The sequence below is a fragment of the Candidatus Neomarinimicrobiota bacterium genome, assembly GCA_017656425.1.
Lineage (GTDB): Bacteria > Fidelibacterota > UBA2242 > UBA2242 > B5-G15 > JACDNV01.
Genome location: JACDNV010000017.1, coordinates 1 through 44,123, shown reverse-complemented (window position 1 = coordinate 44,123; position 44,123 = coordinate 1). Strand labels below are relative to the sequence as shown.

Annotated in this window: 36 protein-coding genes and 2 pseudogenes; 34 read left to right on the top strand and 4 right to left on the bottom strand. The window is 34.3% G+C overall.

The genetic code is table 11. The features are described from left to right. The first annotated feature begins 168 nt into the window (after positions 1-168). The 25 genes from nikR to H0Z29_10225 all read left to right on the top strand — a co-directional run bounded on the left by nikR (position 169) and on the right by H0Z29_10225 (position 23,302). Positions 169-591: a nickel-responsive transcriptional regulator NikR gene (nikR, locus tag H0Z29_10345; GenBank protein MBO8131890.1), complete on the top strand. Its 423-nt coding sequence runs from the start codon at positions 169-171 to the stop codon at positions 589-591. Between the two features lie 15 nt (positions 592-606). After that, complete coding sequence (locus tag H0Z29_10340) at positions 607-2,454, top strand: TonB-dependent receptor (GenBank protein MBO8131889.1); 1,848 nt, start codon at positions 607-609, stop codon at positions 2,452-2,454. Between the two features lie 12 nt (positions 2,455-2,466). Next, complete coding sequence (locus H0Z29_10335; protein MBO8131888.1) at positions 2,467-3,051, top strand: class I SAM-dependent methyltransferase; 585 nt, start codon at positions 2,467-2,469, stop codon at positions 3,049-3,051. Between the two features lie 495 nt (positions 3,052-3,546). Further along, a complete protein-coding gene (sppA, locus tag H0Z29_10330; GenBank protein ID MBO8131887.1) occupies positions 3,547-5,946 on the top strand; it encodes a signal peptide peptidase SppA in 2,400 nt (799 codons plus the stop codon). A 385-nt stretch (positions 5,947-6,331) separates the two neighbouring features. Continuing rightward, on the top strand, positions 6,332-7,129 hold the full coding sequence (locus H0Z29_10325; GenBank protein MBO8131886.1) for an electron transfer flavoprotein subunit beta/FixA family protein: 798 nt from the start codon (positions 6,332-6,334) through the stop codon (positions 7,127-7,129). A gap of 13 nt (positions 7,130-7,142) precedes the next feature. Further along, a complete protein-coding gene (locus H0Z29_10320; GenBank protein ID MBO8131885.1) occupies positions 7,143-8,147 on the top strand; it encodes an electron transfer flavoprotein subunit alpha/FixB family protein in 1,005 nt (334 codons plus the stop codon). Between the two features lie 16 nt (positions 8,148-8,163). After that, on the top strand, positions 8,164-9,588 hold the full coding sequence (locus tag H0Z29_10315) for an FAD-binding protein (GenBank protein MBO8131884.1): 1,425 nt from the start codon (positions 8,164-8,166) through the stop codon (positions 9,586-9,588). A gap of 366 nt (positions 9,589-9,954) precedes the next feature. After that, positions 9,955-10,410 (top strand): transcriptional repressor, encoded by a 456-nt coding sequence (locus H0Z29_10310; protein MBO8131883.1) that lies wholly within the window; start codon positions 9,955-9,957, stop codon positions 10,408-10,410. Positions 10,411-10,475: 65 nt separating this feature from the next. Beyond that, positions 10,476-10,856: a DUF5320 domain-containing protein gene (locus tag H0Z29_10305; protein MBO8131882.1), complete on the top strand. Its 381-nt coding sequence runs from the start codon at positions 10,476-10,478 to the stop codon at positions 10,854-10,856. 55 nt (positions 10,857-10,911) lie between these two features. After that, a complete protein-coding gene (locus tag H0Z29_10300; GenBank protein MBO8131881.1) occupies positions 10,912-11,268 on the top strand; it encodes a NifB/NifX family molybdenum-iron cluster-binding protein in 357 nt (118 codons plus the stop codon). Between the two features lie 18 nt (positions 11,269-11,286). Beyond that, on the top strand, positions 11,287-11,619 hold the full coding sequence (locus H0Z29_10295) for a NifB/NifX family molybdenum-iron cluster-binding protein (protein ID MBO8131880.1): 333 nt from the start codon (positions 11,287-11,289) through the stop codon (positions 11,617-11,619). 36 nt (positions 11,620-11,655) lie between these two features. Continuing rightward, positions 11,656-12,129 carry a 4Fe-4S binding protein gene (locus tag H0Z29_10290; GenBank protein ID MBO8131879.1) on the top strand — a complete coding sequence of 158 codons (474 nt, stop codon included), beginning with the start codon at positions 11,656-11,658 and terminating at the stop codon, positions 12,127-12,129. A gap of 327 nt (positions 12,130-12,456) precedes the next feature. After that, positions 12,457-13,500: a C4-dicarboxylate ABC transporter gene (locus tag H0Z29_10285; protein ID MBO8131878.1), complete on the top strand. Its 1,044-nt coding sequence runs from the start codon at positions 12,457-12,459 to the stop codon at positions 13,498-13,500. 75 nt (positions 13,501-13,575) lie between these two features. Continuing rightward, on the top strand, positions 13,576-15,399 hold the full coding sequence (locus H0Z29_10280) for an FAD-dependent oxidoreductase (protein ID MBO8131877.1): 1,824 nt from the start codon (positions 13,576-13,578) through the stop codon (positions 15,397-15,399). Between the two features lie 107 nt (positions 15,400-15,506). Then, on the top strand, positions 15,507-16,088 hold the full coding sequence (locus H0Z29_10275; GenBank protein MBO8131876.1) for a thioredoxin family protein: 582 nt from the start codon (positions 15,507-15,509) through the stop codon (positions 16,086-16,088). A gap of 11 nt (positions 16,089-16,099) precedes the next feature. Continuing rightward, the gene (locus tag H0Z29_10270) at positions 16,100-16,384 is read left to right on the top strand and encodes a co-chaperone GroES (GenBank protein ID MBO8131875.1); all 285 of its coding nucleotides are present in this window, start codon (positions 16,100-16,102) and stop codon (positions 16,382-16,384) included. Between the two features lie 229 nt (positions 16,385-16,613). Next, positions 16,614-17,174 carry a class I SAM-dependent methyltransferase gene (locus H0Z29_10265; GenBank protein MBO8131874.1) on the top strand — a complete coding sequence of 187 codons (561 nt, stop codon included), beginning with the start codon at positions 16,614-16,616 and terminating at the stop codon, positions 17,172-17,174. 107 nt (positions 17,175-17,281) lie between these two features. Continuing rightward, a complete protein-coding gene (locus H0Z29_10260; protein ID MBO8131873.1) occupies positions 17,282-18,145 on the top strand; it encodes a P-loop NTPase in 864 nt (287 codons plus the stop codon). Positions 18,146-18,147: 2 nt separating this feature from the next. Further along, positions 18,148-19,011 carry a 4Fe-4S binding protein gene (locus tag H0Z29_10255; GenBank protein ID MBO8131872.1) on the top strand — a complete coding sequence of 288 codons (864 nt, stop codon included), beginning with the start codon at positions 18,148-18,150 and terminating at the stop codon, positions 19,009-19,011. A gap of 16 nt (positions 19,012-19,027) precedes the next feature. Continuing rightward, on the top strand, positions 19,028-19,858 hold the full coding sequence (locus tag H0Z29_10250) for an Mrp/NBP35 family ATP-binding protein (GenBank protein MBO8131871.1): 831 nt from the start codon (positions 19,028-19,030) through the stop codon (positions 19,856-19,858). Beyond that, positions 19,855-20,628: a radical SAM protein gene (locus H0Z29_10245; GenBank protein MBO8131870.1), complete on the top strand. Its 774-nt coding sequence runs from the start codon at positions 19,855-19,857 to the stop codon at positions 20,626-20,628. The genes H0Z29_10250 and H0Z29_10245 overlap by 4 nt, the downstream gene beginning before the upstream one ends. Before the next feature lie 37 nt (positions 20,629-20,665). After that, positions 20,666-20,932 carry a zinc ribbon domain-containing protein gene (locus tag H0Z29_10240; GenBank protein ID MBO8131869.1) on the top strand — a complete coding sequence of 89 codons (267 nt, stop codon included), beginning with the start codon at positions 20,666-20,668 and terminating at the stop codon, positions 20,930-20,932. A 3-nt stretch (positions 20,933-20,935) separates the two neighbouring features. Next, positions 20,936-21,649 (top strand): MBL fold metallo-hydrolase, encoded by a 714-nt coding sequence (locus H0Z29_10235; protein ID MBO8131868.1) that lies wholly within the window; start codon positions 20,936-20,938, stop codon positions 21,647-21,649. Next, the gene (locus tag H0Z29_10230) at positions 21,650-22,291 is read left to right on the top strand and encodes a methyltransferase domain-containing protein (protein MBO8131867.1); all 642 of its coding nucleotides are present in this window, start codon (positions 21,650-21,652) and stop codon (positions 22,289-22,291) included. Positions 22,292-22,405: 114 nt separating this feature from the next. Then, positions 22,406-23,302, top strand: coding sequence for a DUF89 family protein (locus H0Z29_10225; GenBank protein MBO8131866.1), 897 nt, complete (start codon positions 22,406-22,408; stop codon positions 23,300-23,302). Here H0Z29_10225 and H0Z29_10220 read toward each other — a convergent pair. The 3 genes from H0Z29_10220 to H0Z29_10210 all read right to left on the bottom strand — a co-directional run bounded on the left by H0Z29_10220 (position 23,292) and on the right by H0Z29_10210 (position 28,324). Beyond that, positions 23,292-24,272, bottom strand: coding sequence for a glycosyltransferase (locus H0Z29_10220; GenBank protein ID MBO8131865.1), 981 nt, complete (start codon positions 24,270-24,272; stop codon positions 23,292-23,294). The genes H0Z29_10225 and H0Z29_10220 overlap by 11 nt on opposite strands. Continuing rightward, on the bottom strand, positions 24,241-25,398 hold the full coding sequence (locus H0Z29_10215) for a glycosyltransferase family 4 protein (protein ID MBO8131864.1): 1,158 nt from the start codon (positions 25,396-25,398) through the stop codon (positions 24,241-24,243). The genes H0Z29_10220 and H0Z29_10215 overlap by 32 nt, the downstream gene beginning before the upstream one ends. 649 nt (positions 25,399-26,047) lie before the next feature. Beyond that, positions 26,048-28,324 carry a CotH kinase family protein gene (locus H0Z29_10210; GenBank protein ID MBO8131863.1) on the bottom strand — a complete coding sequence of 759 codons (2,277 nt, stop codon included), beginning with the start codon at positions 28,322-28,324 and terminating at the stop codon, positions 26,048-26,050. A gap of 330 nt (positions 28,325-28,654) precedes the next feature. On the opposite strand from H0Z29_10210, the pseudogene H0Z29_10205 reads away from it, so the two are divergent. Then, positions 28,655-28,879 (top strand): annotated as a pseudogene (locus H0Z29_10205) (transposase). 79 nt (positions 28,880-28,958) lie between these two features. Here H0Z29_10205 and H0Z29_10200 read toward each other — a convergent pair. After that, the gene (locus H0Z29_10200; GenBank protein MBO8131862.1) at positions 28,959-31,766 is read right to left on the bottom strand and encodes a family 78 glycoside hydrolase catalytic domain; all 2,808 of its coding nucleotides are present in this window, start codon (positions 31,764-31,766) and stop codon (positions 28,959-28,961) included. Positions 31,767-32,708: 942 nt separating this feature from the next. Here H0Z29_10200 and H0Z29_10195 point away from each other — a divergent pair. The 8 genes and pseudogenes from H0Z29_10195 to H0Z29_10160 form a co-directional block, all read left to right on the top strand. Beyond that, a complete protein-coding gene (locus H0Z29_10195; GenBank protein MBO8131861.1) occupies positions 32,709-35,093 on the top strand; it encodes a DUF5110 domain-containing protein in 2,385 nt (794 codons plus the stop codon). Positions 35,094-35,146: 53 nt separating this feature from the next. After that, positions 35,147-36,571, top strand: a complete 1,425-nt coding sequence (locus tag H0Z29_10190; GenBank protein ID MBO8131860.1) for a DUF1593 domain-containing protein — start codon at positions 35,147-35,149, stop codon at positions 36,569-36,571. Positions 36,572-36,631: 60 nt separating this feature from the next. Next, positions 36,632-36,784, top strand: a complete 153-nt coding sequence (locus H0Z29_10185; protein ID MBO8131859.1) for a hypothetical protein — start codon at positions 36,632-36,634, stop codon at positions 36,782-36,784. Between the two features lie 185 nt (positions 36,785-36,969). Then, positions 36,970-37,848: a T9SS type A sorting domain-containing protein gene (locus tag H0Z29_10180; GenBank protein ID MBO8131858.1), complete on the top strand. Its 879-nt coding sequence runs from the start codon at positions 36,970-36,972 to the stop codon at positions 37,846-37,848. Between the two features lie 114 nt (positions 37,849-37,962). Next, a pseudogene (locus H0Z29_10175) lies at positions 37,963-39,300 on the top strand (DUF1593 domain-containing protein). A 989-nt stretch (positions 39,301-40,289) separates the two neighbouring features. Further along, the gene (locus H0Z29_10170; protein MBO8131857.1) at positions 40,290-41,579 is read left to right on the top strand and encodes a pectate lyase; all 1,290 of its coding nucleotides are present in this window, start codon (positions 40,290-40,292) and stop codon (positions 41,577-41,579) included. Between the two features lie 28 nt (positions 41,580-41,607). Further along, entirely contained in the window at positions 41,608-43,236 is a 1,629-nt protein-coding gene (locus H0Z29_10165; protein MBO8131856.1) for a T9SS type A sorting domain-containing protein, read from the top strand. A gap of 733 nt (positions 43,237-43,969) precedes the next feature. Next, positions 43,970-44,123, top strand: a 154-nt coding sequence (locus tag H0Z29_10160) for a hypothetical protein (GenBank protein MBO8131855.1), incomplete at its 3' end; no start/stop codon positions are given.

Sequence of the window (44,123 nt, the reverse complement as noted above, 5' to 3'; positions counted from 1 at the left end):
CCCTATCAACCCCATTAATCTCCTTAACTGTATACCATGTGAATGAACTGTACAAGGTTCGTATGAATTTAATATAAAATAAAAATAAAATAGTAATTGGTGTAATATTTTTCTTGACAGTATGTAAAAATGGTGTTACATTTTTTAGAAATGTGTTACGGAGGCTTTGTGAGTGAGTTGATTCGTTTTGGGGTTTCATTACCAAAAGATTTACTTGAAAAATTTGATAAGGAAATACAGGGAAAAGGATACACGAATAGATCCGAGGCAATACGGGACTTAATAAGAGAATTCCTGGTAAAACAAGAGATTGATCAGGATATGGAAGTAGTAGGAACTCTTACAATAGTTTATGACCATCATGTGAGAGAGATAAGTGATAGATTAATTGATCTTCAACATGATAATTTTAAGTACATACACTCTAACTTACATGTACATCTTGATCATGATAATTGTTTAGAAGTTATTATACTTAAGGGAAGATATTCTACGATTTCAGATATAGCGAATCGAATTATCGGTTCGAGAGGTGTAAAGCATGGAAAATTAACATTTACCTCAACAGGTAAAATGCTACCAGGAGTTTAAATAGGGGAGGTCGTGATGAAAAATAGGAGTTTGATAGTAATTTTAATATTTGTAATTGCTGTGAGTAATTTAGTTTCTGAGGAGGTTATAAAAAGAGATACTCTTAAGGTGTATCCCTTACCCGAAGTTGTGGTAACTGCGTCTAGAGTGAAATATCATAAATGGGAAGTACCTATTTCAATTGATATAAAGAAAATAAATGAAATTGAGTTCAAAAACAGTATGCCATTGTATGAGGAACTTAATAGTTCATTCCCTGGTTTATTCGTAACTTCCAGGTCTAATATAGGGTATGGAGTAAGTAGAGGTTCTGCTGGTATGATTTCTATAAGAGGGATTAGTGGATTCCCAACAACAAGGTCTCTTATATTAATCGATGGCAGACCTGATATAATGGGGATCTTCGGACATCCAATTCATGATGTATATTTTTTGACTAATGCGAAAAGTATTGAGGTTATCAAAGGTCCTGCTTCATTATTGTATGGATCAAATGCCCTTGCTGGCGCTATTAATGTTGCACTAAAGCATGAGTATCCAGAAGGTATCCATTTATCAATACCAATTACTTACGGAAGCTTTAATACAATAAACTATGCTTTAAGCCATACCTTTGAGAAAAATGGGTTGGGTTATTCAGTCTCTATGGGCACAAGGCGCTCTGAAGGCTACAGGACCTTCGAAGGTACCGGCAAAGATTCTTATGAATCTAATTTTTTGAACTTAGAAGCACATTATAACAGGGCAAAGAATGCCAAAATTTATTCCAATGTTTACATAAGCGATATTTATCTGTATGATCCTCGTCAGGTAACTGCTCCAAGTGATACAGATTGGTATGATTTAAAAAGAGGTGGTTTTGATATCACAGGTGAATATGATTTTGGGAAGCTTACAAGTGAAATTAAGATGCATTATAACTATGGTGATCATAAGATTTTTGATGGCTGGAAATCAAAAGATTATAATTATGGACTGATGCTTACCGAAAGTTATAACTTTAACCATTCCAATCATCTAATCTTGGGTTATGATTATAGAAATTATGGTGGAGATGTATTTCGCGGATCATGGAATAGTTATAGTATTAGTGAACATAGTATGATAGGGATTATCCATGGTAGGTTGTTGAAAAAGCTTGTACTCGAAGGAGGTGTAAGATTTGTATATGGTGATGTAGAGAAGGGGTTGGTACTACCATCGGCTGGTGCTATATATAGTGTAAATAGATACTTAAATATAAAAGCTTATTACTCAAAAGGATACAGGAATCCAACAATAAGTGAATTGTATTTGTTTAGACCCGCAAATAAGGGACTAAAACCAGAATATTCGGAAAATCTGGAGTTTTCTGCTGATTTCTGGTGGAAATCTATATCTGGAACCGTTTCATTTTTTAATATAGATGTTGATAATATGATTCAGACTGTAAATTTTAAGAATGTGAATATTGCAAGTTTTTCAAGTAAGGGAGCTGAGTTTTCACTAAAATATCACTTAAATATGGGAGCTTTGAATATTGGATTATATAAAGCTAAATATTCTAATAATGTCGTTGGTAGTCCTGAATTAAAAATTATATGTGGATTTGATTATAAGGTATCCAAAAAAATAAGCGGGATGATTAATGCACAATATATAAGTGGTCTTTATAGTTATAAAAATCCCTATGCATATGGACCACCATCGTATGTGAAATTGGATCCAATTTTATTAATTAGTGCAGGTGTAAACTTTAAACCATTTAGGTCTGTTATATTGAATTTAAAGGTTAATAATTTGCTTGATAAAAAGTATGAGATGATGTATGGATACCCATTGCCTGGAATTAATTTTACTTTCGGTTTAAAATATTCTATATAAATATATTGGAGTATGTATTATAAAGAGTTGATTGATTATTTTGATAATATAGCAGTTAGTTTTAGAAATCAAAGGGATGGATTTAAAAGAGCTATTGAGATTTTCAATTTATTGAATCTAAAAAGAGTATATTGGGTTCTCGATGTTGGATGTGGCAATGGATTTCTATTTAAAATATTGAGAAAATATGCTGAAAATATTGTAGGTATAGATATATCAAAGGAAATGTTAAAAATATCAAAAATCAAAAACAGCGGCTCTAACGTTATAAATTCCTTTGCAGAGTCTTTACCGTTTAAAAGCAAATCTATTGATGTAGTAGTTAACTACTGTGTTGTGCCACATATTAAAAACAGGCGGCAGGCTTTTTCTGAATATTATAGGGTATTAAAGGGAAGAGGTAGATTATTTATCATACATCCTGAGGGAAGAGAACAGACAAATAAAATTCATATGGAAATAGGTGCGCCGGTGGAGGATGATTTATTGCCTGATAAAGAGATTTTAAGAGAGGAACTTAGTGCACAGAATTTCCAGATTTTAAATCTAATTGATACATATAGGCTCTTTTTAATTGAAGCTGTTAAATTAAAATAAATTTTTTATAGTTTATTAACCTTATGTATATGCTTACTGTTTTACACTCTTTATGAAGGACATTATAAGGATATTGTAATAGTCAAATGAGCTACTTAGATTAAATTAAAAAATTTTGAATAAGGTAGATTTATTTTAGAATTCCCTGGAAATAGGCATGAAAATCAATTTTTTTATAAGATGATAGTTTTTGGAAGGAATGTGAAAACGAGTAGCAACACTATTCTACTATAGTGGATTATATGAATAAACACAGCCCATTCAAATTGCCATCCTAACAGAAAAAGGTAACTGTGTAATCAGCAACCCATTTAAATAGTAGATGGAGAAAATTTGATATAAAAATCATTAGAAATTTGTCTTTGAAAAATTGAAACTATTATTGCATAGAATTAGAATATCAATCATCATATACATTGTAAAATTGTGACATGGATTTTATATTTATCTGTATTATTAATAAACCTGATGAAATTAAAAGGAAAGGGAAATATTATGAGATATCTTGGATTTACTAGAATAGCTTTATTTTTTATTTTAATTATACCCCAGGTGTTTTTAGCAGATATTACATCATATCCTTCGTCCGTAGCTGTAACAGATAATGCTTTGTCGATTTTTACGAATCCGTCTGCTCTCGGGATAAGAAAGGAAATTCAATTTTTTGGATTTTTAACACATAATGGAAATATAAGAAATAAATTTTGTTTTTCACTGATGTCGGCTAATTCTGCCTTTGGTTTGGAGCATATGGAAAGCTATGGATTTAAATATAATATTTATAATTTTGGTATAGGATTCTCGGTTGGAAAAGGACTTAATCTGGGATTCAATTATAAATATTATTCTGGTGTAAAATTGAACTCAGAGATAAATATCGGCTTTTTACAAAGACCTTTTGAATTTTTGTCAATTGGTGGCGTTTTAAGAAATGTTACTGAAGCAAACTACGAATCGATGAATTTTGCAACAGGTGTTGGTGTAAGACCACTGGGAAACTGGCTTACAATAGCAGGAGATATAGAAGGTGATTTTGAGGGATCTGATTTTAGTTATAAGATTTACGCTGAAATAAAACCAGTAAATGGTATAAGTTTATTCGGAGAATATCGACATAAAGATGAAGATATTATATGTGGGTTGAATTTGAACTTACTGAACTTTGGTGGTGGTATTGTTACAAATATTGGTGGATCGGAGATTATGGGTGATTATATCCACTTTACAAATGCTGAATACAGAACCATTTTTAAGGGGGGAAAAAAGAAAATAGTAATATTCGAATTGCCTCCTGAAATAGATGAAGAACCTTCAAGGTTATTTTTCAAAAAAAAGCCGACTTTAAAGCAGCTGATTGATTTTATTGATGAGCTGGCAAAAGATAAAGATATAGAAATTGTCGTTTTTAAAGGTGACAGAACAGGATACGGTTATTCAAAATTGTATGAGTTAAGAAGAGCTATAAGTAGGTTAAAGAAAAGCGGGAAAACAGTTATTTATTACGGTGAGTCATTTAATAATAGTAGCTATTACCTGTCCAGTATTTGTGATTCTATATATATTAATCCTGCTGGTACATTATGGCTTGTTGGTATGTCAACCACGTCGATATTCATAAAAGATTTACTCACCAAAATTGGTATAGAAGCAGAATTTGAAAAAATTGGTCGATATAAAACGGCAGCAGATATGTTGACAAGTGATACAATGTCTATCTGGTATAGAGAAATGGTGGAGGCTTTACTTGATGATTACTTCAATACCTATCTTGAGGAAGTAAGCATTTCACGGAACTTTACAAAAGAGGAGTTGAAAAACTTAATAGACAATGGTCCCTATATGGCTCGGGATGCAAAAGTAGTTGGATTAGTTACTGATTGTCTATATGAAGATCAAGTGATTGAAGTTGCAAAGAAAATAATTGGTAAGAGAGCAAAACCCAAGATTGTTGAGATTAAAAAATATCGAGGAAAAAAGATTTTTAACGAGGATTGGGTTTATCCAGAACAAAGAGATAAAATCGCCCTTATTTATGCAGTTGGTTCTATAAGCCAGGGTAAATCAAGAGAGGACTTTGATGGGAAAATGATGGGTTCTGTAACCATTGCAAAAGCAATAAAAAGTGCTAGAAAAGATAAAACTGTGAAAGCAATTGTCTTTCGTATAGATTCACCTGGAGGCTCAGCACTAGCGTCAGATATAATATGGAGAGAAATCTACCTCACGACAACTGGTGAAAAGAGAAAACCTTTTATAGTTTCAATGTCCAGTGTAGCTGGTTCGGGTGGCTATTATATTGCCTGCCAGGCTGATACAATTATTGCCACACCATATACGGTTACAGGATCAATTGGAGTACTGGGTGGAAAGTTGGCAATGGAAAAACTTTTTGATAAAATGGGTGTGAATAGTGTAACTATTAAGAGAGGGAAATATAGTGATTATCTGAGTATTTTCAGGAAATTGACTGAAGACGAGAGAGAGAAATTAAAGGATATTATATCGGATTATTATGAAATTTTTACAAAGCGAGTGGCGGAAGGCAGAAATATAATGCAGGATAGCGTAAAAGCAATCGGTGAGGGTAGGATATGGAGTGGACTTGTCGGAAGGAATATAGGAATTGTTGACGTGATTGGTGATCTTAAAACCGCGATAGAAATCGCGAAGGAAAAAGGTGGTTTGAAAGGGGAGGAAACCGTTATAAAAGTACTTCCAAAACACAGGCCGTCTTTACTGAATGTGAATATTGGAGACATGTTTGTTAAGAATAATAAATTAACTGATAATCCCTTTGTGAAAAAAATGAAACATTATGAGTATTTATTCAATCTCTGGTTAAATAATGATGAAAATATCTTTATGATCATGCCGTATATTATAGAGATTGAGTAACAATAGGAGAGGCTTGATATTTATATTGATAGGTTTCAATGTTTGTTCTTGGATATAAGTTGAGCAGGAAATGAAAAAAATTAATCTTTTAGGGAAAGTGTAGGATAAATAAAATAAAAAGGTGTAATATAAGCTGTAAAATAAATTCGGGGATGAATAGATGAGCGAAGGTGAAATTGAAAGAACAGAAGAGGCAAAAATTCAGGAATTAATTGATAGAGTGAGAAATAGTTTAGATGAAGTGCGTTCCATTGTTGAGCAAATGAAAAACAGAATAAACAAAGAATAAATAATTAAATTTTCTAAAAAGTCTAATGAAAAAAACGAAAAAAAGTATTAATCTTCGGGTATTTTTATATATTGAATCCAGATAGGAGGATATGAATTGAGAATAATAGTACCGATTAAACAAGTGCCTGAGACAAGTAATGTTAAGATGGATCCAAAGACTGGTACAATGATAAGGGAAGGAGTGGAACAGATAATTAATCCACTTGATTTATATGCAATTGAAGAGGGCATATCTTTGAAGGAAAATTATAGTGGTGAGGTTATAGTAGTGAGTATGGGTCCACCCAAGGCTGAGGAGGCGGTAAGGGAAGCAATAGCGATGGGATGCGATGACGGAATTTTATTAACGGATAAAAGGTTTGCAGGTGCAGATACATGGGCAACTTCGTATACAATAGCTCAAGCAGTCAGGAAGATAGGGGATTTTGACATGATAATATGCGGGGAAAGGGCGACAGATGGCGATACTGGTCAGGTTGGTCCCGGAATTGGTGCCTGGCTTGATATACCCTTTGTTACATATGTTAGTTCAATCAAAGAGGTATACAATGATAAAATAATTGTAGAAAGAATAATTGAGGAGGGGTATGAAATATTAGAAGTTGAATTACCAGCCCTTTTGACTGTAGTAAAAGAGATAAACTATCCCCGGTTACCCACATTAAGGGGTAAGCAGAAATCAAAAAGTATAGAAATAAAAATGTGGGGACCTGAGGATATAGATGCTGATGAGAAGAAGATTGGATTAAATGGATCGCCTACACGAGTTGTTAAGATAAGCAAACCTAAAATAGCTAGAAATGGACAAATGGTATATGTTAAAGACGAAGATGATATAAATGAAGCTGTTGATAGCTTTATTGAATTTCTAAAATCAAAGGAAATACTATAAATAAGAGGCTGCTATGAATAAAGGTAATGTGTGGATATTGGGTGAGCAGAAGAATGGTAATATAAAAACTGTTTCTTTTGAACTTTTAGCACGGGGTAGACATTTAGCAGATAAGCTAGGTGTCAAGCTTGTGGCTTTGTTAATGGGGAAATCATTTGATGATGATGAACTTAAGGAATTGATATATTACGGGGCTGATAAAGTTTTGGTTGTGGAAGACTATAGACTAGAATATTTTTTACCTGAACCTTACACAAATGTTATGGTAGAGTTAATAAAAAAATATAGTCCTGAAATAATTATTGCCAGTGCTACGACAATGGGTAGAACTCTAATGCCTGCAGTTGCGACTAAATGTAATACAGGTTTGACGGCAGATTGTACGGGACTTGACATTGAAGAAGGAACTGGAAACCTTATCCAGACAAGACCTGCAATTGGTGGAAATATTTTAGCAACAATAAAAACACCTAATACCAGACCTCAAATAGCAACTGTTAGACCACATTCCAATAAGCCTTTGAAAAGAGATTTTAGAGGTAAGGGGGATATTGAAAAAGTTAAAATAGATGGTATTACATTGAATTCTAGGGTAAAAAGAGTCGGCTTCAGAGAGATCGGGGAAGAAGGAGCAAATATCCAGGATGCTGAGATTGTAGTTGCTGGTGGAAGGGGGTTTAAAAAAGAAGATAATTTTAAAATGGTCCATGAACTTGCAAAGCTACTGGATGGTGCTATAGGAGCTTCAAGGGATGCTGTTGATCTTGGTTGGGTAAGCTATCCACATCAGGTTGGATTAAGTGGTAAAACAATAAGTCCAAAATTATATATTGCTATTGGAATTTCCGGGTCTGTTCAACACCTAGCTGGTATTAAAACAGCCGAGAATATAATTGCAATTAATAATGATCCGGAGGCGCAAATTTTCCATGTATCTGATCTTGGAATTGTAGCTGACCTCTTTGATTTTTTACCTGCATTGATTGAAAGGATCAAGAAGATCAGGACCGGAAATTAATAGAGGAGTAATAGCTTTGGAGAGTAAATATAACAGAGTTACACCTGATATCGTAGAAAGGCTGAAGAAAATCGTTGGCCCAAAAAATGTTATCTACGGCGATGAGGAAAAGCTTGAACCCTATTCTCACGATGAGGTATCTGAGAAAGAATATTCCAGTATGCCTGAAGTTGTTATCAAACCAACTAGTGCAGATGAAATTTCTGAGATTATGAAACTTGCAAACAAGCATAGAATACCGGTAACTCCAAGAGGGGCTGGTAGTGGTTTATCAGGAGGTGCTGTGCCTATTTTTAGGGGTATTGTACTTTCCTTTGAAAAAATGAATAAAATTCTGGAAATAGATACGAAAAACCTTGTGGCTGTTGTGGAACCGGGAGTTATAACAAATGAAATAAATGAAAAGTTAAAAGACTATGGGTTGTTTTTTCCTGGTTATCCTATGAGTGTAGAATCCTGCTATATAGGTGGAAATGTTGCTGAAAATGCAGGTGGTGGTAGAGCTGTGAAGTATGGTGTTACAGGAAGGTATATACTTGGAATTGAAGTTGTTACACCTGAAGGAGATATAATAACTCTTGGTGGGAAGAGAATGAAAGATGTAGTTGGGTATGATCTCGTGAAATTGATGGTTGGTTCTGAAGGTACACTTGGTATTTTTACAAAAATAATTATAAAACTATTACCGTTACCCACGGCGAGAGTTGCCCTACTTGTCCTTTTTGAAGATGTTGAGACTGCTTTGAGAACTGTGCCTAAGATAATGACAAACGGTCACATCATACCGACAGCAATAGAATTTATGAGTAAACTTGCTGTGCATAATGCCTGTAAATATTTGAATGAACATCTACCTTATGAGAAAGCTGGTGCAATGCTTTTAATTGAACTGGATGGAAATAATAAAGAAAGTCTTGAAAGAGATTATGAAACAATAGGTGAATTGTGTTTTGAAAACAAAGCTATTGAGGTTTATGTCGCCGATAATCATACGACGCTCCAGAGAGTGTGGAAGGTAAGACAAAATATTCCAGAGTCGTTTATCGTAATCAGTTCAAATCAGACCTCTGAGGATATAGTTGTCCCAATTAGCGAGATTCCAACTTTTGTAAAGAAGATGGAAATACTTTCTGAAAAATATAAGGTTTTGATACCATGTTATGGTCATGCTGGTGATGGTAATATACATGTTAGGGTGGTTAAAAAGCCTGAAATGAGTCTTGATAAATGGTATTCTATTCTGCCTGCTATAAGAAGGGAAATTTTCCAGATAGCTGTAGATCTTGGCGGTACTATCAGCGGTGAACATGGTATCGGTCACAAAAGGAAACAGTATATCAATTTGGTCCTTGATAAAAAAACAATCGAGATAATGAAAAAAATAAAGCTTGCATTCGATCCTAATAATATTTTGAATCCAGGGAAAATTTTTGATATATAGTCCTTAATGCGAGTTTCTGTCTTCTAACCATTATCTATAAGTATGGGTAACTTAGTTTGTTTTTGAAAAACGTTTGGAAGTCTTTACTACATAAGAGATTGTTCTGGACAGATTAAGCATTTTACGAAATAGTTTGCCATGTCCTTGCTTGCGCTAGCTCTTCGTAGAGACAGATGTGTGTGTAATTGTAATAGGAACTCTTGGTTGCTTGTTAGCCATATGTAATTCGATTTTCTTTAGAATGGCATAAGAAAGATAGTTCATGTAATTTTCTTTACAAGGGTATTGACATAATAAAATAATTCTATTAAATTTCCAATTGAGAATAATTATCATTACTATTTGATAATTAAAGGGAGAATGACTATGATGGGTCCACACTGGTGGCATAATAGGTTCCGAGGATGGGGGTATAGATTAACTATACCAAGGCAGGCAATTCTGGAGGTCTTAAGTAGAACCAGCGAGCACTTAAGTGCAGAGGAGATTTATTTAGAGGTTCATAAGCAGTATCCGTCAATCGGTCTTGCCACGATATACAGGACTCTTGAGCTTTTAGTGGAAATGGGAATTGTTAATAAGTTTGACTTTGGAGATGGAAGGGCAAGATATGAATTGTCTGAGGATTCCAAAGGTCCTAAACATCACCATCATCTTATATGTACCATTTGTGGCCAAGTAGTAGATTATAGAGATTTTAGCGAGGAAGAAAAGAGGTTTTTTGAGGATTTGGAGAACGCACTATCAAGAAAGTATAATTTTGAAATCAAGAATCATCAGGTAATGTTTTACGGGATATGTGATAGATGTAAAAATAAATAAATTTTTTTTGAAACAAATGATAATGATTATCATTATTTATTTGAAATAAGAGAGGAGGATAAGTGATGCCGTTAGGAGATCGTACTGGACCACTTGGACTGGGACCAATGACAGGTAGAGCTGCCGGTTATTGCGCTGGATATCCTGTTCCCGGATATCTGAACCCTGTACCCGGGATTGGAAGGCTTGGCTGGGGCAGAGGCTGGTTTGGTAGAGGTAGAGGTTGGAGACACTGGTTCTGGGCAACAGGATTGCCAGGAGGGGTAAGAGCATGGTATGGTTTACCTGCCTTTGGAGGCTGGGTTTATCCATATCCCGGTGAAATAACACCCAAGGAAGAAATGGCGTATTTGCAAGATCAGGCAGAGGTTTTAAAAAGGAACCTAGAGGAAATTAGTAAGAGAATCGAAACATTAGAAAAAGAGTCCCAGTCCAAGAAGGAGTAAAAAAGAGGAGGGATTTCCCCCTCCCCCCTTTTTTTAAATTTACATGGGAGGTAAGATGAAAGTTGCAATTTCAACGGATGATGGGAAAGTAGCATTACATTTTGGAAGATGCTCTCAATATACAATTGTGGATATTGAAGAGGGGAAGATTAAAAATACAAACATTATAGATAATCCAGGACATTCACCAGGCTTTTTACCAGGTTATTTGAAAGATATGGGAGTAACATGTGTTATTTGTGGTGGTATTGGCCAAAGGGCTATTGAAAATTTTAAAACTTTCGGTATAGATGTTATTTCTGGCATAAATGGGGATATAAAAGATATAATTGAGCGATTTGTGAATGGGAGCTTAAAGGGTAGTGAAAATCTTTGTAGTAAATCACATGATGAAGAGAATTGTGGGGTTTGATAAAAATAGGGAGTTATTATGAAAGTATGTATACCCAGCGATGGAAATGCCCTCGATTCGAAATTGTCGGAGGTTTTTGCCAGATGCAATTATTTTATATTTTTCGACACTGAAAATGGTAATATTGATGTAATAGAAAACGGATTTAAAGATTTACAATCTGGAGCGGGAGTACAGGTTACGCAACTGGTTATTCAGGAAAAAACTGATGCTGTTATAGCAAAAAGCGTGGGACCGAACGCTGGTCGTATATTATCTGGTAGTGGTATTAAGGTTTATAAGGCCGTTGATGGAACAGTGAAAGATAATATAGAGAAACTAATTGAAAATAAACTTGATGATTTTTCTTAAAGTTGATTGTAAAAATTTGGCAGATGGAGGTTAATCATGCCGTTTGGAGATGGAAAAGGACCATTGCATGGTCGAGGTAGAGGATTTGGAAAAGGGCGTGGTAGGGGAAGAGGGCTTGGTAGAGGATTAGGACAGGGATCAAGACTGGGCAGAGGTATCTGGAATTTTAATAGACCAAATCCCGAAGATTATATTGAACAAAGTAGTGATAGAAACCGTCCTGAAAAATACAGTAAAGCAGAAGAATTACAATATTTAAGAGAGAGAAAAAGGGAGCTGGAGGAACTTTTAAATGAGGTGAGAACTGAAAATAAAAATAAAAGAGAGAGTGAGGAAATTGGGAAAGCGGAGGTCATAACTCAATATTGTGTCGGATGTGGTGTATGTATCCCTGCCTGTCCTGAAAATGCAATATCTGTGAATGATGTTGCAAAGATTAATCAAGATTTGTGTACAGGTTGTGGCAACTGTGTATCTGCTTGCCCCCGGAATGCCATAATAATTGAATAAAGACATTGCAATTTAAACTCCCTGAATTTATTTGAGTATGCAATCATGAACGAAACTACAATTTAAGTACTTACATCAGGGTTAAAATGAATTTAATCTTGCTTCAGGAACATATATCAAATTGTTTGTGCAATTTATGTTGCCGGAAACGTAACAAGTGCAAGTGTAAATGTAGGTGGAAAGGCACTTAACACCCTCCTCCACTGATTAAGTCAAGCCTTTTATAACCAACACTGTGGTGTCTAAATCTGAGGACATTTTGTTATGTTTCTGGGAAAGCTAAATCAATTAAAGCAATCTGATGTGTCAAATTAAGGTGGAGGAAATATGCTAGAACGGATTAACTGCAAATGCGAAATTATTAAAAATTTTTCCCCGGCCTGGTTTGCCAGCATAATGGGAACGGGAATTCTGGCTGTAAACAGTTTATTTTATTCCCGATATCTGCCTATTCTAAGAGTCTTTTCCCACATCTTACTATATTTTAATGTTACCCTATTCTTTACCCTGTTAGTTCCCTGGACATTAAGGTGGATACTTTTTAGGAAACAAGCATTAGCAGATATTGAACATCCCGTTGTATCAAACTTTTACGCAACAATCGCTATTGGCATGCTCGTCCTCGCAGCAGACTACATTGTGATCAGGAACAATATGTTTATTGGAAAAGCATTCTGGTCTGTAGGTACTTTGCTGACTGTATTCTTTGGGATATTGACACCATACATTATGTTTAGAGGCGAACACGTTAAAATTGACCATATTAATCCTGCATGGTTCATCCCTCCTGTCGGGCTTATTGTGATTCCCATTGCAGGAAGCCTGGTCATACCAAAATTTTCAGGAGCGTTGCAGGAACTCGTCATATTCATAAACTATTTTGGATGGGGCGCGGGATTTTTCATTTACCTCGGGTTACTTGCAGTTTGTATATACCGCTTCATCCTTCATAGCCCATTACCAAACACCCTCGCTCCAACAATATGGATAAACCTTGGGCCTATCGGTGCGGGAATAGTTGCTTTAATAAACCTCACAAACAACTCTGCATTTATCACTGTAAAAGAACCTTTCTTTGTCTTTGGATTCATATTCTGGGGATTTGGAATATGGTGGACTCTAATGGCAATTATTATGACCCTTCACTACATAAGAAGATTAAAACTACCTTACGCCATGTCCTGGTGGGCTTTCACATTCCCTCTGGGAGCATACGTAGCCGCAAGTCATTCCATATCTCAAATCTTTAAAATAGCTCTGGTAGACTATATAGGCTTTGGACTATACTGGTTGTTGTTCTCTCTGTGGCTAATTACTTTTATCAATACCGCAATAAAAACGTATCGTGGAGAATTGTTCGTAGAAAAATGAAAATCTGCGAGATAAAAGCTCCCGATTTTTCTGGACCAAACAATACAGAAACATTACAAACATCAGGAGACTGCCATGAAATACAAAAAAATCTTTAAGCCGATCAGAATTGGAAAAGTGGAATTGCGAAACAGGCTTATTTTCCCCCCAATCTCCACCAATTTTGCTGATCAGAATGGAAAACTAACTGAGAGGTTTGTTAAACATTATGTCCGAAGAGCAAAGGGGGAAATTGGTCTTACCATTGTTGAAAACGTAACAATAGATTACCCTTATGGCAAGAAGGGAACATATTCACCTCGGTTTGATTCGGAAGAATTTTTAAGTGATTGGAAAGATTTTACGAAAGCAATTCATGAATATGATAGTAAGGTTTCAGTGGAACTTACTCATCCTGGCTTTATTGAAAAAGGAATCGGCGTTGATGATCTATCAGAGAAAAAAATCCTTGAATTAATCAATATTTACACAAAGGCTGCATTGCTGGCAAAAAAGGCAGGTTTCGATATGGTAGAAATACAGGGTGCTCACGGCTTGCTGGTAAATCAATTCTTATCACCCTTAACCAATCATCGTACAGACAGGTGGGGAAATAGGACCTTATTTCCAGTTGAAATTTTGAAGGAGATAAAAAAGTTTTGTGGTGATGACTTCCCTGTTACAATCCGATTAGCGGTAAAAGATACAGAAGAAGGGGGCATTACTATTGAAGAAGGGAACGTAATTGCGGATATTTTAGCGAAAGCTGGTTACGATATGATACAAGCTGATATAGGAATAGGTCCAAAAGAATATAGGCTAGAACCCATTTCCTTTCCCGAAGGATGGCGAGCATACTTAGCAGAAGCTATTTACCCAAAACCCGTCCCCATAGCGGCTGTTGGCGTGATCCGTTCACCCGAGGTTGCCGAACATATACTGGAGAATCAGGCTGACATGGTGGTGCTCGGGAGGGCTTATCTCGCCGATCCCGATTGGTTAAAGAAGGTAAAAGAAAACAAAGTTAATCTCATAAGAAAGTGCATAGGCTGTAGCGAGTGTATTAAAGCGCGGCACGACAAAGATACGGCAATTTGCTGTGGGGTCAATCCAAATGTTGGAAATGAAGTTGAGGTGAAAGAAGCAGAAGTCAAAAAACGGATTGCAATCATCGGCTGTGGGCCTGCGGGATTGGAATCTGCATTAGTGAGTGCTCTTCGAGGTCACGAAGTTCATATATTCTGTGAAAAATTTGGCGGACAATTACATGAGGCAGCCGTCCCGCCTGGAAAGGATAAGATAAACTGGCTCATAGAATTCTTTGAAAACAGTATAAAAGACACAAAAAACATTACAGTTCACCCAAAAGCCACTTCAAAAGATGAAGTAACAAAGATTAACCCTGATGCAGTTATAATTGCCACAGGATCAAGGCCGAACATCCCATTTAGCATCGAATCTGAATACATCCATACCTACGACGAGATTTTGAACAGAAAAGTTACAGTGAAAAACAAAAATGTCATCGTCTGTGGTGGAGGGCTGGTTGGGTGTGAAACGGCTCATTTCCTGAGCGAAGATAATTCCGTTACAATAATAGAAATGTTAGATGATATAGCTCCGGGAACGGAAACTCTATCGCGAAAAGTGCTGCTTCAAGAACTAAAGGAAAACAAAGTTAGAATACTTGTAAAACACAAAATAGAAAAAGTCGAAGGACATAAACTTATAGTTGAGTATCTGGAAGAGGGGAATTGCAAAACATTTGAATTTGACGAATTGGTGTTTGCTCTGGGAAATGAACCTTATATTCCTTTTAAATTTGAAGGAGTTCCTTCCTATGTTATAGGAGATGCTAAAAATGTCCATTGTATTATAGATGCCATTCATGAAGGTTTCAATATCGCAATAAAATTGTAAGCAAGGGATACAGGTGTATGTTGCATTTGTTCAATGCCATAGTAATTTTGTAACCAAATATGAATCAAAACAATCAAATAATGCTTGATTTATGAAAGGGTTGCAACATGGTAAATGTTCTGAATTTCAAACACCTGGAAAAGGTCACAAAAAACAATGACCTGATCTACCCTGTTGTTTTCTACTCCAGAAACTCAGAAAAAAGCAAACGAGTTCTCGATATTTTCAAAGAACTGGAAAGCGAAAATAAGAGCATTGAAGTTCTGACCGTCGATGTATCGGAAGTTAAAGATGTCCACCGTCATTTCAATATTGATTCTATTCCTGCCGTGGCAATTATTGAAAAAGGGAGGGTACAAAATATCATCTACGGTCTGCAAGATAAGGAATTCTTTATACAAGCTTTTGAAGAAAAGAAAATAAAACCCACTAAAAAAGCTGAAAAGAAATCGAAAAGAATTGTCGTTTATACAACCGACGGATGTCCCTGGTGTGTCAGAGCTAAAGAATATCTAAAAAGCCTGGCTCTACCTTTTAAAGAAGTTAACCTGTCGAAAAATCCTGGTGAAATTGACAAACTTGTCAAAAGGACAGGTCAGATGGGAACACCTCAAATCGATATAAACGGGAAATTTGTTATAGGCTTCAATAAGCCTGAAATAGACAGATTACTGGGAGTAAAAAAATAAGGAGGTTAGATATGGAAAAGATTCAACCATTAAATAATCATGTATTGGTAAAAGTCAAAGAGGAGGAATTAAAAACCGATTCAGGTTTGATAATACCTGAAGTTGCAGGTAGTGACAAAAATGAGGGATATGTTGAGGCTGTAGCCCCTGATGTCCCAAAAGAAATATCGGTAGGGGATAAAGTTATATTCAAAGATAACCCAGCAATAGAGGTAGGACACGAGGATAAAAGCAGATTGCTACTGGTGGAATATACAAACATTGTTGCAAAGGTGGTGGAAGTTGAGAAAATTTGAGAACGAGTCAAAAGTGTGTAAATGGTATTGGGTATGCCCTATGAGATATTTTTACGAACAGGGCAAAATTGATAAAAAATGGATAAACTAATATTGTATGGGTAATTTTACGGATTGCGTTAGATATAAAATGGAAGAAAAAGGAGAATATCACCCTGATAACATGCTTCCAGATGGGACAATAGACGAATCATTGCAATAGCTTTCTAAAGACGGCAAGGGGTTTAGAATGACTGGTGACGTCAATAAATGGATGAACTTTGATGGAATAAATTTTTTGAAAAAAATTGGTATCAGAGAGGGAATGCAAGTGCTTGATTATGGATGTGGAGAAGGTCATTACACAATTCCTTTATCAAAGGTTGTTGGCAATAAAGGGATAGTGTATGCCCTTGACAAAAACCCGGAGGTGCTAAAGTTTGTTTCAACTCTCATCAGAGAAATGAAAACAGATAACATACAGCTCATTAAAAGTGACACTACAGTGCCGATTAATGATGACTCACTGGATTTTGCTCTCGTTTACGATGTGATTCACTATGTTGACAGAAGAGATAAAATTTACAGAGAAGTAAAAAGGGTTCTAAAAAGCAGGGGGATATTTTCTCTTTATCCAAAGCATAACAAGAATGATTACCCCCTGATGGAATTAGCCAACATCTCATTGAAAGAGATAATCGATGAGATAGAAAAGTTCGGCTTTACGTTAAAAGAGACCATAGATACTGCATGTTTGCACGACACTTACTATAATCAGTGCCAGATTCTAAACTTTTTCGTGTGTAAGTAACTCAGGGCGTTTTTAAGATTTTTTATTTGGGATTTCTTTCTTAAATTTAAATGAGAATGATTCTCAATATTGATTTTTAAAAATCGACTTAAATAAATGGGATAGAAATGATCATATCGGTTGCAAGTGGTAAAGGTGGAACGGGTAAAACTACGGTTGCGGTCAATTTCGCTCTATCAATTAAAAGTGTCCAATTTCTTGATTGTGATGTTGAAGAACCCAATGCTCATATATTTTTAAAACCCAGAATTCAAACTAAAATATATATTAGTTTACCTGTTCCCGAAATTATAGAATCAAAATGTACTTACTGTGGTAAATGCAAAGAGGTATGTGAGTTTAATGCTATTGTTGTATTACCACCAACAGATAATTCAAAAGGGCAGGTAATGATATTTGACCATTTATGTCATAACTGTGGAGCCTGTACGCTTTTTTGCCCGGAAAAAGCAATAAAAGAAAAGGATAAAATAGTTGGAGTAGTCGAAAGCGGTAATAGTGGTAATATCGAATTCATACAGGGGAAAATGAATATTGGAGAGGTTTCTACACCTACTATTATTAATAGTGTGAAAAAATATTTAAATCGCAGGAAAATTGTCATAATTGATTCTCCACCTGGAGTATCCTGCCCTTTCCTAGCATCTGTTAAGGGTAGTGATTTCTCTTTACTCGTTACAGAACCGACACCATTCGGCCTCCACGATCTGATAAAAGCTGTTAAAGCAATTAGAGAAATGAAGATACCTTTTGGAGTCGTGATAAATAGATTCAATATTGGTGATAAAGAAGTGGAAAAATACTGTGAGGCAGAAAATATACCTGTGCTTATGAAAATCCCCTATAATGAAGAATTTGCCAGATTGTATTCGCAAGGGATACCTTATGTTAAACATTTTGAGAATTTAAAGGAAGAATATCAATTATTACATAAAAATATTGAGAAAATTTTGTGTGGAGACCGGAAATGAGAATAAAACAGATCACGGCTATAAGTGGTAAAGGGGGAACCGGAAAAACCACCTTTGTCTCATCATTGTCAGTTTTAATGAATAACAAGGTTATAGCAGATTGTGATGTGGATGCATCGAATCTGCATCTCATTACTGGTTCAAAAATATTAAAAAAAGAAAAGTTTGTAAGTGGGAAGAAGTATTCTATAAATAGAGAGGAATGTATTCAGTGCAGAAGGTGTATAACATACTGTCGATATAATGCAATAGATAATAGTTATACTATTGATCCTTTTTCCTGTGAACATTGTGGAATATGTGAGAAAATTTGCCCTGTTGAAGCCGTGGTAACGCAACCGAGAGAAGCAGGAGAACTATATGTTTCGGATACTAAATACGGAAAGTTAATACATGCAGAGCTATATCCTGGAGAGGAAAATTCAGGTAAACTTGTAACCAGAGTTAGAGAAGAAGCAATGATATATGCAAAGAATGAAAATAAAAATTTTATTTTGATTGATGGTCCTCCCGGTATTGGTTGTCCTGTAATTGCATCAATAACTGGAGTAGATATTGTAATAGTCATAACAGAACCCAGCATGTCAGGTTTGCATGATCTGAAGCGTGTTCTCGAGCTGACCGATTATTTTAGAATAACACCCACCGTTGTGATAAATAAGTATGATATAAATTTAGAAAATTCTAAATTGATCGAGGAATTTTGTGAAAAAAGAAATGTTGAAATAATTGCAAAGATTCCATATACAGCTAAGATAGTAGACTCGATTGTAAATGGTATTCCTCCAATTTTGGAAATAGGTGAAGTTATACAACAGGAATTTATCAGAGCTTTTGAAAGAGTTAAAAATATTTTAAAAAACTGAAAAAAAGAGGTTCAAAATGCCAGTTCCGATATCAAGAGAAGATGAAGAAAGGACAAAAAGAATAAAAGAAAGAATGTCCAGAATCAAGTTTAAAATACTTGTAATGAGCGGAAAAGGGGGAGTAGGAAAAACATCCGTAGCTGTGAATATGGCATTAGCTTTGTCAAGCCTAGGTAAAAAAACTGGAATACTTGATATTGATATTCATGGTCCAAATGTACCAAAAATGCTGGGGATCGAAGGGGTAACACTATATGGTAATGAAAACAGTATTGAACCTTTTAAAATGAATGAGAATCTTGTTGTTGTAAGTATTGCTCTTTTATCACAAGATACTGATCAACCTATAATATGGCGTGGGCCTTTGAAAACTGCATTGATCAAACAATTTCTTGGGGACGTAAACTGGGGTGAGCTTGATTATCTTATTATTGATGCGCCTCCTGGGACGGGTGATGAACCTTTAAGCATCTGTCAGATTTTACCAGATCTTACAGGTACGGTTATAGTTACAACTCCTCAGGATGTTGCAATTCTAGATTCAAGAAAGAGTGTTATTTTTTCTCAAAAATTAAATGCTCCTGTTATAGGGATTGTCGAAAATATGAGTGGATTTAAGTGTCCAAAGTGTGGCTATGATATCGCACTGTTTGGTAAAGGGGGCGGTGAAAAAGCCGCAAAAGATTTACATGTAGATTTTCTTGGGGATATTCTTTTTGATCCGCTAGTAGTAGAATATGAAGATAAAGGAAGACCATATGTGCTTGAAAGAAAAGACTCCAGCACGGGTAAGGCTTTTTTTAATATCGTTCGAAATATAATAGATAAACTCGAGAAGAGAATTTGAAAAAATTTAAATATGTATATGGTCCAGTACCTTCGTGGAGATTGGGTAGCTCATTGGGAATTGACCCACTTTCTCAAAAGATAAAAGTCTGTACATTTAACTGTATTTATTGCCAGTTAGGTAAAAAAGTGCTTTATACAGATGAAAGAAAGGTCTATGTTGAAACTGAAAAGGTAATAGAGGAAATAAAAAGAGTACCAGAAATAGAGATTGATTATATTACTTTTTCTGGAATGGGAGAACCAACCCTTGCCAAAAATCTTTTAGAAATTGTAAGAGTTATAAGAAAAATACGTAATGAAAAAATTGCAATTTTGACAAATTCATCATTAATAAATAGTGACGATGTAAAAAAAGAGCTTTCGGAATTTGATCTTGTAGTTGCTAAACTCGATGCTGTTGATCAGGAAACTTTTTTGAAAATAAATAGGCCAATGGATGGAGTTGAAATAAGAAAAATAATAGAAGGTGTTATTAGCTTTAAGAAAAATTATAAAGGGAAGCTTGCTCTTCAGATAATGTTTACAGAAGAGAATAAAAATCATGCAAAAGAAATTGCAAAGGTAGCAGCTAAAATTCATCCTGATGAGGTACAAATAAACACCCCACTTCGTCCATCAAAAGCGAAACCTTTGGACAAGGAAGAATTATCCGAAATAAGTAAGTATTTTGATGGTCTAAACTATATGACGGTATATGAAACAGAAAGGAAGAAAGTGGTTCCGATAAGTGAAAAGGAAACTATGGAAAGAAGAGGGAAAATATTATAAAACACAAATTGCAAGTTTAAAAATGGAGGGTATTAATATGCCTACCTATGTTTTTAAATGTGAGGAATGTGGTTATGAATTTGAGGAATTCAGATGGTCAATAAACACCAATGAAGCTGAATGTCCTGTTTGTGGAAGTAGCGCAAAAATAAAAATAACTTCCGAGGCAGGGATAATTTTTAAAGGTAGTGGATTTTATGCTACAGACTATAAAAATAAAAGCTATGATGGTAAAACATGCTGCGGGAGAAGCCAAAGGTGTGATAAACCGCCTTGTTCAGATGATGGGGTTTGTAAGAGGTAAAAAATGAAGATAAAAGTTTTATTTGATAAAAGAAGTAGAATAAGAGGATTAAATGTCGGTTGGGGATTATCTTTTTTAATTGATGATATTGCTCTTTTTGATACTGGTGAAAAAGGTGAATGGCTAATAGAAAATATGGAAAATCTAGGAGTTGACATCAACAAAATTGAAAATGTTATAATCTCTCATGATCATTGGGATCATACGGGTGGATTGTGGAGCTTTCTTGAACTTAATAGTAGAATAAACCTTTATATAACGCCTGGTTTTTCTGCTGATTTTAAAGAAAAAGCTAAGAAATATGGTGTTAATCTGAATGAGTGTAAAGATAGTTGTAAGGTAACTGAGAATATTTTCACAAGTGGCGAGCTTGCTTCGATATATAAGGGTTATACTCTTGCAGAGCACTCTTTGGTGATTAAAATTAACAGAGAAGTTTCAGTTCTTACTGGTTGCTCCCACCCGGGGATTATAAATATTTTGAAAAAAGTTAATGATGATTTCGGAAATGATAAATTTCATTTAGTAATGGGTGGATTTCACCTATTGAATAGGGAGAAAATAGATATCATAAAAATAGTGAGTCAATTAAAGGAATTTAAAATAGATATGATAGGTGCTACGCACTGTACAGGTGAGGAGGCGGAAGCAATCATAAAGGAAGAATTTGGAGAAAAATTTTTTGAAGTAAAAGTTGGCGATATAATAGAGATATAAATGTATAACATCGAAATTTTTAATAAATATTTTGAAGAATATGATAAATGGTATGAAGAGAATAAATTTGTATATCTTTCCGAACTTAATGCTGTAAAGGAGTTAATTCCTAGATTTGAATCTGGAGTTGAAATAGGAATTGGGACCGGGCGATTTGCTTTACCCCTAAAAATAAAGAAAGGGATTGAACCATCTATGTCAATGGCAAAAATTTCTAAGAATAGAGGACTTACTGTTTTACAGGCTATGGCTGAAAATCTTCCTTTCAAAAATAATTCTTTTGATCTTGCACTTATGATTGTAACGATTTGTTTTGTCGAGGACCCTGTGAATTCAATAAAAGAGGCAAATCGGATTCTTAGGGATAATGGCACCCTCGTTTTGGGTATTGTAGATAAGAATAGTTTTCTTGGTAAACTATATGAGAAGAGACGTTCTAAAAGTATATTTTATAAAGAGGTGAGATTTTTCTCAGTTAGCGTGCTTATAGATATGCTTACAAATGCCGGATTTTATAATTTTGAATACAGGCAAACTATATTTAAATATCCTTCGGATATTAAGAGAATTGATAAGGTAGAACCTGGTTATGGGCGCGGAGGATTTGTTGCCATTTCTGCGAAGAAGAAAGCATATATATAATTTTTGTACTTAACATTTATTAATGTGAATAAATATTAGAAAGTATTTCTTGAGATAAATGTTTAATAAATTATTAAATTTCAGGCTATTTTTAAGTAAGTACAGAGGTGATATATGAAAGCGAAAGTTGATTGTTTCCCATGTTTTTTCAGACAGGCAATTGAAGCGGGTAGACTATCGGGATTAACAGATCTGCAAATTTTGGAAGTAATTAAAAAGCTATCAAAAGAAATTCAGAATACGAATTTGAATATTTTACCTCCAGAGATGGGTAAGATTATTCATTCGATAGTTAATGGTTATACAGGAAATCACGATCCTTACCGTGAAATAAGAGAAAAGAGTATTAAATTTGCTCTAAAACATTATGATCAGTTAAAGGAAATTGTGGAAGAAGCAGATGATAAACTTCTTAAAGCAGTTGAGCTAGCCATATATGGCAATGTTATAGATTATGGAGCAAAAACGGAAGATGAAATTGAAAGAGAATTGGATACGCTTTTAAATGGTAAAGAATTACCTTTGAAAAAGTGTAAAACTAAATTTGATTATGAAATTTTTAAACAACGTGTAATGAAATCAGAGAGATTGCTTTATATTGGTGATAATGCTGGAGAGACAGTATTTGACAGAATTTTAATTGAAGAGATAAAAAATGAGAATAAAAGGGTTAAGATTTTCTATGCCGTGAAAGAAAAACCAATCGTGAATGATGCTGTAGATGAAGATGCTGTAAAAAGTGGGATTGATAATGTGGCTAATATTGTGTCTTCTGGATCAGACATTCAAGGGACAATACTTTCACAGTGTAAGAGGGATTTTGTAGAAATTGTAAAATCATCTGATTTAGTAATAGCCAAGGGGCAGGGCAATTTTGAGTCTTTAAACGAAGAACCCTATCCAATATTTTTTATGCTCATGGCGAAATGCAAAGTGATTGCCAATCATCTTGGTTGTGAAGTTGGTGATATAATATTGTGTAAAAGCAAAAAATTTGGTTTTAAGAATTAGCCGATAATATATCAGCTAGTTTATTACCAATTTTTTCGATAGAATAATCTTGGGCTATCTCATAACCCTTTAATCCCATTTTTATTCGCAGGTCTTTATCTTTTAACAATAGCAAAAGATATTTTTTGAATTCTTTACTATTTTTTGCAACGAAACCGGCGGTGTTATTACATGATAGTAACACATTCATACCTACGGCCGAAGCGACAAAAGGTTTTGCCATTGACATATATTGTAATACCTTATAGGCACATTTACCTCTGGTCCATGGATCGTCTGGTAGTGGATTTATTCCTATATCAAATTTTGAAATTTCTTCTTCCTGTGTTTCTAGTCTCCACTCTATGAATTTACATGGAATTTTATCAATTTTGTATGGTCTATCAGAAATAACTCTAAATTCAAATTTTGCTTGGTTATGAATTGAAACTAAAACATCTTTTACTATATTTAGATAATGTATATTATACTTACTACCTATCCATCCAATTATTGTGGTTTTATTATGAAAGTGGTTTTGATAAATTGGTTTGATTGGTACAGCTGATGGTAAAATTACTACATTAGGGTTAAATTTTTTTGCTATTTTAGCTAAATAATCATTACCAGCTATTACTAAATCTGAGTATTTTATGACTTTTTTGAATTTTCGGAAGCATTTTCTATTAAAATTGAAAGGTCTATCTAAAGTTGTAAAGATTGAATCATCAAAATCGAAGATAAGTTTTTTACTGTTTAATCGCAATAAGAAAAATTCTGGGAATTCTAATGTTTTCTTTTGCAAAAAAATTATATCATACTTTTTACATTTGCTAAATAATCTTATTCGATCTTTAATCGACTTTGGAAGGATGATAAAATCGTATTTTATGCCTCTTTTCTTTAAAATGTGTAAAAGATTTGTTATTCTAATCCTAGTACTTGGTAAATTTTTGCTTCTACCTATAAAAAGAATTTTTAAATGTCTCATTTCGTATAAACTTTTTATTGTATAATTGAATGATATATTCTTCAGTCTTATCTATCATTGTTTTAATAGAATTATTATTTTCCACATATTTTTTTGCTCTACTGCCAATTTCCTCTACCTTTTCTTCATTCCTAAGAAGTTCAATACATATTTCAGCCATTTTTTCACAATCGAAAGGATCGATAATATAACCATTATCACCATTTTTGATAAGTTCTTTAATACCTCCGACACCAAATGCAACTACTGGTTTACCAACAGACATTGCTTCTAATAATACATTTGGATATCCTTCACTCCTGGAAGTCATGACAATAATATCACAAATTGCGTAAATAGATATTGGGTCCGCTTGGAAGTCTAGCAGAATCAAATCGTTAAATATTCCTATTTCCTTTGAAATATTTATTATCTCATCTTTTAAATGTCCTTCCCCTACGATGATAAACTTTACATTATCTATTTTTTGTTTTATTAGTTTCGAAACAAATAAAAATTTATCGAATTGTTTTTGCTCTACTAATCTACCAAATGATCCTATGACTCTGCTTTCATCTGCTACTTTCAATGAGTTCTTTATATTTTTGATGTTTAGACCTTCTAAATTAGGTATAATAACACCGTTTTTTATTACATGAATTAAATCCTTATCTAACCAGCCGTATTTTAGTAATTTATATTTTATATCATAAGTTGGTGTTATTATACCATCCACAAATCTTTTATATATCAGTTTATTTTCTAAAGTATTTTTTACATCGCCAATAGATCCTGCTCTTTTAATGTTTACTATTTTCTTATTTACGATTAGACTCGCCATTCTAGCAATTTTTATATCTTTGTTGTGATGATTTATTACAATATCTATGTCATATTTTCTTAAAATTTTTGATAATCTGTAACTATTTATAATGCTATAATCTATTCCAAATTTATTTTTAAATACTGGGAAACCTATACTTCTACAAGTATTGATAAATATGGAGCCTTTCTTGGCAGCGTAATATATTTTGTGTCCTCTTTCATAAAGTCCTTTTCCTAAATTCAACATCCACCTTTCAACACCACCAAAAGTATTGACCTTGACGGAGTTTAAAAATAGGATATTTAAGCTTTTATTATTCATATTCTTGATTGCTTTATAGTTAACTTATGTAATAAAAATCGAGCAAATTTATGAATCATCTTGGGAATTTGGAAAAGGATTTATTAAGAACATCATTCTTATGTATATCGAATATGAAGCTGGAGGTTTGTAATGCAGTGTAACATTCATTCCACTACGTTCTATTACGGTTACACTGCATGCTTGGTGTTAAGGAGGGTGAATTTACACAACATTTTTGATTTGACTTAATGATTCATTATTTAATCAATATACATTTATAAATTTTATTTTAGTTACAGAATTGAATGGATTGGGATAAAAAAGAAACAATCATAAAATGCATAGCACACGAATAAATAACCTATAATTGGAATATGCCAATTGATTATTAAATTTTAATAGTGCATTTATCAAAATTCTTCTCTCACATTCTTAACAAAAACTATCTTTGTCTTATCGTTAACAAAGAAAGTATATCAATTATTCACTGATTGTTTAGCTAATATTCTTAACATTATATCCGTATTATAGGAACCCTTACTTTGGTATAGAATAGATGGGAGCAGGAACATCACATTTCGATTATCATAAAGATGTACACTTCTGAATGCTTCGTATTTATGTATCATCTCTTTTCTTTCACATATATTTTTTACTTTTACCCACATCATCTTAGTAATAGCATTTTTCGATAAAGATTCTTATTTCCACATCTCAATTGATATATATACATTCCTGACGGTAAATCGGAGCCGTTGAATACTATAGAGTATGTACCCGCTTGTTTAACATCATCCAGCAAAACAGCTACTTTTTCTCCCAAAAGATTAAATACTTCCAATCGCACATGTGTTTCCTTTGAAAGATATAAGCCAATTCTTGTTGTGGCATTAAATGGATTGGGATAGTTTTGATAAAGCTTAAAACTTTTTATTGCATTTTCAATTTGTTCATCTTCTTTTAAGCCATTAAGAGATTCCGGATTGATTGCCAATTCATGCAATGGGCTCCATATTTTACCCTTTTTGCTTCGTGCTTTGATAATTCCTGAACCGTTTATAGTGATAATTTCTTTAGGAGAATCAACTTTTATAGCCGTTTGAGAAACACTTGCAGTCAAATCCCATGTTCTCGGATCGGTTCCATCAGTAGTGTAGTAAATAGTATCTGAATCCCCAGCTCGTTCAATAGTCAGCTGGAAATCCGAATCTGTATAAATTACTTTATCCATAATAATATCATCGCCATGCTTAAAAATCGGAGGCTGTACTGATGGATACATTCCTACAGATTTTAACTCTTTAATTAATTTATCAGCTCTACCGCGCAAATCATTTCTAACATCTTCCCATTCTTTATGCCAGTGATCATAATCATAAACTTTTCCACGTTCATCACCCCATCGTGCTATTTCACATAAAATTGCTTTTTCAATGAAGCGGCACAATGAATCCCAAACAGCTATGACATTTTCATCAGTCAGTATTCCATTATTATAGCAATGTTTATAAGCCCTGTCAGCAAATTTCATTTTAAAGTCTATATTGTTCCTAACATTGAAATAGAGTTTGAACTTGTCGCCAGTAAGACGATTCTTTTCTTTCATTTTTTCGATTGCTTCTGGTGGACCTGACCTCTTAGATCCCCCTCCAAAGCTATCTTCAATATCCCAAGCAGTGAAATATACAGGACCTGGCGGTTCATTTCGATTTCCATAATAATATTGCGGGCTATCACCTGCATTAGCATAGCAATATAAAAGACAAAGATCTATATACTCATCTATAGCAAGATACTCGGCTAATTTAGAGAGTCGTCTTTTTGTCCAATCTGTTCTACACAGATAATCGTATCTATCATCATTTCCAGCCATATCCCCATCTTTACCTTTTCCATAATAATAATCTTTATTATCGCCACCAAAATAGATTGCCAGCTGGTTATCATCCATTCTTTCACAGGGATTGTAAAGACCCCAATATTTCCCGTTTAAATAAAGATGTACAAAAGTACCGTGACTGCCCCATCCAGACATCAGTATTTGTAAGTCACGACCGAACTGATCTCGTGTATATACAGTATTTTCTCTGTCCCAATCAGCTCCCCAGCTTTTATTATGGCCTGCTCTCAAAATTATTTTATCAAATTCACCAGGGGAAGTCTCTCTATTAAATGGAGCAGCTTTGAATATATCATTTTTCAATGTGCCTTCGCCATAATATTTCTTGAATTCAAGCGTGAAAGATTGTTTATGATCATAATATCCATTATACCACCTACCGCCTCCACCCTGAATTTTGATCCCAGCATTTTCCTGCCAGTCTTTGTACTTTCCAAATTTTTTATTTTCAGGATAAATCATTTCAACAGAACACTCAATAATCTCGTGCCAGTTTGGATCGTTGGGATCTCCCGCTTTTTCACTTTTCCCATCCATTAAATTCTGTCCGCGTAGGATTCCAGCAACTCCAAATAAAGAATCATATGGAGCAGCAATGGAAATTGTAGGAATATCCAATAAAGCTTCTTTTATCTCTTCTTCTGATACATTGACATCGGACATATCAAATTCTTCTGTCCAGTAAACATGATCCCTCTTATGCTCAGGTTTTGGAACTCCACTATTATCTTGATGAATTACATCGTCAAGAAAGATAAAAGAATGAGTTCTTACATCTGAACAGTGATTTTCATCAATACAGGCTATTGCACGAACTATAGTGGTTCTTGATATTTTTATGGGGTTGGAATAAATGTATCCATTATTATATGATGGCTTTGAGCAATCTAAAGTATATATAATAGTTCCGCTATCCGAACTTAAAGTTAAATAGAAGGGCTCCGAATAGAAATCTCGGTGGTGAGAAAACTCAGGTTTATCAATAGCAGAAATCATGCTTGGCAATAAAAAGAACAGGAGAATTAGTAAAATTTTCTTTTTCATTAATCCCTCAATGAATGAATTTTTAGTCTATTAGTCAATTTCATAATTATTTATCTTTGCAAGCCCATTAAACACTTCTTGATTCATTTGTGAAATAAATATAATAGCATTTCACCTTCCTCACTCAATCAATATCATTTTTAATTTAATAACACTGGGGGAAAAAATAATAAATTTCTTTTTTGATAATAAAGATATTAAAAAGAAAGAAAGGAGGGAGGTATGACAAAGGAAACAAGACAAGATCAATTTAGTGAAGCACAGAGATTATTGTTTTGGAGTATATGGAATAAGTGAGAAGGATCGTATAAGTCCGAAGGATCTCTTTGAGAAATGAAAAGTACAAATATGTTAGAGAGATTAAACCAGGAGATAAAGAGGGGAACGAGAGTTGTTAGGATATTTCCTAATGATAAATCCTGTTTAAGGTTAGTAGGGGTGATATGTATGGAGTATAGTGAGTATTGGCAAAGTGGAAGAAGGTATTTGAATATTGGGGATAGCAAAATTGACGAAATATCAAATATGAAACTGGAGGTTTGTGATGCAGTGTAACCTTCATCCCACTACGTTCCATTACGGTTACACTGCATGCTTGGTGTTAAGGAGGGTGGATTTTTTTGACTTGCCCTTTTTAATTCATAATGACCATATTTTTTGGTATTTTAAAGATATACTTGCCCGAACCTGTATTAATATGGATTCTATTATCTTTTACTATTATTTTATCTTTAGTTATGATATTTGCAGGAATTATATTAATTGAATTTGGATCATTGCACGGTAATATGATTGTAGCAACAGTATTAAATGGTATATCAACTTCTATATTTAATTCATCGTTTTCGAATTTCCATGAAGAAGATATTTTCCCATACATACTGTTATAGATTGCGGTGACAAATTTAAGAGTATCGTTGACATGGGGATATATAATTATTTTCTTATATCCTGGCATAGAAATGTCAGGATTTATACCTGCAACTTTGGAGTAGAGCCAATCTCCTATTGCTCCGTATGCATAGTGATTGAAAGAATTCATTCCGGGAGTTTGATAACTTCCATCAGGTTTAATTCCATCCCATCTTTCCCATATAGTTGTTGCACCCATAGTAACAGGGTAAAGCCATGAGGGGTATCGTTTGTTCATTAGTAGCATATATGCCAGTGAAGTGTAATTATAATCGGTTAGAGCGTGCATAATTAATGGAGTACCCAAGAAGCCTGTGGTAATATGACCAAAATGTTTAACATCAGCTGATAATCTTGCTGCGGCAGTATCTATAAATTTTTCAGGGACTAAACCAAACATTAAAGCCATTGAGTAAGCGGTTTGAGTATTTGAGACAATTCTCCCTGTTGGAGTTATAAATTCTTTAATAAAAGCTTCTTTTATCTTTTTGGTAACTGTATCGTATCTAATTACATCCTGTTTTATATTTAAAACTTCTGCCATTTTCTTTAATAAATTTGTTGAATGGTACATGTAGGCGGTTGCTATAAGATCTTTATCCGTATGTGCTCCAGCATATCCATAATCTGGAGCACGATACCTATAAGAATAGTATTCTGAAAAAGCAAGCCAGTCGCCAAAGTGAAATCCTGTTTTGTAAATATAGTTATTTTTCTTGCTTTCACTTATCATATATTCGCACCATTTTTTCATACCGTCATACATTGTTTTTAATATAGTGGTATCACCATATCTGAGGTAAATGTTATATGGTATAGTAACTATTGCATCTGACCATCCTGTAGAAGCTGTACCATCTGACCAACCAGTACCTCCTCCATTTATAATCACATTTGGTATTACCCACGGTACTTTTCCCTCAGGTGTTTGATCACAAAGAAAATCTTTGAGCCATTTGCTATAAAAAGTTGCTGTATTCATATTGAAAGACGCAGTTGGGCAGAAGACCTGTGCATCACCAGTCCATCCAAGTCTCTCATCTCTTTGTGGACAATCGGTTGGGACATCAAGAAAATTACCTCTCTGGCTCCATACTATATTTTTTTGTAGTCTGTTTATAAGAGAATCTGAGCATGAAAATGAACCAGTAATTTCAAGATCAGAATGTATTACTTCTCCCTTTATTGATATTATATTTTCCGGTTTACAATTATGGACTGCAACGTATCTAAATCCATGAAAAGTAAAATGTGGTTTAATTGTTACTGTATCGTTCGAAGCAAAAATATAATGGTCTTCCTGTTTTGCTTTTCTAAGATTTCTAACGTATAATGAACTATCTTTATTTAGAACTTCTGCATGTTTTAAGTAGATTTCTTTACCTTTTTTACCTTTTATTGTTATTTCTACCCAACCGGTCATGTTTTGTCCTAGGTCGAAAATTACTTCATTATTTGGACCTATCCATTCTTTTTGAGGATTGAGCGTTTTGGTAACTCTGGGTAATGGAGATTCGGTATAAATAAGAATATCTTTAGGATGTTTCAATATTTTTGCATTTTTCCATTTTCTATCATTGAATTCTGGATATTTCCATCCTTTTGGTTCTTTATTAAAATCAAAAATTTCTCCGAAATAAATTTCGGACCTTACTATACCACCGCGAGCTGTTTTCCAGCTTTTATCAGATACTATTGTATCACTTGTTCCATCTGTGTATATAATATGAAGTTGTGAAATTAATGCAAGATGCTTTCCGTAGAAATTACGTATAAATTGCCAGGTTATTGGACCTCTATACCAGCCATCTCCAAGTATTACAGCTATGACGTTATTCCCCTTTTTTAGAAGATCAGTTACATCATATGTTTGATATTGAACTCTTTTTTTGTAGTTTGTCCATCCTGGGGCAAATAAATCATCAGAGACTTTTTGCCCATTTATAAAAGCCTGGTATAATCCAAGGGCTGAGATATATAGTCTGGCTGATTTAATTTTTTTATTTATTCTAAACTTTTTTCTGAAATATGGACAAGGATTGTAATCGTTTACTTTTTCAGGATACGGATGAGTAATCCATTTTGCTTTCCAGTTTTTATGATTCATCAAACCAGTTTCGAAAAAAGCTGGCTCACTCCAATTAGATATATTTCCCTCATTGTCCCAAATTCTTACTTTCCAGTATACTCTTTGGCATGGTTGTAATTTTTTCCCTTTGTACTTTACATGAATCGATTGTTCGCTTTCTACTTTGCCGGTATTCCACATTAAATTTTTTTCTTCAGTCAAATATTCTAAACTATTTGCAGCTAATATTTGGTAAGCTACCTGTTTTAGATTATATCCTGGGTTTTCCGCTTGCCAGCTCAACCTTGGTTGAGATACATCGATTCCTATAGGATTCTTAAGATATTCTGTCCGCAAATTATTAATTACTATTTCTTTGGCATGTAACGAATTGTAATTAAAAACTAAAGTGATTATAGAAAGTATTGATACATATTTAAATTTTTTTAAGCATGTTATCATAGTCTCACCTCCTCTTCTTAGTTACAATTAGCAATAACTTTTGTATAAAATTAAATTATTAATGAAAGAAAATTACATAGTACAAAATATCCCGTGATTTCATTTCATAAGCAAATTTAGGAAAATAATTAATTATGACAATAGGTTTCTATTTTTTCCCTCAGGAAGAATAAATGATTATTGAACTTTGTAATGTCATAATTAATCATATAATTTTCTATTGTTTTGGTATCTTAAAGGGAAAAGAAGATGTAGAGAAATTGCTATAGTGTCAAATTAATTTTATCTGTAGTGATTAACCTCGTTTGTACAGGTTTCCTTAAGACTATGTATCCAAAAAACACAGATACGCAAAGAAATTATTTTCCCTATTTTTCAATTTTTTGAAAGATATTTCTTATTTTGTTCTTTGAACTGTACAAATAGGTATTTCTTAATTTGTTTTTCATTATAAAACATACCAATATTTTTTGAGGTGTGTATTTTTAATATGTTAGATTAAATATTTATCTTCAAATATTTGAAAATGATATGTTGCTTGTTATAAAATGGAATTTGTATATTAATAAGAATTGAAGTTTCTTATTTTGAATGGATTTTTCGATTTTTTAACTAAACTCAACTTTGTCATTTCTCAGAATTTATTAAAGTAATATATGAAAAAATATTTTGTAATAACTTTTTAATGGACAAAAATTCTTAATTGTTGAATATTTTGTTTGAATGAGGAATAATTTTCACTACGATTTTAACATTCTAAATTGGATGAAAATATTCCATTGCTGAGGTTAGTGAGGGGATTATCATCTGGATGATAGTAATATTTATGATAAGGAGTTGCTTAATGATTCTATGGAAGCATTTTGATTGATGAATAAGACGGAATGAATTTTTGTTAGCAATGCTATGTGGAAATTAGTATAATTAATGATAGGAGATCTTATGACATTCAAAAGGGGATTTATATTATTAATTATGTTAATATTGATAAGTTTAACAATAGGTCAAACTTATGAAGAAATAAATAATGGAATTATGATAGAGCCAAAAAACTCTGAAATATCAGGTGTCCAGTATGTAAATGTGCAATTTTGGGATGAAGATGTTATTGAAATTGTTGCTTCGCCTACTGATTCCGGATGCCGTCCAACCAGCTTGATTGTACCAAAGAAACCATTGAAGGAGGTTAAATTCCAGATTCGTAAAAATAAAAATCTTATCTATTTGATGACTAGGAAACTTAAAGTTGAAATCAACCGATTCAGTGGTAGAATAACTGTTAAAGATTTAAAAAGTGAAATTGTTTTTCGAGAAGGATCAAGGCTGATTATTCCTGTTGAAGTTGAAGGTGAAAAAACTTTTAGCATTAAACAATTTTTTGAGTGGGTAGATAATGAAGCTTTATATGGATTAGGACAACATCAAGAGGGGGTTTTCAACTGGCGGGGACATTATGCTGAATTGTTTCAGCATAATAAAAGAGCTGTTGTTCCTTTTTTAATATCTACGAAAGGTTATGGGATTCTGTGGGATAATTATTCATATACAAGATTTAATGATTCTCCTTATGAATCTTATTTGTGGTCTGAAGTCGGTGATGCAATCCATTACTTCTTCATTTATGGACCTGAACCAGATACAGTTATTAATCACTATCGTGAACTAACTGGCCACGTCCCTTTATTTCCTAAATGGGCATATGGCTATTTACAGTCGAAAGAACGCTATAAAACTCAGGATGAAATAATAAATGTTGTTCGGGAATATAGAAAAAGAAGGATTCCATTGGATGGTATTGTGCTGGATTGGCAATATTGGGATGATGGGCACTGGGGAGAAAAACGATTCAACAAAGAGCGATTTCCAGATCCAGAAGCTATGATGGATACCCTTCATAACTTGTATAATGTTAAAATGATGATTTCTATCTGGCCAAAAATATCTTTTAGAAGTGTTGATTATAAACAGATGATTAAATATAAAGGGTTTTTATACGATACTGTAGGCAGTCCTTTTTATGATGCTTTTAATCCTGATGCTAGAGCACTGTTTTGGGAACAAGCTTATGAGGGATTGTTTTCAAAAGGAATCGATGCCTGGTGGTCTGATGCCACAGAACCCGAACTCGATGGCTGGGATTTTAACTATGATGCTTTCAAAGAGAAAATGAAACCAGCTATTGGATCTGGGGCACGTTATTTGAACGCTTATTCACTCATGCATTCGAAAGGTATTTATGAAAATCAACGTAAAACAACAGATAAAAAAAGGGTAGTGAACCTGACGCGTTCTGCTTTCGCTGGGCAGCAGAAATATGCTACAATTACCTGGTCTGGTGACATTGTTGCCAGTTGGAAGGTGTTCAGGAATCAAATACCTGCAGGATTAAATTTTTGCTTATCTGGATTACCATACTGGACGACAGATATTGGTGGTTTCTTTGTCCAATCGTCTGAAGTCGGTAAGCTGGGACGTGGTGCGTGGTTCCGTAATGGTGAGTTTGATGGAGGAGTAGAGGATGATAATTATAAGGAACTCTATGTGCGTTGGTTCCAATATGGGGCTTTTTGTCCAATATTTCGAGCGCATGGAACGGATATTCCCAGAGAAATTTGGAGGTTTGGTGAACCTGGTCATTGGGTTTATGAAGCGTTAGTAAAATTTGACAATTTAAGATATCGTCTTATGCCGTACATTTACTCTCAGGCGTGGAAAGTGACTAGCGAGGGATACACATTAATGCGAGCTCTGGTAATGGATTTTATGAATGATACACATGTTTATAATATTGCTGATCAATTCATGTTTGGGCAGGCTATTATGGTTTGTCCAGTGACAGAACCTAAGGCTTCTTATCGGTATGTGTATCTTCCAGTAGGTGAAAAATGGTATAATTTCTGGACAGGTAAGAGATATTCCGGTGGTCAAACATTGCAAGTCCCTACTCCTATTGATGAGATTCCGATATTTGTTAAAGCAGGTTCTATTGTGCCTATGGGACCGTTTATTCAATATGCTACAGAATCATCGGATCCATTGGAAATTAGAATATATCCTGGTTACGATGGCAATTTCAAACTTTATGAAGATGAATGTGATAATTACAATTATGAGAAAGGAGTCTATTGTATAATAGAATTCAAATGGGATGATGAAAATAGACAATTGACTATAGAGCCAATAAAAGGGTATTTCCCTGGAATGCTGAAGAAAAGAACTTTCTATATTGTGCTTGTTGACAGAGGAAGGGGTGTTGGAGTTGAAATTACGACTGAACCAGATAGAGTTGTTGTATATGAGGGTAAAAGGATTGTTATAAAAATGTAGCGATAATAAGGAAGATATTTTAGTGATGAATTTAAAAAAGAAGGGGCATTGTTATGAAAAGTAATTTATTACTAATTAGTTTGATACTACTGTTGTATTGTAGTAGTTTTTTAATGGCTGAAACCTATACCAAACCGCGGGTAATCGTTCTTACAGATATAGAGAACGAACCCGACGACGCCATGTCGATGGTACGTTTTTTAGTATATTCTAATATGTGGGATGTTGAGGCTTTGATTGCTACAACTTCAATCCATCAAAAAAATAAGACTGCTGCGTGGCGGATTCGGGAAATTGTAAAGGCTTATGGCAAAGTTAGAGACAATTTGCTTAAGCATGAGTCTGGTTTCCCAAAGGCAGAATATTTATTATCTATTATACGAGAAGGGAAACCAGAATATGGTATGCGTGCCGTAGGTGAAGGTATGGATTCCCCGGGCTCAGAAATGATTATTGAGGTCGTCGATCGTGATGATCCCCGTCCTGTTTGGGTACTGGTATGGGGTGGTCCAAACTGTCTGGCGCAGGCTCTTTGGAAAGTAAGCCATACTCGTTCGAAGGAGGAGGTAGAAAAATTTGTAAAAAAACTGCGTGTATATACAATTTCTGATCAGGATGATAGTGGCCCCTGGATAAGGAAGACGTTTCCAGACCTTTTCTACATTGCCAGTCCTGGATTTCATGCTGGTGGTGCCTATCATTATGCCACATGGAGTGGAATTAGTGGTGATAATTTCCACGGCAGGTTTGTGGGAGCGGATTTCAGTCTTGTAGATAATCCTTGGCTGGATGAACATATTCGTAGCAAAGGTCCGCTTGGAGCTCAATATCCTAAAGTAAAATATTTGATGGAAGGAGATTCGCCGACATTTCTTTATTTGATAAATAATGGCCTTGGTAATCCTGAACACCCAGATTGGGGAAGCTGGGGTGGTCGTTATGAATTTTATACACCAAGAATGAGGAAATGGTTTTTGGAGCCAGAAACTCGCCCATTCTGGACTGATGCTGAGGATGAAGTGCTTGGTGTAGATGGGAAATGGCATACTGGTAACCATGAGACAATATGGCGCTGGAGAGAAGCTTATCAGAACGACTTTGCCGCAAGAATGGACTGGACGATTAAACCTTACGAAGAAGCTAATCATCCGCCGGTTATACAATTAACATGTCCTGAAAGAATAAAAGCAAAATTGGGAGAGAAAGTAGAACTCAGTGCAAAAGCATCAGACCCAGATGGGGATTCTTTGCGATACAATTGGTTTTATTATGGTGAGGTAGGCACATTTACCACATCGAGTGCTCGCACCGGCCAACCTGTGAAAATAGAAAATGCCGATAAAGCCAACGCCTGGTTCTATGTACCAACAAAGCGAGTTTTTTCCTACGGTACAATGCATATCATTTTGGAAATAACCGATACAGGTAAACCTCCACTTACCCGTTATAAACGAGTGATTGTTGACGTGAAACCTTAGGGATTTAATATACGATTGAGGTTATTAATTAAGATTAAAATAATGATGGAATGAGAAGATATGGTTTACAAAAGGTTAACTTTATCTACTATTTTGTTAATAGTTACGTTTTCGACAAATGCACAAACAATTGCCGTTCCTGATGGTTACGCTAGATACGCAGGTACAACTGGGGGTGCAGGTGGCGGGTTTCTGATTTTGAATCAGCTGTAAAAGATGATAATCCTAGAATTGTAATAGTAAAAGGAAGACTTAATATAGGAGATATTATAATCGGTTCTAATAAAACTATAATTGGTTTTGACTCAAATTCAGGACTTTATGGTGGTGTTGTCGGAGTTAGAGGTTCAAACTATATTTTTCAAGGACTCACCTTTGGTCCATCAGGTTCTGATGATATGGAAGTGTCAGGTGCACAAAAGGTATTTATAACTAAATGTACATTTTACAACAGTTCGGATGAACTTCTTTCTGTAGTGAGGGGTGATGACTATGTAACGATTTCATGGTGTAAATTTTATTTTACCTCTACTGGTTCTCATAATTTTGCCCATCGGATTGGTAATAGAGATGATCGAACCTCTGATAGAGGTAAGTTACGCGTAACTTTACATCATAATTGGTATTCTAATAACATCAAAGGTAGAATGCCGAGAGTCAGATATGGCCAAGTTCACATTTATAATTGTTATTATAACAGTATTGGTAATGATTATTGTATTGGATTGAGAGTTGAATGTCATATAAGAGTAGAAAGTTGCTATTTTGAAAAGATAAATGATGCATGGGCAGATTATGGAGGTGTTAGCAAAAAGAATGGGGAGATAGGATGGAATAATTTAATGTTTGTGAACTGTTCGCAACCAACTTTTGTTAAAAATTCTTTCCCTGTATTTGATCCTCCCTACACATACGAAATGGATTCTGTTGAAGATGTAAAATCAATTGTCGTAGCTGGTGCAGGCAATGTTGGTAATACAACTTCAATTGTAAAATCTGAAGATACTAGCCAGTCAAAATTCAAATTATATTCCATTTATCCCAATCCATTTAATGTACAGACAAGAATAAAGTTTTCCATTTCTCAAGCCAGTTACGTAAATATTTCTGTATATGATAGCAAAGGAAGATTGATAAAGACTTTATTAAATGGAAATATAAATTCAGGAACACATACACTAATTTGGGAGGCTTCGGATATGGCATCTGGAATATATATAATTCGAATGAGTACAGAAAATTTCATAAAAACTTTAAAGTGTTTATTGATTAAATAAAATAACAATTTATAAAACTAAAAGTTAAAGTCTAAGATTGTTTAAAAGAAAAATGGAAGGAAATAATATTGAGGAGTTTGAGATGCACAAAAGAAAACATCTAATAAACATTTATTGGTGTTTTATTGTATTTATTTTTATTTTGTTTAAGTTATTTTTCTAATAGCTTCAGATCAGCATGTTAAACCTCGCATAATAGTTACTACAGATGGGGAAATAGATGATCGTAGTTCAATGATACGCTTCCTGCTTTATACCTGTGATTTTGATGTATTTGGTATAATTCAGAATAATTCTAAATTTCAAAAAACGGGACACAGTAAAGAAAAATGGATTGAAGGAGAATTAGATGCTTATGAACAAATTTTACCAAATTTGCGTATACATAATCCTGATTATCCTGATGCAGACTATTTGCGGGGTATAATAAGGGTAGGGAATGAAAATCCTAATGATTTGTATAAGGACCCTCCTGATATGGAAACAAAAAATACTCCAGGAGAGCAATTGATTATTAAGACACTATTAGACGAAGATACCAGACCTGTACATATAGCTTGCTGGGGTGGTGCCAATACTGTTGCTTCAGCTTTATGGAGACTTAAATATTCTGGAGAGTACACAAAGGAACAGTTTGAATATGCGGTATCTAAAATACGCATCTATTGTATATGGTATCAGGATGGAGGTGGTGAATGGATAGAGAACAATGTTAAAGAGGCATATATTAACGAAGCTTATCGGTGGGATAATGTCTGGGACTACCAGAGCGTTGGTAGTTATAGTAAAAATCCTTCCGAACAGCAAAAATATATGTCAAGCTCTTGGTTATACGAAAATGTAAAACGTAATCATGGTCGATTGGGAGCTCTGTATCCACAGTCTTATGTTAGTGAAGGAGATACACCATCATTTTTGCATTTAGTTAATAATGGACTCGAGAGTTATAAAGATTATACACTTGGAGGTTGGGGAGGCCGTTCAGAATATGATGATCCAGTCAACAAACCGAATCATGTCACTGATAAAGGAAATGTTAATGATGATGGTAACCGCAATAAAATGTACTGGCGATGGATTATTCCAGCACAAAATGATTTTGCAGCTCGGATGGATTGGTGTGTAGCCTCGAATTATAAAGAAGCCAATCATCAGCCTATCGCCCAATTTGTAGGTAGTAATGTGAGAACAGTTAAACCTAATGAAACCGTTACCCTTGATGCATCACCCACAATAGATCCAGATGGAGATAGTCTAACATTTTACTGGTGGCAATATTATGATGCAGACAATGCTGTAACTAAAGTTACTATTAAAAATCCTTACTCGAAAAACAATGCCAGCTTTATTGTTCCTAATGAGCCGGGCAAGCAAATACATATTATTCTTGAAGTAACAGATAATGGAAATCCTCCTCTTACTTCTTATCAGCGGATAATTTTTAACATTTCAAAAGAAAGTGCAGTCAGGCAAAATTGCAAAATTACCTCGGAATTTAAGCTATATCCGATTTATCCAAACCCTTTTAATGCCGAAGCACAAATAAGATTTTTTGTTCCACAGACAGATGTGGTAAGTATTAAAGTTTTTGATATCACTGGAAAAGAAAAAGAAAAGCTTTTGCATAAGAAATTGGAATCAGGGGAACATACAGTTGTTTGGGATGCTTCTAATCTATGTACTGGATTATATTTCATTAGAGTCTCATATAATGGAGTATACAGAATATCCAGATGTATTCTTATAAAATGAATGATAATGTTAATTAAGAAAAGTATATTTGTGAAGTGAAATTTAGGAGAGAAAACAACATATAAGATAGAATTATGAAAATAGTGCACATTTTGAAGCGTCTGTTATAGTTATTATTTAGATCTATTTTCAGATTCCATATTTGGAAGTAAAAATGGGTCCGACTGATAAGATATTATTAGAATATAGCTTGAAACAAAAGTTGGGTATATTTATACAGGTTTTCCCACATCAGAAGATATATATTTCTTTGCCTCTGGTTAAATAAAATAACCGCTTATTTATTTATATTTGTCGAATCAATTTTTTTCATATATATTTAGTTGTTTATTAAAATATATGAAATATGTATGAAGTTAATGAAAGCTTTAGTCCCAATTTCAGTCGTTTGAATATTAGTTAAATTAATCACTGTGGATAATTCACTGGGACAATATGAGAAGTAGTAATGCTGATGATCTATGTGATTAGAGTAATATGAGTTTAGGTAAGAGAATAAGGAATATTCTAGTTTATATTTAAATTGCTGTGTTTTCTATATCGCCTACTATCTATTGTAATAGGTGTAGAGTTGATGGGCTATTATTTAAAGTTAAAGAAGGTGTTGTTGATAAAATAGATATAAATAAGAGGAAATGTATATGAAGTCGACTTTATTGATAAGATTTGTATTAGTCACAACTCTTATTTTGTTTTCTACCTGCATTCTTTATCCTCGCCAACTGGCATTTCCTACAGCTGAAGGATATGGTAAATATGCGACAGGGGGTCGTGGGGGCAAGGTATATGAGGTAACAAACCTCAATAGTTCAGGTTCTGGCAGTTTTGGAGCAGCTATAAGTGCTTCAGGACCAAGAATTGTAGTATTCAAAGTATCAGGTGAAATAAAAGGCAATTTCACAATAAGTAATGATGATATTACAATTGCTGGGCAAACAGCACCAGGTGGTGGAATAACTATTAGGGGTAGCCTTTCGATAGGTGCAGATAATGTGATTATAAGATATATACGAGTAAGAAATGATCCCTCAGTCAATCCTGATAGAGATGCGTTGTCTGGAAGGTCTCATAAGAATATAATTATTGATCATGTTTCAGTCAGTTGGGGCACTGATGAAGTTTTTTCACTTTACCATAATGATTCAACTACCGTGCAGTGGTGTATTATCTCAGAGGCATGTCCTAAAGATGGTTCAGATTCACATCGCTTTGGAGGTATATGGGGGAACAACTATGGGACCTGGCATCATAATCTAATAGTACATAATGACAGTCGAAATCCTCGATGGGCTTCTGGTTGTGGATATAACGATTTTAGAAACAATGTACTATACAATTGGGGTTATCAAAGTATTTATGGTGCAGAAGCTAAACAACCGAATGATCCGGAACATACGTTTAGCACTATCAATATGATTGCAAATTATTTTAAACCAGGGCCCGCTTCGACAGCAATTTACATTGCTGAACCGAGTGCAAGGTCATTAGATGATAAAGGTAGCTGGTATGTCAGTGATAATTATTTTTACGGACATGATGATATTACTGCTGATAACTGGAAGGGAGTTAAGGGTAGTAATTATATTAAGCTGGATGCTCCATGGGATGCAATGCCAATAAATCAGCAGACAGCAGAGGAAGCATATGAACTGGTTCTTGATAAAGCAGGGTGTACTATACCAAAGAGAGATAAAGTAGATGAAGATATCATAGATGATGTTAAGAAAGGGATAGCGAAGTACGGTAATAATGGCATTATTGATTCACCGAGTGATGTCGGTGGATGGCCTGAGTTGGAATCTGGGACACCTTATACAGATAATGATCATGACGGAATAGCAGATGACTGGGAAGATGAGCATGGGCTTGATTCAAATGATCCTTTAGATAGAAATGAAATTGGAGCAGGAGGATATACAAATCTTGAAGTATTTCTTTGTCATTTAGCAGGTGAAGATGAGTATTTAAGATGTAATTAATAATATATATTTATAGGAGGAAACGCATATGAAGTCGACTTTATTAATTAGGTTTGTATTAGTCACAACTCTTATTTTGTTTTCTACCCGTGTTCTTTTACCTCGCCAACTGGCATTTCCTACAGCTGAAGGATATGGTAAATATGCGACAGGGGGTCGTGGGGGCAAGGTATATGAGGTAACAAACCTCAATAGTTCAGGTTCTGGCAGTTTTGGAGCAGCTATAAGTGCTTCAGGACCAAGAATTGTAGTATTCAAAGTATCAGGTGAAATAAAAGGCAATTTCACAATAAGTAATGATGATATTACAATTGCTGGGCAAACAGCACCAGGTGGTGGAATAACTATTAGGGGTAGCCTTTCGATAGGTGCAGATAATGTGATTATAAGATATATACGAGTAAGAAATGATCCCTCAGTCAATCCTGATAGAGATGCGTTGTCTGGAAGGTCTCATAAGAATATAATTATTGATCATGTTTCAGTCAGTTGGGGCACTGATGAAGTTTTTTCACTTTACCATAATGATTCAACTACCGTGCAGTGGTGTATTATCTCAGAGGCATGTCCTAAAGATGGTTCAGATTCACATCGCTTTGGAGGTATATGGGGGAACAACTATGGGACCTGGCATCATAATCTAATAGTACATAATGACAGTCGAAATCCTCGATGGGCTTCTGGTTGTGGATATAACGATTTTAGAAACAATGTACTATACAATTGGGGTTATCAAAGTATTTATGGTGCAGAAGCTAAACAACCGAATGATCCGGAACATACGTTTAGCACTATCAATATGATTGCAAATTATTTTAAACCAGGGCCCGCTTCGACAGCAATTTACATTGCTGAACCGAGTGCAAGGTCATTAGATGATAAAGGTAGCTGGTATGTCAGTGATAATTATTTTTACGGACATGATGATATTACTGCTGATAACTGGAAGGGAGTTAAGGGTAGTAATTATATTAAGCTGGATGCTCCATGGGATGCAATGCCAATAAATCAGCAGACAGCAGAGGAAGCATATGAACTGGTTCTTGATAAAGCAGGGTGTACTATACCAAAGAGAGATAAAGTAGATGAAGATATCATAGATGATGTTAAGAAAGGGATAGCGAAGTACGGTAATAATGGCATTATTGATTCACCGAGTGATGTCGGTGGATGGCCTGAGTTGGAATCTGGGACACCTTATACAGATAATGATCATGACGGAATAGCAGATGACTGGGAAGATGAGCATGGGCTTGATTCAAATGATCCTTTAGATAGAAATGAAATTGGAGCAGGAGGATATACAAATCTTGAAGTATTTCTTTGTCATTTAGCAGGTGAAGATGAGTATTTGAATGGAAATGCGATAGATTATACTGAATCTAATTTTGTGAATGGATTTAGCCTATCTCAAAATTATCCAAATCCATTCAACTCATCCACGATGATTAAATTTAGTGTTCCATATAAGGTTAATGTTAAGTTAGATATATATGATATAAGAGGAAATAAAGTAGCTGAGCTGTTTAATGGAGTTGCATCACCAGGGAAGCATGAAGTTCATTTTGATGCGAAGAATCTAAGCAGTGGTATTTATGTCTATAAGCTTGAATATCCTGGTCATATAATATCAAAGAAGATGTTGTTGATAAAATAGATATAAATAAGAGGAGACGAAAATTTGTCAATTATAATGGAAAAGCAATAGAACTCTGTTGAAGTTGTAAAGCATAGATAAGAGTTACCCCCTGTTTAGTTTTGTTTTACATTTTGATTTATTAAAGATTTCACTATAAGCTTTCATACCTTTTAGGAAAAGAATCATTTATTTTATATACCTTTTTTATCTATCCAGCCTGGTTATCTCCTTAGAAATTTACGTAAATGTCGGAGAAAACTCCTTCCTCAAAGAGGCTCTTTGAGCTGCAATACGTATCTCCCTTTTCATATCTCATGCTGTGTATACTAACATCGGTTAAATCTCCCAAATGTGCTACAATGCATTTCTTAACTGTATAACACCATTTCTTTATCCTGGGTGTACTTTGAAAAGGTTTTTTCCTATTATTCTATCTCTCTACTTAATCAGTTCCCCCATCTAAACATTTTTAAGAATGTCACTTAACCTTGGCCTAATCTTATAATATACTTGCATAATAAAATCATTAAAGGATTGAATTTCCTTAAAAGTCTTAGGTGCTATGGATACTTCCTCTTTATTAGTTAACCAGAGGTATCTTCCTCATTTCACTATAAAATTTTAACATAAAATTTAACAGACCATATACCACTTACGAAAATATTTAACCTTTTACTCAAAATTGCTGTTATCTTTCATATTAATTTTTTATAGTAACAATTGTTTATAATATTAAAGAGGGGGTGATGAAATGATTAAGTTTAAGAAGGTTAATTGCTTAATTGTCATTATTATGTTAATGACAATTTTTGCTGGATTTGAAACTGTATTTGGTACAAGTACCATTACTATTCAAGAGAATGAGTCCGGAGTATTAAGCTATGATGGTAGTGTTGATGATAATC

What these genes read in the sequence shown, in the direction of transcription:
- H0Z29_10340 (MBO8131889.1), top strand. Translation starts at nt 607, where the DNA reads ATGAAAAATAGGAGTTTGATAGTAATTTTAATATTTGTAATTGCTGTG.
- H0Z29_10335 (MBO8131888.1), top strand. Translation starts at nt 2,467, where the DNA reads ATGTATTATAAAGAGTTGATTGATTATTTTGATAATATAGCAGTTAGT.
- sppA (MBO8131887.1), top strand. Translation starts at nt 3,547, where the DNA reads ATGAGATATCTTGGATTTACTAGAATAGCTTTATTTTTTATTTTAATT.
- H0Z29_10320 (MBO8131885.1), top strand. Translation starts at nt 7,143, where the DNA reads ATGAATAAAGGTAATGTGTGGATATTGGGTGAGCAGAAGAATGGTAAT.
- H0Z29_10310 (MBO8131883.1), top strand. Translation starts at nt 9,955, where the DNA reads ATGATGGGTCCACACTGGTGGCATAATAGGTTCCGAGGATGGGGGTAT.
- H0Z29_10305 (MBO8131882.1), top strand. Translation starts at nt 10,476, where the DNA reads ATGCCGTTAGGAGATCGTACTGGACCACTTGGACTGGGACCAATGACA.
- H0Z29_10300 (MBO8131881.1), top strand. Translation starts at nt 10,912, where the DNA reads ATGAAAGTTGCAATTTCAACGGATGATGGGAAAGTAGCATTACATTTT.
- H0Z29_10295 (MBO8131880.1), top strand. Translation starts at nt 11,287, where the DNA reads ATGAAAGTATGTATACCCAGCGATGGAAATGCCCTCGATTCGAAATTG.
- H0Z29_10290 (MBO8131879.1), top strand. Translation starts at nt 11,656, where the DNA reads ATGCCGTTTGGAGATGGAAAAGGACCATTGCATGGTCGAGGTAGAGGA.
- H0Z29_10285 (MBO8131878.1), top strand. Translation starts at nt 12,457, where the DNA reads ATGCTAGAACGGATTAACTGCAAATGCGAAATTATTAAAAATTTTTCC.
- H0Z29_10280 (MBO8131877.1), top strand. Translation starts at nt 13,576, where the DNA reads ATGAAATACAAAAAAATCTTTAAGCCGATCAGAATTGGAAAAGTGGAA.
- H0Z29_10275 (MBO8131876.1), top strand. Translation starts at nt 15,507, where the DNA reads ATGGTAAATGTTCTGAATTTCAAACACCTGGAAAAGGTCACAAAAAAC.
- H0Z29_10270 (MBO8131875.1), top strand. Translation starts at nt 16,100, where the DNA reads ATGGAAAAGATTCAACCATTAAATAATCATGTATTGGTAAAAGTCAAA.
- H0Z29_10265 (MBO8131874.1), top strand. Translation starts at nt 16,614, where the DNA reads ATGACTGGTGACGTCAATAAATGGATGAACTTTGATGGAATAAATTTT.
- H0Z29_10260 (MBO8131873.1), top strand. Translation starts at nt 17,282, where the DNA reads ATGATCATATCGGTTGCAAGTGGTAAAGGTGGAACGGGTAAAACTACG.
- H0Z29_10250 (MBO8131871.1), top strand. Translation starts at nt 19,028, where the DNA reads ATGCCAGTTCCGATATCAAGAGAAGATGAAGAAAGGACAAAAAGAATA.
- H0Z29_10240 (MBO8131869.1), top strand. Translation starts at nt 20,666, where the DNA reads ATGCCTACCTATGTTTTTAAATGTGAGGAATGTGGTTATGAATTTGAG.
- H0Z29_10235 (MBO8131868.1), top strand. Translation starts at nt 20,936, where the DNA reads ATGAAGATAAAAGTTTTATTTGATAAAAGAAGTAGAATAAGAGGATTA.
- H0Z29_10230 (MBO8131867.1), top strand. Translation starts at nt 21,650, where the DNA reads ATGTATAACATCGAAATTTTTAATAAATATTTTGAAGAATATGATAAA.
- H0Z29_10225 (MBO8131866.1), top strand. Translation starts at nt 22,406, where the DNA reads ATGAAAGCGAAAGTTGATTGTTTCCCATGTTTTTTCAGACAGGCAATT.
- H0Z29_10220 (MBO8131865.1), bottom strand. Translation starts at nt 24,272, where the DNA reads ATGAGACATTTAAAAATTCTTTTTATAGGTAGAAGCAAAAATTTACCA.
- H0Z29_10215 (MBO8131864.1), bottom strand. Translation starts at nt 25,398, where the DNA reads ATGAATAATAAAAGCTTAAATATCCTATTTTTAAACTCCGTCAAGGTC.
- H0Z29_10210 (MBO8131863.1), bottom strand. Translation starts at nt 28,324, where the DNA reads ATGAAAAAGAAAATTTTACTAATTCTCCTGTTCTTTTTATTGCCAAGC.
- H0Z29_10200 (MBO8131862.1), bottom strand. Translation starts at nt 31,766, where the DNA reads ATGATAACATGCTTAAAAAAATTTAAATATGTATCAATACTTTCTATA.
- H0Z29_10195 (MBO8131861.1), top strand. Translation starts at nt 32,709, where the DNA reads ATGACATTCAAAAGGGGATTTATATTATTAATTATGTTAATATTGATA.
- H0Z29_10190 (MBO8131860.1), top strand. Translation starts at nt 35,147, where the DNA reads ATGAAAAGTAATTTATTACTAATTAGTTTGATACTACTGTTGTATTGT.
- H0Z29_10185 (MBO8131859.1), top strand. Translation starts at nt 36,632, where the DNA reads ATGGTTTACAAAAGGTTAACTTTATCTACTATTTTGTTAATAGTTACG.
- H0Z29_10180 (MBO8131858.1), top strand. Translation starts at nt 36,970, where the DNA reads ATGGAAGTGTCAGGTGCACAAAAGGTATTTATAACTAAATGTACATTT.
- H0Z29_10165 (MBO8131856.1), top strand. Translation starts at nt 41,608, where the DNA reads ATGAAGTCGACTTTATTAATTAGGTTTGTATTAGTCACAACTCTTATT.